The organism is Streptococcus infantis (genome assembly GCF_047465185.1).
GTDB lineage: Bacteria > Bacillota > Bacilli > Lactobacillales > Streptococcaceae > Streptococcus > Streptococcus infantis_O.
Genome location: NZ_JASHAJ010000002.1, coordinates 288,358 through 345,434 on the forward strand (window position 1 = coordinate 288,358; position 57,077 = coordinate 345,434).

At 40.2% G+C, this 57,077-nt stretch carries 65 protein-coding genes and 1 riboswitch (2 of these 66 only partly in view); of the genes, 15 read left to right on the forward strand and 50 right to left on the reverse strand.

Annotation, left to right across the window (positions count from 1 at the left end):
- The 8 genes from QM382_RS04865 to QM382_RS04900 form a co-directional block, all read right to left on the reverse strand.
- Positions 1-1,204 carry the 5' portion of an acetolactate synthase large subunit gene (locus tag QM382_RS04865; RefSeq protein WP_414272642.1) on the reverse strand. It extends 497 nt beyond the left edge of the window, so 1,204 of the gene's 1,701 nt are visible here — the first part of the coding sequence; the start codon lies at positions 1,202-1,204; the stop codon falls past the left edge of the window.
- A 249-nt stretch (positions 1,205-1,453) separates the two neighbouring features.
- Complete coding sequence (rplA, locus tag QM382_RS04870) at positions 1,454-2,143, reverse strand: 50S ribosomal protein L1 (protein ID WP_178895389.1); 690 nt, start codon at positions 2,141-2,143, stop codon at positions 1,454-1,456.
- Positions 2,144-2,239: 96 nt separating this feature from the next.
- Entirely contained in the window at positions 2,240-2,665 is a 426-nt protein-coding gene (rplK, locus tag QM382_RS04875; protein ID WP_001085808.1) for a 50S ribosomal protein L11, read from the reverse strand.
- Between the two features lie 231 nt (positions 2,666-2,896).
- Positions 2,897-3,382, reverse strand: coding sequence for a GNAT family N-acetyltransferase (locus tag QM382_RS04880; RefSeq protein WP_414272643.1), 486 nt, complete (start codon positions 3,380-3,382; stop codon positions 2,897-2,899).
- Positions 3,357-3,776 carry a chromosome partitioning protein ParB gene (locus QM382_RS04885; protein ID WP_414272644.1) on the reverse strand — a complete coding sequence of 140 codons (420 nt, stop codon included), beginning with the start codon at positions 3,774-3,776 and terminating at the stop codon, positions 3,357-3,359. The genes QM382_RS04880 and QM382_RS04885 overlap by 26 nt, the downstream gene beginning before the upstream one ends.
- Positions 3,777-3,803: 27 nt before the next feature.
- Positions 3,804-4,454 (reverse strand): phosphatase PAP2 family protein, encoded by a 651-nt coding sequence (locus QM382_RS04890; RefSeq protein ID WP_414272645.1) that lies wholly within the window; start codon positions 4,452-4,454, stop codon positions 3,804-3,806.
- Positions 4,444-5,007 carry an ECF transporter S component gene (locus QM382_RS04895; protein WP_303404181.1) on the reverse strand — a complete coding sequence of 188 codons (564 nt, stop codon included), beginning with the start codon at positions 5,005-5,007 and terminating at the stop codon, positions 4,444-4,446. Before QM382_RS04895 ends, QM382_RS04890 begins: the two co-directional genes overlap by 11 nt.
- 148 nt (positions 5,008-5,155) lie before the next feature.
- A riboswitch (FMN riboswitch) is annotated at positions 5,156-5,305 on the reverse strand.
- 53 nt (positions 5,306-5,358) lie between these two features.
- The gene (locus QM382_RS04900) at positions 5,359-5,862 is read right to left on the reverse strand and encodes a tRNA (cytidine(34)-2'-O)-methyltransferase (RefSeq protein ID WP_303404180.1); all 504 of its coding nucleotides are present in this window, start codon (positions 5,860-5,862) and stop codon (positions 5,359-5,361) included.
- A gap of 424 nt (positions 5,863-6,286) precedes the next feature.
- Between QM382_RS04900 and trkA the strand changes: the two genes are divergently transcribed.
- The 3 genes from trkA to QM382_RS04915 all read left to right on the forward strand — a co-directional run bounded on the left by trkA (position 6,287) and on the right by QM382_RS04915 (position 10,635).
- On the forward strand, positions 6,287-7,636 hold the full coding sequence (gene trkA / locus QM382_RS04905; protein ID WP_414272646.1) for a Trk system potassium transporter TrkA: 1,350 nt from the start codon (positions 6,287-6,289) through the stop codon (positions 7,634-7,636).
- A gap of 3 nt (positions 7,637-7,639) precedes the next feature.
- On the forward strand, positions 7,640-9,079 hold the full coding sequence (locus QM382_RS04910; protein WP_414272647.1) for a TrkH family potassium uptake protein: 1,440 nt from the start codon (positions 7,640-7,642) through the stop codon (positions 9,077-9,079).
- Between the two features lie 851 nt (positions 9,080-9,930).
- Positions 9,931-10,635 (forward strand): lysostaphin resistance A-like protein, encoded by a 705-nt coding sequence (locus QM382_RS04915; protein WP_414272648.1) that lies wholly within the window; start codon positions 9,931-9,933, stop codon positions 10,633-10,635.
- Between the two features lie 454 nt (positions 10,636-11,089).
- On the opposite strand, the gene QM382_RS04920 is transcribed toward QM382_RS04915, so the two are convergent.
- The 3 genes from QM382_RS04920 to QM382_RS04930 all read right to left on the reverse strand — a co-directional run bounded on the left by QM382_RS04920 (position 11,090) and on the right by QM382_RS04930 (position 14,245).
- On the reverse strand, positions 11,090-12,634 hold the full coding sequence (locus QM382_RS04920; RefSeq protein ID WP_414272649.1) for a peptide chain release factor 3: 1,545 nt from the start codon (positions 12,632-12,634) through the stop codon (positions 11,090-11,092).
- A gap of 209 nt (positions 12,635-12,843) precedes the next feature.
- Positions 12,844-13,536: a TIGR02206 family membrane protein gene (locus QM382_RS04925; protein ID WP_049494233.1), complete on the reverse strand. Its 693-nt coding sequence runs from the start codon at positions 13,534-13,536 to the stop codon at positions 12,844-12,846.
- Between the two features lie 34 nt (positions 13,537-13,570).
- On the reverse strand, positions 13,571-14,245 hold the full coding sequence (locus tag QM382_RS04930; RefSeq protein ID WP_414272650.1) for a TIGR02206 family membrane protein: 675 nt from the start codon (positions 14,243-14,245) through the stop codon (positions 13,571-13,573).
- A gap of 212 nt (positions 14,246-14,457) precedes the next feature.
- Between QM382_RS04930 and gatC the strand changes: the two genes are divergently transcribed.
- From gatC to nusB, 9 genes are all read left to right on the forward strand, one after another.
- Positions 14,458-14,760: an Asp-tRNA(Asn)/Glu-tRNA(Gln) amidotransferase subunit GatC gene (gatC, locus tag QM382_RS04935; RefSeq protein ID WP_006147946.1), complete on the forward strand. Its 303-nt coding sequence runs from the start codon at positions 14,458-14,460 to the stop codon at positions 14,758-14,760.
- Positions 14,760-16,226, forward strand: a complete 1,467-nt coding sequence (gene gatA / locus QM382_RS04940) for an Asp-tRNA(Asn)/Glu-tRNA(Gln) amidotransferase subunit GatA (protein ID WP_414272651.1) — start codon at positions 14,760-14,762, stop codon at positions 16,224-16,226. The genes gatC and gatA overlap by 1 nt, the downstream gene beginning before the upstream one ends.
- A complete protein-coding gene (gatB, locus tag QM382_RS04945) occupies positions 16,226-17,671 on the forward strand; it encodes an Asp-tRNA(Asn)/Glu-tRNA(Gln) amidotransferase subunit GatB (RefSeq protein ID WP_225750686.1) in 1,446 nt (481 codons plus the stop codon). Before gatA ends, gatB begins: the two co-directional genes overlap by 1 nt.
- Positions 17,672-17,722: 51 nt before the next feature.
- Positions 17,723-18,115 (forward strand): hypothetical protein, encoded by a 393-nt coding sequence (locus tag QM382_RS04950; protein WP_303404170.1) that lies wholly within the window; start codon positions 17,723-17,725, stop codon positions 18,113-18,115.
- Positions 18,116-18,165: 50 nt separating this feature from the next.
- On the forward strand, positions 18,166-19,152 hold the full coding sequence (locus QM382_RS04955; protein WP_414272652.1) for a zinc-ribbon domain-containing transport protein: 987 nt from the start codon (positions 18,166-18,168) through the stop codon (positions 19,150-19,152).
- Between the two features lie 9 nt (positions 19,153-19,161).
- A complete protein-coding gene (locus QM382_RS04960) occupies positions 19,162-20,544 on the forward strand; it encodes an SPFH domain-containing protein (RefSeq protein ID WP_414272653.1) in 1,383 nt (460 codons plus the stop codon).
- Between the two features lie 80 nt (positions 20,545-20,624).
- Entirely contained in the window at positions 20,625-21,185 is a 561-nt protein-coding gene (gene efp, locus QM382_RS04965) for an elongation factor P (RefSeq protein ID WP_006150235.1), read from the forward strand.
- Positions 21,186-21,206: 21 nt separating this feature from the next.
- On the forward strand, positions 21,207-21,596 hold the full coding sequence (locus QM382_RS04970; RefSeq protein ID WP_036756919.1) for an Asp23/Gls24 family envelope stress response protein: 390 nt from the start codon (positions 21,207-21,209) through the stop codon (positions 21,594-21,596).
- Positions 21,589-22,011: a transcription antitermination factor NusB gene (gene nusB / locus QM382_RS04975; RefSeq protein ID WP_004251901.1), complete on the forward strand. Its 423-nt coding sequence runs from the start codon at positions 21,589-21,591 to the stop codon at positions 22,009-22,011. Before QM382_RS04970 ends, nusB begins: the two co-directional genes overlap by 8 nt.
- Before the next feature lie 53 nt (positions 22,012-22,064).
- On the opposite strand, the gene QM382_RS04980 is transcribed toward nusB, so the two are convergent.
- From QM382_RS04980 to QM382_RS05045, 14 genes are all read right to left on the reverse strand, one after another.
- Positions 22,065-22,790: a lysostaphin resistance A-like protein gene (locus tag QM382_RS04980; RefSeq protein WP_414272654.1), complete on the reverse strand. Its 726-nt coding sequence runs from the start codon at positions 22,788-22,790 to the stop codon at positions 22,065-22,067.
- Positions 22,791-22,943: 153 nt separating this feature from the next.
- The gene (locus tag QM382_RS04985; RefSeq protein ID WP_004251895.1) at positions 22,944-23,711 is read right to left on the reverse strand and encodes an acetyl-CoA carboxylase carboxyl transferase subunit alpha; all 768 of its coding nucleotides are present in this window, start codon (positions 23,709-23,711) and stop codon (positions 22,944-22,946) included.
- Entirely contained in the window at positions 23,708-24,574 is an 867-nt protein-coding gene (gene accD / locus QM382_RS04990; RefSeq protein WP_049527076.1) for an acetyl-CoA carboxylase, carboxyltransferase subunit beta, read from the reverse strand. Before accD ends, QM382_RS04985 begins: the two co-directional genes overlap by 4 nt.
- A gap of 34 nt (positions 24,575-24,608) precedes the next feature.
- Positions 24,609-25,976 (reverse strand): acetyl-CoA carboxylase biotin carboxylase subunit, encoded by a 1,368-nt coding sequence (accC, locus tag QM382_RS04995; RefSeq protein WP_414272655.1) that lies wholly within the window; start codon positions 25,974-25,976, stop codon positions 24,609-24,611.
- An 11-nt stretch (positions 25,977-25,987) separates the two neighbouring features.
- Positions 25,988-26,410: a 3-hydroxyacyl-ACP dehydratase FabZ gene (fabZ, locus tag QM382_RS05000; RefSeq protein WP_247921868.1), complete on the reverse strand. Its 423-nt coding sequence runs from the start codon at positions 26,408-26,410 to the stop codon at positions 25,988-25,990.
- Positions 26,407-26,886, reverse strand: a complete 480-nt coding sequence (accB, locus tag QM382_RS05005; protein ID WP_414272656.1) for an acetyl-CoA carboxylase biotin carboxyl carrier protein — start codon at positions 26,884-26,886, stop codon at positions 26,407-26,409. The genes fabZ and accB overlap by 4 nt, the downstream gene beginning before the upstream one ends.
- A gap of 2 nt (positions 26,887-26,888) precedes the next feature.
- The gene (gene fabF / locus QM382_RS05010) at positions 26,889-28,124 is read right to left on the reverse strand and encodes a beta-ketoacyl-ACP synthase II (protein WP_320693772.1); all 1,236 of its coding nucleotides are present in this window, start codon (positions 28,122-28,124) and stop codon (positions 26,889-26,891) included.
- Between the two features lie 22 nt (positions 28,125-28,146).
- Entirely contained in the window at positions 28,147-28,881 is a 735-nt protein-coding gene (gene fabG / locus QM382_RS05015; RefSeq protein WP_281137718.1) for a 3-oxoacyl-[acyl-carrier-protein] reductase, read from the reverse strand.
- A gap of 22 nt (positions 28,882-28,903) precedes the next feature.
- The gene (fabD, locus tag QM382_RS05020; protein WP_414272657.1) at positions 28,904-29,833 is read right to left on the reverse strand and encodes an ACP S-malonyltransferase; all 930 of its coding nucleotides are present in this window, start codon (positions 29,831-29,833) and stop codon (positions 28,904-28,906) included.
- Positions 29,826-30,800: an enoyl-[acyl-carrier-protein] reductase FabK gene (gene fabK, locus QM382_RS05025; protein WP_004251880.1), complete on the reverse strand. Its 975-nt coding sequence runs from the start codon at positions 30,798-30,800 to the stop codon at positions 29,826-29,828. The genes fabD and fabK overlap by 8 nt, the downstream gene beginning before the upstream one ends.
- A gap of 116 nt (positions 30,801-30,916) precedes the next feature.
- Entirely contained in the window at positions 30,917-31,141 is a 225-nt protein-coding gene (locus QM382_RS05030; RefSeq protein WP_000257840.1) for an acyl carrier protein, read from the reverse strand.
- Positions 31,142-31,198: 57 nt separating this feature from the next.
- Positions 31,199-32,173, reverse strand: a complete 975-nt coding sequence (locus QM382_RS05035; protein ID WP_414272658.1) for a beta-ketoacyl-ACP synthase III — start codon at positions 32,171-32,173, stop codon at positions 31,199-31,201.
- Complete coding sequence (locus QM382_RS05040) at positions 32,173-32,607, reverse strand: MarR family winged helix-turn-helix transcriptional regulator (RefSeq protein ID WP_070677052.1); 435 nt, start codon at positions 32,605-32,607, stop codon at positions 32,173-32,175. Before QM382_RS05040 ends, QM382_RS05035 begins: the two co-directional genes overlap by 1 nt.
- A 91-nt stretch (positions 32,608-32,698) precedes the next feature.
- A complete protein-coding gene (locus QM382_RS05045) occupies positions 32,699-33,484 on the reverse strand; it encodes an enoyl-CoA hydratase (RefSeq protein WP_006147933.1) in 786 nt (261 codons plus the stop codon).
- Between the two features lie 254 nt (positions 33,485-33,738).
- Between QM382_RS05045 and QM382_RS05050 the strand changes: the two genes are divergently transcribed.
- From QM382_RS05050 to serS, 3 genes are all read left to right on the forward strand, one after another.
- On the forward strand, positions 33,739-35,103 hold the full coding sequence (locus tag QM382_RS05050; protein ID WP_414272659.1) for an aspartate kinase: 1,365 nt from the start codon (positions 33,739-33,741) through the stop codon (positions 35,101-35,103).
- 2 nt (positions 35,104-35,105) lie between these two features.
- Positions 35,106-35,477, forward strand: a complete 372-nt coding sequence (locus tag QM382_RS05055; RefSeq protein ID WP_004251868.1) for a DUF956 family protein — start codon at positions 35,106-35,108, stop codon at positions 35,475-35,477.
- A 213-nt stretch (positions 35,478-35,690) separates the two neighbouring features.
- The gene (gene serS, locus QM382_RS05060) at positions 35,691-36,965 is read left to right on the forward strand and encodes a serine--tRNA ligase (RefSeq protein WP_414272660.1); all 1,275 of its coding nucleotides are present in this window, start codon (positions 35,691-35,693) and stop codon (positions 36,963-36,965) included.
- A gap of 57 nt (positions 36,966-37,022) precedes the next feature.
- On the opposite strand, the gene groL is transcribed toward serS, so the two are convergent.
- The 25 genes from groL to nusA form a co-directional block, all read right to left on the reverse strand.
- Positions 37,023-38,642, reverse strand: a complete 1,620-nt coding sequence (groL, locus tag QM382_RS05065; protein WP_414272661.1) for a chaperonin GroEL — start codon at positions 38,640-38,642, stop codon at positions 37,023-37,025.
- A gap of 15 nt (positions 38,643-38,657) precedes the next feature.
- Positions 38,658-38,942, reverse strand: a complete 285-nt coding sequence (gene groES / locus QM382_RS05070; RefSeq protein WP_049494252.1) for a co-chaperone GroES — start codon at positions 38,940-38,942, stop codon at positions 38,658-38,660.
- Between the two features lie 136 nt (positions 38,943-39,078).
- The gene (locus QM382_RS05075) at positions 39,079-39,372 is read right to left on the reverse strand and encodes a DUF202 domain-containing protein (RefSeq protein ID WP_195183842.1); all 294 of its coding nucleotides are present in this window, start codon (positions 39,370-39,372) and stop codon (positions 39,079-39,081) included.
- Positions 39,373-39,473: 101 nt separating this feature from the next.
- Positions 39,474-40,328: a PTS system mannose/fructose/sorbose family transporter subunit IID gene (locus QM382_RS05080; RefSeq protein WP_029689583.1), complete on the reverse strand. Its 855-nt coding sequence runs from the start codon at positions 40,326-40,328 to the stop codon at positions 39,474-39,476.
- Positions 40,312-41,154 (reverse strand): PTS mannose/fructose/sorbose/N-acetylgalactosamine transporter subunit IIC, encoded by an 843-nt coding sequence (locus QM382_RS05085; RefSeq protein ID WP_006151610.1) that lies wholly within the window; start codon positions 41,152-41,154, stop codon positions 40,312-40,314. Before QM382_RS05085 ends, QM382_RS05080 begins: the two co-directional genes overlap by 17 nt.
- Positions 41,155-41,211: 57 nt before the next feature.
- On the reverse strand, positions 41,212-41,706 hold the full coding sequence (locus tag QM382_RS05090) for a PTS system mannose/fructose/N-acetylgalactosamine-transporter subunit IIB (protein ID WP_195183841.1): 495 nt from the start codon (positions 41,704-41,706) through the stop codon (positions 41,212-41,214).
- A 14-nt stretch (positions 41,707-41,720) separates the two neighbouring features.
- Positions 41,721-42,158 (reverse strand): PTS sugar transporter subunit IIA, encoded by a 438-nt coding sequence (locus QM382_RS05095; protein WP_414256215.1) that lies wholly within the window; start codon positions 42,156-42,158, stop codon positions 41,721-41,723.
- Positions 42,159-42,296: 138 nt separating this feature from the next.
- Positions 42,297-43,595 carry an ABC transporter substrate-binding protein gene (locus QM382_RS05100; RefSeq protein ID WP_414256216.1) on the reverse strand — a complete coding sequence of 433 codons (1,299 nt, stop codon included), beginning with the start codon at positions 43,593-43,595 and terminating at the stop codon, positions 42,297-42,299.
- Positions 43,592-44,275 (reverse strand): response regulator transcription factor, encoded by a 684-nt coding sequence (locus QM382_RS05105; protein WP_025173290.1) that lies wholly within the window; start codon positions 44,273-44,275, stop codon positions 43,592-43,594. The genes QM382_RS05100 and QM382_RS05105 overlap by 4 nt, the downstream gene beginning before the upstream one ends.
- A 21-nt stretch (positions 44,276-44,296) precedes the next feature.
- Complete coding sequence (locus tag QM382_RS05110) at positions 44,297-45,598, reverse strand: sensor histidine kinase (protein ID WP_414272662.1); 1,302 nt, start codon at positions 45,596-45,598, stop codon at positions 44,297-44,299.
- A complete protein-coding gene (locus QM382_RS05115) occupies positions 45,598-46,581 on the reverse strand; it encodes a substrate-binding domain-containing protein (protein WP_414272663.1) in 984 nt (327 codons plus the stop codon). Before QM382_RS05115 ends, QM382_RS05110 begins: the two co-directional genes overlap by 1 nt.
- A gap of 189 nt (positions 46,582-46,770) precedes the next feature.
- Positions 46,771-47,166, reverse strand: a complete 396-nt coding sequence (locus QM382_RS05120) for a single-stranded DNA-binding protein (RefSeq protein WP_004251844.1) — start codon at positions 47,164-47,166, stop codon at positions 46,771-46,773.
- 75 nt (positions 47,167-47,241) lie between these two features.
- On the reverse strand, positions 47,242-48,003 hold the full coding sequence (locus QM382_RS05125; protein ID WP_414272664.1) for an SDR family NAD(P)-dependent oxidoreductase: 762 nt from the start codon (positions 48,001-48,003) through the stop codon (positions 47,242-47,244).
- Positions 48,004-48,044: 41 nt separating this feature from the next.
- Complete coding sequence (gene ytpR / locus QM382_RS05130; RefSeq protein WP_004251839.1) at positions 48,045-48,671, reverse strand: YtpR family tRNA-binding protein; 627 nt, start codon at positions 48,669-48,671, stop codon at positions 48,045-48,047.
- Between the two features lie 9 nt (positions 48,672-48,680).
- Entirely contained in the window at positions 48,681-48,998 is a 318-nt protein-coding gene (locus tag QM382_RS05135) for a thioredoxin family protein (RefSeq protein ID WP_414272665.1), read from the reverse strand.
- Positions 48,995-49,285, reverse strand: a complete 291-nt coding sequence (locus QM382_RS05140; RefSeq protein WP_178895421.1) for a DUF4651 domain-containing protein — start codon at positions 49,283-49,285, stop codon at positions 48,995-48,997. Before QM382_RS05140 ends, QM382_RS05135 begins: the two co-directional genes overlap by 4 nt.
- Before the next feature lie 235 nt (positions 49,286-49,520).
- Positions 49,521-49,775, reverse strand: a complete 255-nt coding sequence (locus QM382_RS05145) for a DUF1912 family protein (RefSeq protein ID WP_004251830.1) — start codon at positions 49,773-49,775, stop codon at positions 49,521-49,523.
- Between the two features lie 9 nt (positions 49,776-49,784).
- Complete coding sequence (locus QM382_RS05150) at positions 49,785-51,119, reverse strand: DUF438 domain-containing protein (RefSeq protein WP_414272666.1); 1,335 nt, start codon at positions 51,117-51,119, stop codon at positions 49,785-49,787.
- Positions 51,119-51,352 (reverse strand): DUF1858 domain-containing protein, encoded by a 234-nt coding sequence (locus QM382_RS05155; protein ID WP_000368732.1) that lies wholly within the window; start codon positions 51,350-51,352, stop codon positions 51,119-51,121. The genes QM382_RS05150 and QM382_RS05155 overlap by 1 nt, the downstream gene beginning before the upstream one ends.
- 101 nt (positions 51,353-51,453) lie before the next feature.
- Positions 51,454-52,233 (reverse strand): hypothetical protein, encoded by a 780-nt coding sequence (locus tag QM382_RS05160; RefSeq protein ID WP_414272667.1) that lies wholly within the window; start codon positions 52,231-52,233, stop codon positions 51,454-51,456.
- 153 nt (positions 52,234-52,386) lie between these two features.
- Complete coding sequence (gene rbfA, locus QM382_RS05165) at positions 52,387-52,737, reverse strand: 30S ribosome-binding factor RbfA (RefSeq protein ID WP_004251823.1); 351 nt, start codon at positions 52,735-52,737, stop codon at positions 52,387-52,389.
- A gap of 166 nt (positions 52,738-52,903) precedes the next feature.
- Complete coding sequence (gene infB, locus QM382_RS05170) at positions 52,904-55,687, reverse strand: translation initiation factor IF-2 (RefSeq protein ID WP_414272668.1); 2,784 nt, start codon at positions 55,685-55,687, stop codon at positions 52,904-52,906.
- A 16-nt stretch (positions 55,688-55,703) separates the two neighbouring features.
- Positions 55,704-56,003: a YlxQ-related RNA-binding protein gene (locus QM382_RS05175; RefSeq protein WP_004251819.1), complete on the reverse strand. Its 300-nt coding sequence runs from the start codon at positions 56,001-56,003 to the stop codon at positions 55,704-55,706.
- Complete coding sequence (rnpM, locus tag QM382_RS05180) at positions 55,996-56,289, reverse strand: RNase P modulator RnpM (protein WP_004251817.1); 294 nt, start codon at positions 56,287-56,289, stop codon at positions 55,996-55,998. The genes QM382_RS05175 and rnpM overlap by 8 nt, the downstream gene beginning before the upstream one ends.
- 21 nt (positions 56,290-56,310) lie before the next feature.
- On the reverse strand, positions 56,311-57,077 hold the 3' portion of the coding sequence (gene nusA / locus QM382_RS05185) for a transcription termination factor NusA (RefSeq protein WP_004251816.1). It continues 370 nt past the right edge of the window; the window shows 767 of its 1,137 coding nt (coding positions 371-1,137); its start codon lies beyond the right edge, outside the window — the gene reads right to left on this strand; the stop codon is at positions 56,311-56,313.

Genomic DNA, 57,077 nt, shown 5'->3' on the forward strand with positions numbered 1-57,077 from the left:
ATTGAGCTGTCCACATTTGGTGTTGTCCGACGTCCGTTACAACAATGGCGTCCCCCTTCGTCAACTCACCGATACGTTCAATAACTGCTTGTGGTTGGACGACACGCTCCTTCTTATCATAAGAACGAACACGATTCTTATCTTTGGTAACTTTTTCAATCCATTTTTCAGTATTGTTACGAACGATTGGCTCAGCTAGCAACTGCTGCAAGGCCTTTTTCGCATCTCCAACAACTGGGATATCAACAGCGATAATCTTACCAATCTCTGCTGGATCGATATCGATATGCGCTACTTTGGCATTCTTCGCAAATGTCTTAGGATTACCAGTCAAACGATCATCAAAACGACAACCAATCGAAATCATAAAATCAGCTTCTGTCATTGCGATATTAGCTGCAAAGGAACCATGCATTCCACCCATTCCCAAAAATAGTGGATGGCTAGTTGCAATTGTACCCTGTCCCAAAAGACTGGTAACAACAGGAATTTGATAACGCTCTGCAAATTCATTTAACTCCGCAGCGGCTTCAGCATAACTAATACCACCACCAGCTAGTAAAACAGGTTTTTTAGCCTTAGAGAGCTGTTTCAAGATTTTCTTGATTTGCATCTCATTAGGCTCAAGAGTTGGTTGATAACTTGGTAAATCTATTTCTGTTGAATAGACGAAGTCCGTTTCAAGAGCCGAAACATCTTTCGGTAAGTCAATAACAACTGGACCTGGACGACCCGTAGTTGCAATGTGCACAGCCTCTGTAATTACACGTGGAATATCCGCCGTCTCACGAACCTGGTAGTTGTACTTGGTAATCGGCATGGTAATTCCGACAATATCTGCCTCTTGGAAAGCATCCTTACCGATTCCCGCTCTTGCTACCTGACCTGTGAAGACCAAAAGGGGAACACTGTCACTCATAGCATCTGCAATACCTGTAATAGCATTCGTAGCTCCTGGTCCACTTGTGACAACTGCGACACCAAGTTTCCCTGTTGACTTAGCATAACCTTCTGCTTCATGAAGACAACCTTGTTCATGCCGACCTAGAATATGGCGAATGCCTTTAAAATTATAAATAGCATCATATAAAGGCAATACAGCCCCGCCTGGATAACCAAAAATCGTATCGATTCCTAGGTCACGGAGCGTTTCCAAAACGAGTTCCGAACCTGACTTTGGTGAGTCTAAAATGATTTTCTCCATCGTTCCCCTTTCTCTTCTCAATAAAATGACTTGTTTCTATAATACCATTTTTTCAAAAATTTTCAAGACAAAAGAAACAATTTTCTGAATTTTCTATCTAGATACTTTACAATATTAAATGAATTAGAAAGTTTATACGTATTTTTACCTTTTATTTATACGTATTTTTACCTTTTATTTATACGTATTTTTACCTTTTAATAGAAAAAGGTTGAGACAAAATGTCTCAACCTTTCGATTATTTACTGATTAAAGTGAGTTAACGTCAACCTTGATACCAACACCTTGAGTAGTTGTGATTGTCAAGCTTGTTACGTAAGTTCCTTTTGCTGTAGCTGGTTTAGATTTTTGGATTGTTTCGTTGAATGCTTTGAAGTTTTCAACTAACTTGTCAGCTTCAAATGAAACTTTACCGATGATAGCTTGTACGATACCTGCACGGTCAGCACGGTAAGTGATTTTACCACCTTTAGACTCTTCAACTGCTTTAGCAACATCCATTGTTACAGTACCAGTTTTAGGGTTTGGCATCAAGTTACGTGGTCCAAGGACACGTCCAAGACGTCCAACAAGAGCCATCATGTCAGGTGTAGCGATAACTACATCGAAGTCCAACCAACCGTCGTTGATTTTAGCAACAAGGTCGTCTTCCCCAACGAAGTCTGCACCAGCTGCTTTAGCTTCTTCAGCTTTTGCACCACGTGCAAATACAAGAACGCGAGATGTTTTACCAGTACCGTTTGGCAATACCATTGCTCCACGGATTTGTTGGTCAGCTTTTTTCACGTCGATGTTCAAGTTGTAAGCAACTTCTACAGTTGCGTCAAATTTTGCAAAGTTAGTTTCTTTTGCAAGAGCTACAGCTTCTTCTACGCTGTATGCTTTTGTGCTGTCGATTTTTTCAAGAGCAGCACGAAGTTGTTTGCTTTTTTTAGCCATTTTCTATTCTCCTTGTAAGTGGTTCAATCGATTTTCATCTCCCACGTCACTTCTCGAAATGATGAAGTCTTGCGGGTTATATAGGGAAGTTATTGATTAGTCAACAACAGTGAATCCCATAGAACGAGCAGTACCTTCGATCATACGCATTGCAGACTCAATGTTTGCAGCGTTCAAATCTGGCATCTTAGTTTCTGCAATTTCTTGTACTTGTGCACGAGTAACTGTAGCAACTTTAGTTTTGTTAGGTGTACCTGATCCCTTTTCAACACCTGCAGCTTTTTTCAAAAGAACAGCAGCTGGTGGTGTTTTAGTAACGAAAGTAAATGATTTGTCTTCGTATACTGAGATAACAACTGGAATGATCATACCAGCTTGATCAGCTGTACGAGCGTTGAACTCTTTTGTGAATCCCATGATGTTGATACCAGCTTGACCAAGAGCAGGTCCAACCGGTGGAGCTGGTGTAGCTTTACCAGCAGGGATTTGCAATTTTACAAGTTTTTCGACTTTTTTAGCCATTTCTAAATCCTCCTTTGTGGTTTTGGCGGTAATTTAAAGATTTTTACCTCCCACAAGTATGTTTTACACATACCCTACTATTATACACTAATCTTTCTCAAATGCAAGAGAAAAATTCTATTTTTAGAGAAATTTTATTACTGAATTTGGCTATTATTTCTTTCGTGAAAGAGTTCTGAACTACAAACAAAAAACCGCTCTGTTTTGAGCGATTATAAGAAATAATAAAGTTTAGTAGGAATCCAGTTTTAAGAGCAGGCTTTTCCCTTTTTCAGTACTTCCACTTTCCACGAATCCAAGGGACTCAAAACATCTTCTAGAAATCCGATTAAAAGTGTAGATTTCCTGAACTTTCAACTGTTTCCACCTCTTTTGCTGGGCTAGATCAATTAAAGCCCTTAAAACCTTGCGTCCAATACCTTGATGCTGATAAGCTGTATTGCCAATCACAATAGGAAGATTCTCCTGAGATAAGGCTACATCACCAATTGGAAGCCACTCTCCCTTTTCTCGAAACTCAATCCAGAACAAATCCCCGTGTTCCTCTAAATAGGAATACATGGCATTTAATTTTTCCAAACTATAGGGAATTCTAATGCCATCTACCAGTTCCACCAAATCCACATCTTGATACCAGGATAAAGCTGCATCACGATGATCTGCTAAAAAAAAGGGAACTAGACGTAGGGAATCATCTATCTGAATAATCTTTGGCATCTTTTTTGACTCCTAACAACTGCTTCGCTGCCTGATTAAAACCATCACACCAGTTATACCATTTTGCTTCATACTCATCTTGGGCTAAGATATGATTTTTTAAATCCAGAACAGAGTATATCTTTCTTTCCTCGCAAACTTGCGCATAGAGATGATACAGTTCATCACCACCATCTTTATCCCACTCAGCAGAAATCGTTTTTTGACCTGCTAACAAAGCTTGGTAAGCTCTGTGATGCCCATCTATAATCAGCAAGCAATCTCCAAACGCAAGAACACTGATTGGATCCATATTGATGATTTCAGCCGACTGATAAAGCATCTGGATATCTTGCAACTTCTTTTCTGATAAGTATAGTTGAGTCGGATGAAGATCTTTTATGTTGACTTCCATTTTTATCTCCTCAAGAAGGGCTAAACCCTACTTTTGTTTGCCTGTAAAGCGCCATTGAAAGCGAAGTTTGTCATAAAATGGAAATTCAATGAATAGAATTCCAAGACCCAGACAGAGACTGGCAAGAACATCTGATGGGTAATGAACTCCCAGATAGACTCTGGAAATGATTACACTTACTAGATAAATTCCCAGTAAAAACTGGAGAATGAGCTTTACAGTCCTATCTTTCACTCTCTGTCCCACAATGATAATTAGAGAACCGATTAGGAGGGTTACTGCTAGCGAGTGACCACTAGGGAAAGAAAATCCTTTTTCTTCGACCAAGTGTAAAATTTCAGGTCGGGGACGTTGATAGATGTGTTTTAAGGACACAATTAAAATTCCAGCCAAACTAAGATTGCCAGCTACTAAAAGGCTTTCTGACTTCCACTTTTTCAGATAAAAAATAGCAGTCAATAGAATTGCCCAAGAAATAACGATTGGTAAGTCAATCAGACGAGTAATCCCTCGAAAGATAGTTGTCAATATAGCTGGTAAATCTCCACGGATTGCTGTCTGGATAGACGAATCAAATGGTATCAATTGTTCCGGATAAAACTTAACGACATAACCCAGAATTACAAATAGTAAAAGGGCAAAAGAGCCCTTTGTTAAATATGTTTGTTTATCTTTCATAGTATTTCAAAGTTGGTTTCAAGAGGACAAATAATAACCAGAATGAGATGGCAAAGATGACTCCTTCAATCAAATTAAATGGTAAGACCATTGCCAACAAGTAATTACTAAGTCCTAGAATATTCTCTATATCGAAGTTAGCAAATTTTGCGTACAAAGGTACAGCATAAACGTAGTTTAGAACTAACATGGCTAAAGTAAGACCAATCGTCCCTACTAATGAAGCTAGGACAAAACGCATGGTTGTACGCTCTTTTTTCCAAATCAGACCAAAAGCAAGAACAAAGACTCCTAAGGCTACGATATTCATCGGCAAACCAATGTAGGTACTAACTCCTTGGTTGTTCAGAAGGATTTTCAGCAAGGACCGAAGGAATAGTACTCCTAAAGCCGCTGGTAAATCCAAGACTACCAAACCTACAAGAACTGGTAAGATACTGAACTCAACCCTTAAAAAGGATGCCGCTGGTAGAAGCGGAAAGTCAAAGTACATCAACACAAATGAAAGCGCTGATAAAATTGCAATGGTCGAAAGTCGACGTGTGTTTGTCATAACAGGTTCCTCCAATTTTCTATAAAATCAGAAGAAGTTGGAAAGTTTCTCTCTATCTACTCTCTTAACTATCTCAAAAAATAACCTAAGCTTACAAAGAAACTGGTTTTATTTCTATTATAATGAAGCAGAATAGACAAAGCTATCCTTTCGTCTTCTCCCATCCAGACTATACTGTCGGTTGTGGAATCTCACCACATCAGCTTGCGCTCGCGGACTTCTTTTAGAGTAAGGAAAAGAACATTTCCGAGTAAAAGTCACCGCCGGTCGGGAATTACACCCAGCCCTGAAGACCCTCTAATGATAACAAAAAAAGCTTGCAAGCGCAAGCATTTTATCTCTTATCAGTGTTTATTTCAACTTATCCGTTTCGTAAGTATGAACCAGTTCGAGACCCGCAAAATTTTGTTGACGAAGGGCCTCGTAGACAATCATACATACTGTATTGGATACATTGAGACTACGGACATGTTCATCATTCATAGGAATTCTGAGAGCTTTTTCAGGATGTTCCCGCATAAACTCCTCAGGTAAACCTTTATCTTCACGTCCAAAAAGAAAATAATGATTTCCTTCCATCGTGAAGTCAGCATCTGAATATACCTTTTCTGCAAACTTGGAAATCAAGTAGAGTTGACCATCCATTTTTTTCATAAATTCATCTAAACTATCATAAAAATAGATCTCAAGTTTGTCCCAATAGTCTAGCCCTGCTCGCTTCATTTTACGATCATCAATCGGAAATCCCATCGGTTTGATAATATGAAGGGGCGCATTCGTCGCCGCACAGGTTCGTGCAATATTTCCCGTATTTTGTGGAATTTGTGGTTCAAACAATACAATATGATTGGCCATGCCTTGCTTCCTCTCACTAGTGCAAAAAAATAGCCACACTGCCCGGAGTCAAGCTCAGCAAACAGCGTGGTTAAGGCATCGTTAACTTACCTCACAACAGGTTTGAAGTAAATCAGCGAAACTACTTTTTTAGTATAACACTTTCAGCCTGATTGTCAATAGAAATGACTTGATTTTTTCATTTTTTTTACAAGCATATTTACAAAAGTTGAAATTTCAACTTTCAGCAACCAATATCATAGAATTTATATAGATTGAGAATTTTCGGAACAAGTTTTTTCATAAACATATGATGTTTAAAGTAAAATATTTATTCGAATTCCCCTAATCCCTTTATTAAAGAAGGAAACAGTCGGTTGTTGAGTGCATTTTTTTCTAAAAAAAGGTATGATAAAGACATATTGAAAAAGTAGGTTAACTAACTATGAAGATTATTCTTGTCGGAGGGGGAAAAGTAGGTTCTGCCCTCTGTCGTTCACTTGTTGCTGACAACCATGATGTTGTCTTAATTGAACAGAACGAAACTGTTCTAAAATACTTGACCAGCCGTTTTGATATTATGGGAATCGCAGGTAACGGAGCTGACTTTGCAATGTTAGAAGCAGCCAATGTTCAAGATTGTGATATTTTCATTGCCATGACTCAATACGACGAGGTCAATATGGTTTCGGCTGTTTTAGCCAAAAAAATGGGAGCAAAGGAAACCATTGTTCGTGTACGCAATCCTGAATATTCCAACCCTTACTTTAAAGAAAAAAATATTCTTGGATTTTCAGTCATTGTAAACCCAGAACTCCTAGCAGCTCGTGCTATCGCTAATATTATAGACTTCCCCAATGCTCTTTCTGTTGAGCGTTTTGCAGGCGGATTGGTCAGTTTGATGGAATTTAAAGTTCGAAATAATAGCAATATTTGTCAGATGTCTATTGCAGATTTTCGTAAAAAGTTTGGTAATGTTATTGTCTGTGCTATCGAACGCGACCACAAACTCATGATTCCTAGTGGAGATATGATTTTAGAAGATCAAGACCGTATCTTTGTGACAGGACATCGTGTCGATATGATGCTCTTCCACAACTATATTAAGTCCAGAGTTGTTAAGAGTTTACTCATCATAGGAGCTGGGAAAATTGCATACTATCTCTTAGGTATGTTAAAAGACAGTCGTATCGATACCAAGGTTATTGAGGTCAATCCTGAAATAGCTGCCTTTTTCAGCGAAAAATTCCCTAAACTCTATATAGTCCAAGGTGATGGAACAACTAAGGACACCCTCTTAGAAGAAAGTGCTCAAAACTACGATGCTGTAGCTACCCTAACTGGAGTTGATGAGGAAAACATCATCACATCTATGTTTTTGGATAGCATTGGTGTTCAAAAAAATATTACCAAAGTAAACCGTACTAGTCTCTTGGAAATTATCCACGCGACGGATTTCTCAAGCATCATCACGCCGAAGACAATCGCTGTTGACACTATCATGCACTTTATCCATGGTCGTGTAAATGCACAATATTCTGACCTTCAAGCTATGCACCACCTCGCAAACGGCCAGGTAGAAACCCTTCAGTTCTTAATTAAGGAAGAAAACAAGATGACTGGCAAACCCTTGTCTCAACTGAAGCTCAAAAAAGATGTCTTGATTGCCGCCATTATCCGGAACGGAAAAACAATCTTCCCAACTGGAGAAAATACGCTCCAAGTCGGTGATAAGCTAGTGGTCATCACTTTGCTATCAAACATCACCAAGATTTATGATTTGTTAGAGAGGTAAGCTATGAATAGAAGCATGGTACGCTTTCTTCTTGCAAAACTACTCTTGATTGAAGCTGGGCTACTTTTAGTTCCGGTTGGTATTGCTCTTTACTATCGAGAATCTAGTCAAGTTTTTACAGCTCTTTTCTCTACCATCGGGATTCTTGTTGTCCTAGGTCTACTCGGAATCATCAGTAAACCTAAAAAACAACGTATCTATGCTAAAGAAGGAGTCTTAATTGTTGCCCTATGTTGGATCCTCTGGTCTTTCTTTGGCTCCCTTCCCTTTGTCTTTTCAGGTCAAATCCCCAATTTTATCGATGCCTTCTTCGAAACTAGTTCTGGCTTCACTACTACGGGAGCAACTATCTTAAATGACGTTTCTGTACTAAGTCGTTCGCTTCTATTTTGGCGGAGCTTTACCCACCTCATTGGAGGGATGGGGGTGCTAGTTTTTGCCCTAGCTATTATGGACAATGCAAAAAACAGCCACTTAGAGGTTATGAAGGCCGAGGTCCCTGGACCAGTATTTGGTAAGGTGGTATCTAAGCTAAAAAATACTGCACAAATCCTCTACATCCTGTATCTGGCAATGTTCGCCCTCTTTGTAGTGATTTATTATCTTGCCGGTATGCCACTCTACGATAGTTTTGTTATCGCTATGGGAACTGCTGGGACTGGTGGTTTCACGGTTTACAATGATGGAATCGCCCACTATAATAGTTCTCTTATTACCTATCTGACGAGTGTTGGGGTCTTGATGTTTGGTGTCAATTTCAACCTCTACTACTATCTCATGCTTCGTCGAGTCAAGGAATTCTTTTTCGATGAGGAGCTTCGTGCTTATCTCTTGATTGTCGTCGTTTCTACCGGCTTAATTACTCTCAATACACTCCACCTTTATAGTGGCGTTTCACAAAGTTTTGAGATGGCCTTCTTCCAAGTCTCTAATATCATTACGACAACTGGTTTTGGTTACGGCAACATTACAAATTGGCCTTTGTTTTCACAATATATTTTACTGATGCTGATGGCGATTGGTGGTTCTGCTGGTTCTACTGCTGGTGGTCTCAAAGTGATGCGTGGAGTTATTCTAGCTAAAATTGCTAAAAATCAATTTTTGTCTACCATATCCCCTCACCGTGTTTTAACTCTCCATATTAATCAAACAGTAGTCGACAAGGACACCCAACATAAGATTCTCAAGTACTTTGTAGTTTACGTCATGATTCTACTCAGCTTAATGTTCATTATCAGTTTAGATGCAAACAATTTAATGATTGTTACGAGTGCCGTTTTCAGTTGCTTTAACAATATCGGCCCAATTCTCGGAACAACCTCAAGTTTTTCAATATTTAGTCCATTTTCAAAACTCCTCCTATCCTTTGCAATGATTGCAGGACGTCTTGAAATTTATCCAATCATATTACTCTTTATGAAGCGAACCTGGTCTAAGCGTTAGCAATGTTATTATCAAAAAGCACATCCTTCAAAAAATGAGGGATGTTTTTTTCTGTTGATAAGATTTTTAAAAGACAGTTGAGAGTCAAAAAATAACACTTGGGAAAAAGATAATTTTTCATGAATCATTTTAGTTATAATTTTTAAAAAACGTGGGGGTTTTATATGGAAAAAATGAACAAATCAATCCAACTTCTTTTATTGATTTCCTTGGTCTACTTAGGCTGCTGTAGTTGCTTAGTTTGGCCTGGTATTTCTTTAACACTCAAACAATCCTGCTTTTACTTTTTACTTCTCTTACTGTTATTAGCAGGTATCTGTACATTTATCCACTATCTTTCAGGACATGATCATGTGAATAGTCAGCTACACAATCGTAGTCGATCCTTCTTTTTATTGTATAGCAGCATGGTTATCATTAACGTTGCTGGAGTCTGTTTTATTTTATTTGAAAGTATAAGCACTGACACTCTACTACAAAAAGAAATCGTTGACTTGTTACTCATCTCTTTCTTTTTCCTTTTCGGACTTGATATTGCTACCTTTCTGCCGTTAAACAAATGGAGAAAATTACCAACTCATAAAAAGACAGGCAGGCTAACAACCCTTATCTTTCTTAGTTTATTTTTTCTGCACAATCCTTTAACCATATTTTCTGTCAGCTTTTATATCCTTTTGGGAGTCAGCTTTCTAAACTTTTTATTTCCTAAAACCTTAAGACAAGATTTATCATTTTATAGTCATTTAATTCGAAACATCTTACTTGTTTTATCTACGCTTATGTTCTGGTAATTAATAGAATTCCTATCTAAAGTATGCTATAATGAAATAAATTTTTTAGGAGATATATGAATGAATTTTTTTAAAGATTATCGTAAACGATTGATTTGGCTAGGAATCTTTCTTGTGGCAATGGCCCTATCGCAAGTTCCTATCGTAACTTTAATGTTACTTCAAAAAACGCAACTTGGATCTATCTGGTCATCTCTAATAGTGGGGCTTGTCTCTACCGCTATTGTTGCACTCTTTTTATATGGTGCTCACAAAAGTAAGTTATTAAATCTAAAATCAAAACTCTTTACTATTAATGACGCCCCTCGAATTGCTCTTAGTTATGTAGCCATTGTCGCAGGAAATCTGATTGGTGCAATTTGGTTGCAACTTCTGAAGCAAACAACTACTTCGAATCAAGAGGCTATTAATAGCCTCATGTCAGAAACTTCTATTATTTCAAGCTTTTTCGTGATTGCAATAGTGGCACCTATTTGTGAGGAAATTATCTGTAGAGGTATCATCCCTACTAAACTCTTCGAAGGATACGAAAAAATTGGGTATATTTTCGGTTGGTTTATCTTCACTATAGCACATACCCCAACAAATCCACCTTCTTTCTTGATCTATGGTTGGATGTCTGCTGTCCTAACTTGGACTGCTTATCGCACCAAACGACTAGAGATGTCTATCTTCCTCCATTTAGTAATTAATGGAGTCAGCATTCTATTGCTTATCTTCCTTACATTCCTTATCAAGGTTGTTGGTATAGATGCTTTTCAATAAACGAAGGTTCCACTACTAATATAATTTAAAATAAAAAGACTAGAAATCTATCTAATTTCTAGTCTTTTTTGTCTATTTAAGAACGAAACACGAATTAGGTGCGAGAAGTTACAATACGGAGATAGTGACAGTAAGCTAGTTCGCTCCTAAATATTACGACACGGAGTTTGGCAAATCGATTATATTTGCCAAACGTAGTTAGTAAGGCAACTAGACCGCTTCCTTTCTGTTACGACGGCAAAACCCACGAATCGATAGCATTCGTGGGTTTTACCTAGTGAAGCGTTTAGGTAAACACTCTTAGCGCTTAGTGTTTAGTGTTTATTAGATTACGACACTTAGTTTTACAAATCGATTTCATTTGTAAAACTAAGTTAGTGAGGCAGTTAGGCAAGTCTTATAGGACTTGCCGTAGTCTACTTAAATTGCTTTGCAATCAAGTAGACTTACTGAATCACATCTTTTCTTCCAACTCCACATCTGGATACTTGTCCGCAAACCAGCGGAGAGCAAAGTCATTTTCGAAAAGGAAGACAGGTTGGTCAAAGCGGTCTTTGGCCAAGATGTTTCGACTTGAAGACATACGTTCATCTAAATCTTCTGGTTTAATCCAACGAACTGTCTTTTTACCCATTGAAGTCATGACAACTTCAGCGTTATACTCGCCTTCCATACGGTGTTTAAAGACTTCGAACTGGAGTTGTCCAACAGCACCTAGCATATACTCACCTGTTTGGTAATTCTTATAAAGCTGGATGGCTCCTTCTTGTACTAACTGTTCCATTCCCTTGTGGAAGGATTTTTGTTTCATAACGTTCTTAGGCGAAACTTTCATGAAAATCTCAGGCGTGAAGGTTGGTAGTGGTTCAAACTCAAACTTGTTCTTCCCAACAGTTAGCGTATCTCCAACCTGGTAGGTCCCTGTATCATAAACTCCGATGATATCTCCTGCTACGGCATTGGTCACATTTTCACGACTTTCCGCCATAAATTGGGTGACATTAGAAAGTTTAGCTCCCTTACCAGTACGAGGCAAATTGACACTCATACCGCGCTCAAATTCACCCGATACAATACGAACAAATGCGATACGGTCACGGTGTCGAGGGTCCATGTTGGCTTGAATTTTAAAGACAAAACCTGAGAAATCCTTATCATAAGGGTCGACAAGTTCACCGTCTGTTTTCTTGTGTCCATGAGGTTCTGGAGCAAACTTGAGGAAGGTTTCAAGGAAGGTCTGCACCCCAAAATTAGTCAAGGCCGAGCCAAAGAAGACTGGTGTTAAATCACCTGCAAGAATGGCTTCCTCTGAGAATTCATTTCCTGCTTCATTCAAAAGCTCAATATCGTCTTTCACTTGTTCGTAGAATGGGTTGCTGGCAAAGAGTTTATCGCCATCTTCTAGGCTGGCAAAACGTTCATCCCCTTTGTAGAGTTCCAAACGTTGGTTATAGAGGTCATAGAGCCCCTCAAAGGCTTTCCCCATCCCGATTGGCCAGTTCATTGGATAACTTGCAATACCCAAGACTTCTTCCAATTCTTGCAAGAGATCTAGTGGTTCACGACCGTCACGGTCCAGCTTGTTCATAAAGGTAAAGACTGGAATCCCGCGGTGTTTAACAACCTCAAACAATTTCTTGGTTTGGGCCTCGATACCCTTGGCAGAGTCCACTACCATGACTGCAGCATCCACCGCCATCAAGGTCCGATAGGTATCTTCTGAAAAGTCCTCGTGTCCTGGAGTGTCTAGGATGTTTACGCGTTTCCCATCGTAGTCAAACTGCATGACAGATGAGGTTACCGAAATCCCACGTTGTTTCTCGATATCCATCCAGTCTGACTTAGCAAAGTTTCCTGTTTTCTTCCCTTTTACAGTACCTGCCTCACGAATCTCTCCCCCAAAATAGAGCAATTGCTCAGTAATGGTTGTTTTCCCCGCGTCCGGGTGAGAGATGATGGCAAAGGTACGGCGTTTCTTAATTTCTTCTTGAATACTCATAAGTTCTCTTTCTTTCTACTTTTTTAATTATTTTAATTTATAATCACTCTTTATTACATCGGACCCTAACATTCCTTTCAACACTCCATTATATCGGATTTTAGAGAGTTTTTCAATTGCTTACACAAGAAAAAGCAGGTCAAGATACTTGACCTGCTCATAAGATTCTTTTATTCAATATTTATTTTGTATCGCTAGTTACAATCTCTTCAAAATTTAATTTTTTCTAGAGCAATTTTCTTTTCCCAACGTTTTTTAAACAAGATATCAAAGAGTACTAGGGCTGCAGATAGAATGATTGAAACCATAAGATACTTGAACCATAAAGGAGCGTTAGGGATAAAAGGCGTGGCATTCAAAAGTCCGTAATTACCACCCGTTACTTGATTGACACCTACCAAGAATAGATTGAGAATAAAAGTGTAGGCAATAATTCGATACTTTTTAAGTAAGATTTTATCGTAATGATTCATGAGATAAACCAGTGAATTAACCAAAAGAGCGTAATGCCCAATCAAGAATGAAAAGCTAGTGATATGTGGGAAATCATAAGGATCAAAGACTGGATAACCCAAGGCAAATACTGCTCCACTGGCTCCCAAAAGTGCAAAATACTGCTTGATCTTCCATTTGTCAGGTAAGAATACAACAGCGAACATGGCCAAACGGCAATGGTAAAGAGGCAGGCTGTTCGAAAATGGAATGCTAAAACCTATATACCAAGTATAAAGAGCTATCAATTGCGCTATTTGAATCCACTTAAACAATCGAACAAATTTGGGATTTTTGTAGTAAGTAAGAGAAGCATAAATAGACAAGGCAAGAAGGCCTATCATAACTCCATACCAAAAAATCGGAATAGGCGGTGGCGTCGTTTGGGTTCTTGTAATAAAATGATGCATAACGTCTCCTTAAGGTAACGAATTCAGTTGTATATTAACTATTCTTATGTTTATATTTAACGAGTTGATTGATAAGGATGAGAATGCCTGTCATCAAACTGGTCACTATCAAATAGTTAAGCAAACTACCATGATCCCCAATCACAGGTGGCTTGCTCATAAAGCCATAATTCCCTCCTGTTAAGAGGTTGGCGAAAAAGATAATGGCATTAACTCCAAGAGTCATCTGGCATATTTTCCAAGTATCCCCTTTTTCAACTTTATAATATCTAACAAGATAAATCAAGCAGTTAGCCAAGAGGGCCAAGTGTCCGAAAACATTGTTCACGGACGAAACATGAGGGAAAGGAAAAGGATAAAAGACTGGATAAACCAAGGCCATGATAGAACCAAAAACTCCAACCAGGGCAAAATATTGTTTAAAAAAGGTCTTATTAGGGGCAAGAAGAATTATCCACATAGCCATGCGACTATGGTAAAAAGGGAGAGCCTCAGATAGGGGCAGACGTGCAGCAATATACCAAGCGTTGATAATGAGCAACTGAATCAATTGACCCCAATACCAAAAGTTTCTGTAACCTTTAGATGATGCGAAACGAATCGATAAAACAGCTATGATTACCAAAGAAGTAGGTAATAAAAAGTACCAGCCTCCCAAATGGGGAGGAACCGTTTTTTTACTGGTAAAAAGTAACTCCCAAAGCGTCATATGTCATCCTTAACGTGTTCTAGTTGAGTCAATTCTACATCCTTTTTACCAACTAAAAACGACTGTTATTCTTTCTTCTAATTTCAACTATTATATCGAAATAAAAAGTATTTTTCAATTTCTGTTTCTTTTTAGCTTGGCTTGCCTTATTTATAGGAAAATATGGTAAAATAGAACAGATAAAGAATCATCATTTCACGAAAGGATATCCGATGAAAATTACGCAAGAAGAGGTAACTCACGTTGCCAATCTTTCAAAATTAAAATTCTCAGAAGAAGAAACTGCAGAGTTTGCGACAACACTCTCAAAAATTGTTGATATGGTCGAATTGCTCAGTGAAGTCGACACTACTGGTGTCGCACCTACTACAACGATGGCTGACCGTAAAACTGTTCTCCGACCTGATGTGGCCGAAGAAGGAACAGACCGTGACCGCTTATTTAAAAATGTACCTGAAAAAGATAACTACTATATCAAGGTGCCAGCTATCCTAGATGATGGAGGAGACGCCTAATGACTTTTAACAATAAAACGATTGAAGAGTTGCACAATCTCCTTGTTTCTAAGGAAATTTCAGCAACTGAACTAACTCAGGCAACGCTTGAAGATATCAAATCTCGTGAGACAGCTATCAATGCTTTCGTCACTATTGCTGAAGATCAAGCTCTTGCTCAGGCTAAAGCCATTGATGAAACTGGTATTGATGCTGACAATGTCCTTTCAGGAATTCCGCTCGCAGTTAAGGATAACATTTCTACAGATGGTCTCTTAACAACAGCAGCTTCAAAAATGCTCTATAACTACGAACCTATCTTTGATGCCACAGCTGTTGCCAATGCAAAATCCAAGGGCATGATTGTTGTTGGGAAAACTAACATGGACGAATTTGCCATGGGTGGATCAGGTGAGACTTCTTACTACGGTGCTACCAAAAATGCTTGGGACCACAGCAAGGTTCCTGGTGGATCATCAAGTGGTTCTGCTGCAGCTGTAGCTTCTGGACAAGTCCGTTTATCACTTGGTTCCGATACTGGTGGTTCTATTCGCCAACCTGCTGCCTTTAACGGGATTGTTGGTCTCAAACCAACTTACGGAACAGTTTCACGTTTCGGTCTCATTGCCTTTGGTAGCTCATTAGACCAAATTGGTCCTTTTGCACCAACTGTTAAGGAAAATGCCCTCTTGCTCAATGCTATTGCCAGCGAAGATGCAAAAGACTCTACTTCTGCTCCAGTCCGCATTGCCGACTTTACTTCAAAAATCGGTCAAGACGTCAAGGGAATGAAAATTGCTTTGCCTAAGGAATATCTTGGTGAAGGGATTGACCCAGAGGTTAAGGAAACCATTCTGAATGCTGCTAAGCACTTTGAAAAGCTTGGTGCTATCGTTGAAGAAGTTAGCCTTCCACACTCTAAATACGGAGTTGCGGTTTACTACATCATTGCTTCATCAGAAGCATCCTCAAACTTGCAACGTTTTGATGGTATTCGTTACGGCTACCGCGCAGAGAATGCGACTAACCTTGATGAAATCTATGTAAACAGCCGCAGTCAAGGTTTCGGTGAAGAAGTTAAACGTCGTATCATGCTTGGTACTTTCAGTCTTTCATCAGGTTACTACGATGCCTACTACAAGAAGGCCGGACAAGTTCGTACCCTCATCATCCAAGATTTCGAAAAAATCTTTGCGGATTATGACTTGATTTTGGGACCAACTGCTCCTAGCGTTGCCTACGACTTGGATTCGCTCAACCATGATCCAGTTGCCATGTACTTGGCTGACCTTTTAACAATTCCTGTCAACTTGGCAGGTCTCCCAGGAATTTCAATTCCTGCAGGATTTGCTCAAGGTCTACCTATCGGGCTCCAATTGATTGGTCCTAAATACTCAGAAGAGACTATTTATCAAGCTGCTGCTGCGTTTGAAGCAACAACAGACTACCACAAACAACAACCCGTGATTTTTGGAGGTGATAACTAATGAACTTTGAAACAGTCATTGGACTTGAAGTCCACGTAGAGCTCAACACCAATTCAAAAATCTTCTCACCTACATCTGCCCACTTTGGAAATGACCAAAATGCCAACACCAACGTGATTGACTGGTCTTTTCCAGGAGTTCTGCCAGTTCTCAATAAAGGTGTTGTCGATGCCGGTATCAAGGCTGCACTCGCTCTTAACATGGACATCCATAAGAAGATGCACTTTGACCGCAAGAACTACTTCTACCCTGACAATCCTAAAGCCTACCAAATTTCTCAGTTTGATGAGCCAATTGGCTACAACGGCTGGATTGAAGTGGAGCTAGAAGACGGTACAACTAAGAAAATCGGTATCGAACGTGCTCACCTAGAAGAAGATGCAGGTAAAAACACGCATGGTACAGATGGTTACTCTTATGTTGACCTCAACCGCCAAGGGGTACCTTTGATTGAGATTGTATCTGAAGCAGACATGCGTTCACCAGAAGAAGCTTATGCTTATCTAACAGCCCTCAAGGAAGTGATCCAATATGCTGGCATTTCTGACGTTAAGATGGAAGAAGGTTCTATGCGTGTGGATGCCAACATCTCGCTTCGTCCTTATGGTCAAGAGAAATTCGGTACCAAGACAGAGTTGAAAAACCTCAATTCCTTCTCAAACGTTCGTAAGGGTCTTGAATACGAAGTGCAACGTCAAGCTGAAATCCTTCGCTCAGGTGGTCAAATCCGCCAAGAAACTCGCCGTTATGACGAAGCTAATAAAGCTACTATCCTCATGCGTGTTAAAGAAGGTGCTGCAGACTACCGCTACTTCCCAGAGCCAGACCTACCACTCTTTGAAATCTCTGATGAGTGGATCGAAGAAATGCGCACTGAGTTGCCAGAATTTCCAAAAGAGCGCCGTGCACGCTATGTCTCTCAACTCGGATTATCAGACTACGATGCTAGCCAGTTGACTGCCAATAAAGTCACTTCTGACTTCTTTGAGAAAGCAGTTTCCCTTGGTGGCGATGCTAAGCAAGTCTCTAACTGGCTCCAAGGTGAAGTCGCTCAATTCTTGAACGCCGAAGGCAAGACACTGGAACAAATCGAATTGACACCTGAAAACTTGGTGGAAATGATTGCCATTATCGAAGACGGCACTATTTCATCTAAGATTGCCAAAAAAGTCTTTGTCCACCTAGCTAAAAATGGGGGTGGCGCTCGTGAATACGTGGAAAAAGCTGGTTTAGTTCAAATCTCAGATCCAGATATTTTAATACCAATCATCCACCAAGTCTTTGCAGACAATGAGGCTGCCGTTGCCGACTTCAAGTCAGGTAAACGTAACGCTGACAAGGCCTTCACAGGCTTCCTCATGAAAGCAACCAAAGGCCAAGCCAACCCACAAGTAGCTCTTAAACTACTTGCCCAAGAATTGGCTAAGTTGAAAGAGAACGAGTAAATGTACTTTCGTTAATAGCCTTTTCTACTAAAAATAGAATAAGGAGAATAAATGAACAAATTTTTACGAGTACTATTTATTTTAGTTATTGTCGCCATGTTGGGTGCTTCTATTCTACAAATCTTTTTCCCATCATATATGGGAGAGCATTCTGGTTACGGTATTTCTGCAGGATGGCAAAGAGAAATTGGAATTTGGAATCTAGCTGTCTTAATTATTATTCTTGCCGTTAATATTAAGTACGATTGGTTTTACCTAAGAATTGCCCTTCTTGCCCTCATTATTGGTGGTATAGGAATAGGAACAAATCATTTGTTAAATTTTATTGAATATCATTCTCCTGTTAATGCGATTGGTGCTATCGAGAATTATATACTCGTATTTGGTTGGATTATAGGGTGGTTTATTGAAAATAAAACTATAAAACTCCAAAACTCTTTATAGACATAAAATTTAGCAAAAACTATTTTTCTACTCACATAGTTAGGAGACATATGAAAAAGTTATATACTCTTATCGCTACTTTCTTGCTTCTTCTCTTTGTGACACCCCTGCAATCAATCGATGCAGGTGTTGGACATTCTCGAAGTGGTAGCTCTAGTCACAGTAGCTCACGAAGCAGTAGCAGTTCTCGAAGTAGTAGTTCTAGCCGAAGTCGTTCAAATGGTAGTTCTTCTTCTAGAAGCAGCTATCGTTCTGGCGGTAGCTACTCAAGTTTAGATGGTTCTCTAGGGACAGGAATGAGCATTCTGATCATGTTTGGTGTCGGAGCTTTCTTACTCTTCATGCTCATCAAATATTTGAGTGACCAGAATTCATCATCTGGTAAATCTTACGGAAGCTCGCCTAGCTACAATGCTGAACCAACACTTCACCGTCGAGTGATAAATAACACCTTGGCTATCGATCGTGTTCGCCATGGTGATCCAAACTTTGATGCAGACACTTTCACTTCATGGGTTAAAGAAGTCTATATCCAATTACAGGCGGCCTGGACTAAAAAGGATTGGAATTTGGTGCGTTCTCTTGAAAGTGCCAGCCTCTACTCTCAACATAGTGCCCAACTGGAAGACTATATCCAATCTCAAACAACGAATATTTTGGAACGAGTTTATGTCGAGAATGTTCGAATCAAAGATTTCCACGAAAATCCAGATGGAAATGATACTCTAGTTGTTATCCTTTCATCTACTTTGAGAGACTATGTCATCGAAGACAAGACTCGTAAGGTTATTGAGGGAGACCCTCAAAAAGATCTATTTACAGTTTATCAAATGAACTTCATCCGCAAACATGGTAGTCAAACTGAAAGCTCTGTCCAAGATGAAGCCGTTAGCGACCGCTGTCCAAACTGTGGCGCTCCACTGAAAATATCAGCTATCAGCAAATGTGACTATTGCGGATCTGATATCACCCGTAGTCCAAACCAATGGGTTCTTGACACCTATGATGTTGTGGATGAAGACGAACTATATAATTAGGAGGAAATTATGGGATTTATTCGTGTTGCCAAAGAGCAAATTATGGGAGTTATTGATGTTGCCAAATCTGCAGGGATCAATAGTATTAATGATAGTAAATATAAGGAAGCCGTTGTGCTTCCAGAACACATATCATCAGATGCGTTAGCTGTTAAAGGAACTCTTCTTACAAAAGACCCTGACGGAATTTCCAGACAAGGGAATCAACATACAGGACTTTTAACAGATGGTTCTGTGGTAATTGTGCCACAAGGTTACGTTGCTATCCTTGTAAATAACGGGACTTTCCTTGGTGATGTTTTAGAAGCTGGTAGCCATGAATGGCGTTCTGGAGACAACGCTTGGCTTCTAGAAAAAGGTGGAATAAGAGGAACTTGGGAAAACTTCAAGCACCGCTTTTCATTTGCTGGTCAAGTCGTTACTCAACAAGAAATCATCTTTGTCCGTGTCCAACCGATTACGGGTAACAAATTTGGTACGCAAAACGCTGTGGAATACTTCAGTGAACGTTACCAACAATTGCTCAACATCCGTTTCTACGGTTTGTATGATATTAAAATTTCTGATCCAGTTCTTTTCTACGTTAGCTCTATCAGTCAACAAATTGACGAACATAAACCTTTTACTATTCAAGATATCGCTCAAGGTACTTTGCGTCAAAATATCTCTCCTAAAATTGCGATTGCGATTTCAAAATTCACCAATGAGTATCGAGTTGATATCTATAGCCTAAATGCTAATCAAGATGCTTTTAATGAAATCGCTAAACAAGAAGTCAATAAGGTATGGACTAGCCTTTATGGAATTGAAGCAACCAATATCCTTCTTGAAGACTTGAGCTACGACAAAGAAAGCTTGGAACTTGTTCGTAAACTTGATAGCGAACTCGTTGCTATGAAATACAATACCATCGAAATTGAAGAACGTCGTGCTCGTAACGAAGCTCTTATTGCTGCAGCTAATAATGAAGGTAACGGCAATGGTATGAATATGATTATGGGGATGAATCTAGGACAAACACTCGGTGGCCAAATCAACCAACAAGCTCAACCTATGAATCCAAATCAAAGCTATACCCCAGCACAACCTGCTGATCCAAACCAACCTTTGACTCCAAGACAAACTATAAATTCTGAACAAGTTGCTAGCCCAGCCCAAACTGTTAGTCCTGAACAGACTGCTAACTCAGTAGAATCTACCAATCCCGAAGTGACAACTCCTACGGAAGAAACTACTAGTCAAGAAGTGACAACTCCTGTAGCAGAATCTACCAATCCTGAACAAGCTACCAACTCTGAAAAAACCACTAACAAAAACTTTTACATTGAAGTCGATGGCAAGTACGTATTAGTTACTAAGGACGAAGATGGAAACATCGTTCCTGTCAACTAATCTCACTTCCCTGATATTTGAGAAATCTCACGACTTATGATACAATAAAGAGTAAATTATTTTATTAAAGAGGTAAAAACATGATTGAAGCAAGTAAATTAAAAGCTGGTATGACCTTTGAAACAGCTGACGGAAAATTGATCCGCGTTTTGGAAGCTAGCCACCACAAACCAGGTAAAGGAAACACGATCATGCGTATGAAATTGCGTGATGTCCGTACTGGTTCAACATTTGAAACAAGCTACCGTCCAGAGGAAAAATTTGAGCAAGCGATTATCGAAACTGTGCCAGCACAATACTTGTACAAAATGGATGAAACAGCTTATTTCATGAACACTGAAACATATGACCAATACGAAATTCCTGTTGTAAATGTTGAAAATGAATTGCTTTATATCCTTGAAAATTCTGAAGTTAAAATTCAATTTTACGGAACTGAAGTAATCGGTGTAACAGTACCTACAACTGTTGAATTGACAGTTGCTGAAACTCAACCATCTATTAAAGGTGCAACTGTTACCGGTTCTGGTAAACCAGCTACAATGGAAACTGGACTTGTCGTGAACGTTCCAGACTTCATCGAAGCAGGACAAAAACTCGTTATCAACACTGCAGAAGGAACTTACGTTTCTCGTGCCTAATCTCTAGAAAGAGGTCATTCTATGGGAATTGAAGAACAATTAGGCGAAATCGTTATCGCCCCACGTGTACTTGAAAAAATCATTGCAATCGCTACAGCTAAAGTTGATGGTGTCCACTCTTTTTCAAACAAATCAGTATCTGACACCCTTTCAAAACTTTCACTCGGTCGTGGCGTCTATCTAAAAGAATCTGAAGAAGAACTAATAGCTGATATCTATCTCTATCTTGAGTATGGTGTCAAGGTTCCTAAGGTTGCAATGGCTATTCAAAAAGCTGTAAAAGATGCCGTTCGTAATATGGCTGATGTTGAACTCAATGCTGTGAATATTCACGTTGCTGGTATTGCACCAGATAAAACACCAAAACCAGCATTAACAGATTTGTTTGATGAGGACTTCCTCAATGACTAGTCCATTATTAGAATCTAGACGTGAACTACGAAAATGTGCCTTCCAAGCACTGATGAGTCTTGAATATGGTTCTGATATTGAAACTGCTTGTCGCTTCGCTTATACTCATGATCGAGAAGACGACGAGGTAAAACTCCCTAGCTTCCTAATCGATCTTGTATCTGGTGTTCAAGCTCAAAAAGAGGAACTAGACAAACAAATCACTCAGCATTTAAAGTCTGGTTGGACGATTGAACGTTTAACCTTAGTTGAAAAGAATTTATTGCGTTTAGGAGTTTTCGAAATCACTTCCTTTGATACTCCTCAACTTGTAGCTGTGAATGAAGCTATTGAGCTTGCAAAAAGCTTTTCAGATCAAAAATCAGCCCGTTTCATTAACGGACTGCTCAGTCAATTTGTAACTGAAGAAAATTAAATATAAAAAGTGTTTGATAGATATCAAACACTTTTTATTTGTCTCCTCAAATGCTATCTAAAAAAACGATTATAGATTAAATTAGAAAGCAACAACCAGATGAAATCTGCATGAATGAGAAAGTTAATAAAACTATGGCACAGGATGGTGATTTTTAAATTCTTTGTCCAACGGTAGACTAAAGCAAAGAAAAGACCGAAAAAACAATAAATCATCAAACTGATGGGGTCGCGATGGGACAATACCAAATGACTGAGCCCAAAGATAAGAGCTGATAAGATGACATCCAAGTAGTATTTGGACTTAGGGAAAAAGGTATTCATAAAATATCCCCTATGAACTATCTCCTCTAATAGAGGCCCCAAAATGACAACTGAGATAAAAGAGAAGCAAGTCGTTAAAATAGTAGATTGCTCACTGAAGGATAGGACCGAAAGAAGGTCTTCAAAGATATAGTTGTTATTAATGAAGCGACTAAACTGTAAGTAAAAAGCACTTAACAACTGACGGACAAAATAAGCAGCCACTAAACTAACTAAAAGGTAAAAGAATCTGGATTTCTTCGAGCCCTTTTTTTCAAAAATATAGAGCATTCTTTTCTTTTTTAGCCAATAGATAAATAGTCCTAAAAGAGCTAGTTGCTCTACTGCTACAATAATAGAATAGCCATCCATACCCCAGACAAACATCTTAGCCAGATAAAGACTACTGAAATCTAGTAGATAAATTGATAGGAATACCAGTAATGTATAGATTCCCAAATGACCTATTTTTTTCATACTCACTCCCAAAAAGCTTTGTTGACTTATTTTTATAGCACACGTATCCCTTGTTATATTAACAGATATTTTTACAAGAGTCAATTTTTCATTCTGAAATGTATTTTATAGAATCCAAAAAGCTAGAACCATTTCTTAGTCCTAGCTTACTTTTTAGTATTTTCTAAAGCGTTGGTAACGCTCCTCAATGAGCTGCTCTAGTGGCAGTTTACCAAGTTCATCAAGTTCTGCTCGGAGTTGTTCTTTGACTTGCTTGATTAGATCTTTACTTGATAGACCTACCTCAGAGATAACCTTATCAACAATTTTCATATCTAGCAATTCGAAAGAAGTAATTTTCATCAACTCTGCAGCTTCCATGGCACGACTGCCATCCTTCCAAAGAATAGACGCAAAGCCTTCAGGACTGAGAACTGCATAGATCGAGTTTTCTAACATCCAAACACGGTCAGCTACTGCAAGAGCTAAAGCCCCTCCTGAGCCACCTTCACCGATAATAATGGCAATAATTGGCACCTTAAGATCGCTCATCTCCATGAGGTTACGGGCAATAGCTTCACCTTGGCCACGCTCTTCTGCTCCGACACCAGGATAGGCACCAGCCGTGTTGATAAAAGTTACAACAGGACGACCAAATTTTTCAGCCTGCTTCATCAAGCGAAGGGCTTTTCGATAACCTTCAGGATGAGGTTGTCCAAAGTTACGGTTAAGATTATCCTGTAAGCTTTTGCCTTTTTGAATTCCAACAACAGTTACTGCTTGGTCTCCCAACCAACCGATACCACCAATAACAGCACCATCATCTCGGAAAGAGCGATCACCATGGAGCTCTACAAAGTCATCAAATATTCCGGTTGCGAAGTCCAAGGCAGTTAAGCGGGTTTGTTCACGTGCTTCTCTGACGATTTTTGCAATATTCATAAACAATCCCCCTTATGTAACCTTACTAATCGAGCAATCATATCTGGCAATTCTCTCCGTTTAACAATCGCATCCACAAAGCCATGTTCTAACAAAAACTCTGCCTTCTGGAAATCCTCTGGCAAATCTTCCCTTACGGTATTTTCAATGACACGGCGTCCAGCAAATCCTACTAAACTTTGAGGCTCTGCCAAGATGATATCACCCTCCATAGCAAAGGAAGCTGTAACACCACCAGTTGTTGGATCAGTAAGGATTGTTAGGTAAAATAAACCTGCATTGGAATGACGTTTGACTGCTGCAGAGATTTTAGCCATCTGCATCAAACTCATGATTCCTTCTTGCATACGTGCTCCACCAGATGCTGTAAACAAGACGACTGGTAATTTTTCAGCTGTCGCGTATTCAAACAAACGAGTGATTTTTTCACCAACTACTGTTCCCATAGATGCCATGATAAAATTAGAATCCATGATTCCGAGAGCAACTTTCTCACCCTTAATCAAAGCAGTTCCTGTGACAACAGCCTCATCAAGACCTGTTTTTTCACGCATAGAGGCTAATTTTTTCTGGTAACCTGGAAATTCCAATGGATCTTGCGTCTCAATTCCTGTGAACATCTCTAGGAAGCTTCCCATATCAATGGTTAAAGCAAGGCGCTCTTGAGCTGAAATACGGAAGGTATAGCCACAGTGAGGACAAATACGTTCACTCCCCAAGTCCTTTTGGTAAATCGTATATTTGCAACCTGGACATTGGGAGAAGAGCTCATCTGGAACCTCTGGCTTGATCTGAGGTTGATTTACAGTCGAACGATTGGGATTGATTCGAATATATTTATCTTTTTTACTAAATAGAGCCATACATCCCCCTTTTCAGTCTTATACTATTTTTACATTATTCTTTTTCTTGATAGTGTGGTAAGAAAGTTTCCATCAAGAATGAAGTATCGTAGTCTCCTGCTATCACGCGACGATCTGAAATCAAATCGAGTTGGAAATCAGCATTAGTGACAACCCCTTCAATTTCGAGCTCATAAAGAGCTCGTTGCATTTTCATGAGTGCATCAAAACGATTTTCACCATGAACAATAATTTTAGCAATCATACTATCATAGTATGGCGGAATGGTATAACCAGGATAAACTGCTGAGTCCACTCGCAAGCCCACACCACCGCTTGGTAGATAAAGATTAGTGATCTTACCTGGACTCGGTGCAAAATTAAAGGCTGGGTTTTCTGCGTTGATACGGCACTCAATAGCATGTCCTTTTAGAACAATGTCTTCTTGCTTCAGAGTCAAAGGTTGACCTGACGCAATACGGATTTGTTCCTTGACAATATCCACACCAGAAACAAATTCGGTTACTGGATGTTCTACTTGGACACGAGTATTCATCTCCATAAAGTAGAATTTCCCACTTGCTTCATCTAGTAGAAATTCGATGGTCCCAGCATTTTCATAACCAACAGATTCAGCTGCACGGACTGCTGCAGCACCAATTTCATTTCGCAGTGTTTTCCCAATAGCAATCGAAGGACTTTCTTCTAAAACCTTTTGGTTATTCCGCTGAAGCGAACAGTCACGCTCACCTAGGTGAATCACATGTCCCATCTGGTCAGAAAGAATCTGTACCTCAATGTGGCGAGCAGGATAAATCACACGCTCGAGGTACATAGCCCCATTTCCAAAGTTTGCTTTGGCTTCACTAGAGGCTGTTTCAAAGGCTGATACAAGGTCTTCTGCCTTTTCAACCTTACGAATTCCTTTACCACCACCTCCAGCTGAAGCTTTCAGCATAACTGGATAACCAATTTTTTCGGCAATAGCCAGAGCCTCTTCTGCAGTATGGACTTCTCCATCTGATCCTGGAATGACAGGCACATTAGCCTTAATCATTTGAGCACGGGCATTAATTTTATCTCCCATGACATCCATTACTCGAGCTGATGGCCCGATAAATTTGATACCGACTTCTTCACACATAGTTGCAAATTTGGAATTTTCACTTAAAAAACCAAATCCAGGGTGAATAGCTTCAGCTTCAGTCAAGACTGCAGCTGATAGGATGGCATTGATGTTCAGATAAGATTCTGTAGCCTTCCCAGGGCCGATACAGATAGCCTCATCAGCCAAAAGCGTGTGGAGAGCTTCCTTGTCAGCAGTCGAATAGACAGCAACTGTAGCAATTCCTAACTCTCGTGCCGCACGAATAATACGAACAGCAATTTCACCACGATTGGCAATTAAAATCTTACGAAACATGGAAAACCTCCCTAGTTTCCAATAGCAAAGGTCAGAGTACCGCTTGCTGCAAGCTTACCATCTACTTCTGCCTTCGCTTCTACTACGGCGATTGTGCCACGACGTTTGACAAAAGTTGCTGTCAAGACAAGCTGATCACCAGGAACAACTTGTTTCTTAAACTTAACCTTATCCATGCCAGCATAGAAGACGAGTTTCCCTTTGTTTTCAGGTTTAGACAATTCCAAAACACCTGCTGTCTGAGCCAAGGCTTCCATAATGAGTACTCCAGGCATAACTGGGTATTGTGGAAAATGACCATTGAAGAAAGGTTCGTTAATCGTTACATTTTTAATAGCAACAATGGTGTCTTCACTAACTTCTATGACACGATCTACTAAGAGCATGGGATAACGGTGTGGCAAAGCTTCTTTAATTCCTTGAATATCAATCATTTGATACGTACCAAGCCTTTCCCAAACTCAACCATTTCTTCATTTTCAACAAGAACTTCTGTTACAACACCGTCTTTAGGTGCTGGAATTTCGTTCATAACCTTCATAGCTTCAATGATGACCAAGGTTTGGCCTTTTTTAACAGTATCACCAACTGAAACAAAATTAGGTTTGTCTGGTCCGGCAGCCAAGTAAGCAACTCCGACAAGTGGACTTTCTACAAGGTCCCCCTCAGCTACAAATTCACTAGCACTTGATTCTGAAACTGCTTCTACAGCTGGTGTAGTTGGAGCTTGTGGTGCAACTGTAGGTACAGTTGCTGGAACTACAGGTTGAGGTGCTGGACTTGTTTCTGCCACAAGTTTCGCTTCATTCTTACTGAAGATCAACTCGTCCGTTCCATTTTTATAAGAAAATTCTTTCAAGCTCGACTGGTCAAATTGTGCCATCAAGTCTTTGATTTCATTTAAATTCATTTTTACTTATTCTCCCAACGTTTGAAAGCAAGAACTGCATTATGCCCACCAAATCCAAAAGTATTTGAGATAGCATAAGGAATTTCATGTTCCAAGCCTTGTCCATAAATAACGTTTGCTTCAATGTAGTCTGACAATTCTGTTGTTCCAGCTGTCATCGGTACATAGTTGTTACGGATTGCTTCAATTGTTGCAATAGCCTCAACTGCACCTGCTGCACCGAGTAAGTGGCCTGTAAATGACTTGGTTGAAGATACAGGTACTTCCTTACCAAGAACCGCTACGATAGCACCACTTTCTCCCTTTTCATTGGCAGGAGTTGATGTACCGTGAGCATTGACATAAGCTACTTGGTCTGGTGTAATTTCAGCTTCCTCCAAGGCAAGTTTGATAGCTTTAATAGCACCTTGGCCTTCTGGATGTGGTGAAGTCATATGGTAGGCATCACAAGTATTCCCGTAACCGACAACTTCAGCTAGGATAGTTGCTCCGCGTTTTTCAGCATGTTCTAAGCTCTCAAGAACCAACATCCCTGAACCTTCGCCCATAACAAATCCATTACGATCTTTGTCAAATGGAATAGAAGCACGAGTTGGATCTTCTGTTGTTGAAAGAGCTGTTAAGGCTTGGAAACCGGCAATCGCAAATGGTGTAATAGATGATTCTGAACCACCAACCAACATGATATCTTGGAAACCAAATTTGATAGAACGGAAGGCATCTCCGATAGCATCATTTGATGAAGCACAAGCTGTGTTGATAGATTTACAGATACCATTGGCACCGAAACGCATAGCAACATTTCCTGCAGCCATATTTGGCAAAGCTTTTGGAAGTGTTAATGGTTTAACACGTTTAGGCCCTTTTTCGTGAAGTCGAAGCACTTGGTCTTCGATTTCTCTGATTCCACCGATACCTGATGCAACGATGACACCAAAGCGGTCTTTATCAAGCGCTTCTACATCAAGGTTAGCATGGTCAACTGCTTCTTGAGCAGCATACAAGGCATACAAAGAATAGTCATCGAAACGATTGGTATCTTTTTTTACAAAATATTTGTCAAAAGGAAAATCATTAATCTCAGCTGCATTATGGACGTCAAAAGCACTGTGATCAAACTTGGTGATTTCACCAATCCCAATCTTTCCATTCTTTAAACTGTTCCAAAATTCTTCTGGCGTATTCCCAATTGGAGATGTTAATCCATAACCTGTTACTACTACACGATTTAGTTTCATTTTCATACCTCTATTTTAACTCTTATTGCATGGTAAGTCCACCATCAATTGCAATGACTTGTCCCGTTAGATAATCTTGGCTTGCAAGAAAGGCTGTCACCTCTGCGACCTGCTCAGCTTGGCCAAATTGTTTCATCGGAATTTGTGCCAACATGGCATCTTTTACCTTATCAGATAGGACCGCAGTCATATCAGATTCGATCATTCCTGGTGCAATGGCATTGACACGCACATTACGATTGGCCACCTCACGTGCTACTGATTTGGTAAATCCAATCAAACCAGCCTTAGATGCAGCGTAGTTTGCTTGACCGATATTTCCCATCAAACCAACGACACTAGACATATTGATAATGGCCCCTTCACGTGCTTTTATCATCTGCTTCAAGACTGCTTGCGTCATGTTGAAGGCTCCCGTTAGGTTGACCTTCAAGACCTTCTCAAAATCTTCTTCTGTCATCTTCAGCATGAGGGTGTCTTGAGTAATCCCAGCATTATTCACTAGGACATCAACTGAGCCTAATTCTTCAATCGCTTGATCCACCATGCGTTTAGCATCTGTGAAGTCTGAAACATCACCAGAAATAGCAAGGACCTTGACCCCGTATGGTTTAAACTCGTTTAGAAGCTCCTCGGAGATTTCACCACGACTATTCAAGACAACGTTAGCTCCCAAGCTAGCAAATTTGTGAGCAATGGCAAGACCAATTCCTCGACTTGAGCCTGTAATAAAGACATTTTTCTGTTCTAGTTTCATTTTTCTCCTTTCAGAACTTCTACTATTTTGGTCTATTTTCTAAGAGTGCTTGTAAACTTGCTTGATCTTCAACATTTGCAAGTTGAGCCGTTTTATCAATCTTTTTGACGAATCCTGACAAGACTTTTCCAGGGCCAATCTCGATAAAACGAGTGACTCCCGCTTCTTGCATGACTGCAATGCTCTCATAAAAACGAACAGGTTCCTTAACTTGACGAGTCAAGAGTTCTGCAATTCGTTCTTTTTCCATGACCTTTGCTTCTGTATTACCAACAAGTGGACAAGCAAAGTCATTAAACTCAACATCTTCTAGGACTTGAGCTAATTTTTGACTAGCAGGTTCCAATAAAGCTGTATGGAAAGGTCCAGAAACATTTAGCGGAATTAAGCGTTTTGCTCCTGCTTCTTGCAAGAGTTCAACTGCACGATCCACAGCAACCACCTCACCACCAATAACAATTTGGCTTGGGGTATTATAGTTAGCTGGAGTTACAACGCCAAGTTGAGAAGCTTCTTGACAAGTTTGTTCAATAACTTCAACTGGAGTATTGAGTACGGCTACCATTTTACCAGACCCAGCAGGTGCCGCTTCTTCCATATAAGCACCACGTTTAGCAACTAGAGCCACCGCATCTTTAAAATCCAAGGCGCCACTAGCTACAAGGGCAGAATATTCACCAAGAGACAGGCCTGCCACTATATCTGGTTGGTAACCTTTCTCCTTTAGTAATCGGTAAATGGCAACGGATGTAGCCAAAATAGCTGGTTGTGTGTAACGAGTCTGATTTAGCTTCGTTTCATCGTTATCAATCAAGTCACGAAGATCATAACCTAAGACTTGGCTAGCTTGGTCGATTGTTTCTTTGACGATAGCATATTGGTCGTATAGTTCACGTCCCATTCCAAGGTACTGGGCTCCTTGACCTGCAAATAGAAAGGCTGTTTTAGTCATTTCTTGTAACTCCTGCCCAACGAGCGGCTTCTTTTTGAATTTTCTCAGCTGCACCATAGTAGATATCTTTTAAGATTTCTTCAACTGTTTCTTCTTTAGATACCAAACCTGCAATCTGGCCGGCCATTACTGAACCGCCATCTACATCACCATGGACAACAGCCTTGGCCAAAGCTCCTGCACCCATTTGTTCAAAGATTTCTAAGTCTGGATTTTCTTGTTTAAAGGCATCTTTTTCAGCTTGCTCGAAATCACGAGTCAATTGATTTTTGATGGCACGAACTGCGTGACCAAAATGTTGTGCTGAAATAGTTGTATCAATATCACGAGCCTTTAAAATCTTAGCTTTGTAGTTTGGATGAGCATTTGATTCTTTAGCAACTACAAAACGAGTTCCTACTTGCACAGCTTCCGCACCAAGCATAAATCCAGCAGCAGCTCCCTCACCGTCTGCAATACCACCTGCAGCGATAACAGGAATTGAAACAGCCGCCGCAACTTGACGAACCAAGGTCATGGTTGTTAATTTACCAATGTGTCCACCGGCTTCCATACCTTCACAAATAACAGCATCTGCACCGATTTTTTCCATACGTTTAGCCAAAGCTACGCTAGGAACTACAGGAATAACGGTGATTCCTGCTTCATGAAATCGCTCCATATATTTACTTGGGTTTCCTGCACCAGTTGTGACTACCTTAACTCCTTCTTCAATCACAAGGTCAACAATATCATCAACAAATGGAGACAAGAGCATGATATTGACACCAAAAGGCTTGTCTGTTAAAGATTTAATCTTATCGATGTTGGCTTTAACAACTTCTTTAGGTGCGTTTCCTCCACCAATGATACCGAGACCACCAGCTTTTGAAACAGCTCCAGCCAAATCGCCATCTGCTACCCAGGCCATTCCACCTTGGAAGATAGGATATTTAATATTTAATAGTTCAGTGATACGTGTTTTCATATTGCCTCCATAAGTCTTGCTTACGTAATAGTTCGACTTTATTATAATTTGACTGTCAAACTATTACCTAAACAAGAGGGAGCGGGTCTCCCCTACTCCTTCTTTATTTATTCTAATTATTTAGTTTGCTCTTCAACGTAAGCAACCAAGTCGCCAACTGTTTTCAAGTTGTCTTCAGCTTCGATTTGGATATCAAAAGCGTCTTCGATTTCTGAGATTACTTGGAACAAGTCCAATGAATCTGCGTCCAAATCATCAAAAGTAGATTCAAGTGTTACTTCTGATGCATCTTTTCCAAGTTCTTCAACGATAATTTCTTGTACTTTTTCAAATACTGCCATGATAGACTCCTTTAAAATAAATAGTTTTTTATAACAATGTGATCACCACATGATTACCTAAATTGTAACAATAAGTGTGCCCCATGTCAAACCTCCACCGAAACCTGACAAGAGAATTTTTTGGCTACCATCCAAATGGATGAGCCCTTCTTCTACACACTCAGAAAGTAAAATCGGGATACTTGCCGCACTAGTATTTCCATACTTCATCATATTAGCAGGAAGCTTGTCACGATCGACACCGATTTTTCTAGCCATCTTATCTAAAATTCGAATATTAGCTTGATGAAGCAAGAGATAATCGAGTTCATCTACTGATATTGGACTTTTTTCGATGGTCTGTTTAATAGATTTAGCCACGTCTCGAATTGCAAAGTCAAAAACTGCTCTCCCATCCATTTTCAAGAAAACATCTGGTTCTTCTTGAATCGAAAATGGTGAAATCAATCCTGTCTGTCCATAAGTGAGACACTCACCACGAGAACCATCGCTATTGAGACTTTCAGCTAAGAAATGTTTTTGGTCACTTGCCTCAAGTAGTACACCACCAGCTCCATCTCCAAACAAGACAGCTGTTGAGCGGTCAGACCAATCCAAAGATTTTGACATGGTCTCACTACCGATAACCAGACCCTTACGATATGTTCCTGAAGAAATGAACTTTTCTGCAGTCGATAGGGCGAAAACAAATCCACTACAAGCAGCTGTTAAATCATAGGCAAAAGCCTTATGAGCGCCAATCCTTGCCTGAACACGAGCTGCCGTTGAGGGCATCATCGAGTTAGGTGTCATAGTCGCTATAATGATGAAATCTAGCTCTTCAGCAGAAATCCCTGCCTTCTCTAGAAGTTGTTTTGCAACCTCTGTAGCCAAATCTCCTGTTGATTCTGTCTTGGAAATATGGCGTTCTTTAATCCCTGTCCGACTTGAAATCCATTCATCACTCGTATCCATGACCTGAGCTAAGTCTTCGTTAGTGATAATCTGCTCTGGAGCATAATGAGCGACCTGGCTTATTTTTGCAAAAGCCATTACTTCAAATCCTCCAAAAAGTGATAAAGATTAGTTAACCCTTTACCCATAACACTCATTTCTTCAGGACTCATGCCCTCGATAATTCTTTCGACCATGGCCTTATGGAAACGTTTATGGAGACGATGTACGAGGCGACCTTTCTTTGTCAAATGCAGATGCACTACACGACGATCTTTATCTGAACGGATACGTTCGATGTATCCTTTTCGTTCCAAATTGTTTAAACTCGTTGTCACAGTCCCTAGAGTTACCATCAACTCTTTGGACACTTGACTTGGAGTCACTTCTGGATACTTACCGATAACATCAATCGTGTGCATTTCTTTGATAGAGATGTCTTTGAAACGACTACCTCGCAAACTTACTTCCTCGATCACTAGGACGTTGTTAAAAATTGATGTTAAATAGTCATTGACTTGTTGGTAGTCCATTTCTCTTCCCTCCTTTATCAAAAAAAGTTTAATAATCAAAACATTTGACAAAAAAAGTATATCAAACTTCAAAGAATAGTGCAAGTATTTTTTATTTCCCGACAAATTTTGGACGTCTTCTCTCAGAATGTGCACGAACACCTTCTTTAAAATCTTCCGTATAGGATAGTGATTTTTGTAGTTCCAATTCAAGTTGAGCATATTCATGCCACTGCTTGAATTCACTTTCCCAAACAAGTTTCTTAATCGCAGCATATGAATTTGAAGAGCCACGTCTCAACTTCTTCAACAATTGTTCTCTTGTTTTTTCTAATTGTTCACTAGTACATAGACGATATAGAGCTCCTGCCTCCATTGCCTTTTCAGCGGTGAAAGCTTCTCCAGTCATAGCTAATTGAGTTGCTCTAGTTGCACCGAGCGATCTTGTCAGCAAGAATAAGCCACCCGCGTCAGGAGCCAATCCTACACCTACAAAAGCCTGGATAAATTTAGACTTGTCAGATGCGATACAGAAATCAACTGCCAAGGCCATATTGGCTGCAGCTCCAGCAACTGCTCCATCCACCTCCATGATAACAGGCTTAGGAATCTGTTTAATCTTATAAGAAATAGTATTGACCAATTCAGCAATTCGAGTTAAGGAAGCAATATCATCCTCATCGACAGCACGTTTCATTTCAACTAAATCACCACCGACAGAAAACACCTTACCAGCAGCATTGATGAGAATAAATGAAACAGAATCGTCTTTTTCAGCTAATTCCAGTGCTTCTAAAATTTCTTCACACATAGGAATATGGAAACCATTTGCCACCTCGGGACGATTTAAAGTAATCACCGCTAAATCGTCTTGAATTTGAAAGATAATATGATTCATAGCCACTCCTTTAATTTAAAAAGCTGATTAAATTATTTTATCTTCAAAGTATATCTTTTTCTTTTTATTTATACAAGCAAAAATTGTATAAAAGTGTATCAGCCGATTTTTAAAGAGTCTTTTCTATACTAAAAATAACTAAGTTAAGCTAATCATGTCGAGATTTCTAATAAGATGTAGCCTTTCCTATTGCAGATTGAAAAAAGCCCCTCTTTCTGCTATAATCGTATAAAATACTTACTTTAGGAGTTTTTATGAAGGTTGTAAAATTTGGAGGAAGTTCACTCGCCTCTGCAAGCCAATTGAAAAAGGTTTTAAACATTGTAAAAAGTGACCCTGAACGTCGTTTTGTAGTTGTATCTGCACCAGGAAAGCGTGATGCTAAAGATACCAAGGTTACAGATGCTTTGATTAAATATTATCGTGATTATGTAGCAGGAAATGATATCAGTGCTAGTCAAAATTGGATTATCGATCGTTACGCTACAATGGTTAGCGAACTAGGGCTTAAACCAGCTGTTTTAGAACGAATCTCTAAAAGCATCCGAACTCTCGCTACCCTTCCAATTGAAAACAATGAATTTCTTTACGATACCTTCCTTGCTGCAGGGGAAAATAACAACGCTAAACTCATTGCAGCTTACTTTAACCAAAATGGATTAGAAGCTCGCTATGTTCATCCGCGAGAAGCTGGTATTGTTGTAACAAGCGAACCTGGAAATGCTCGTATCATTCCTTCAAGTTATGATAAAATCGAAGAGCTCAATAATGGAACGGAAGTTCTGGTTATTCCGGGATTCTTCGGTGTGACCAAAGAGAATCAAATCTGTACCTTCTCTCGTGGTGGATCAGATATTACTGGTTCAATTATCGCAGCTGGAGTTAAAGCTGACCTTTATGAAAACTTTACTGATGTTGACGGAATTTTTGCTGCACACCCTGGTATCATTCACAAGCCACACTCAATCCCTGAATTGACTTACCGTGAAATGCGAGAATTGGCCTATGCAGGTTTCTCTGTACTACATGACGAAGCACTCCTTCCAGCCTACCGCGGAAAAATCCCTCTTGTTATCAAAAATACCAATAATCCTGACCATCCAGGTACTCGCATCGTTCTGAAACACAGCAGTGATGAATTCCCAGTAGTGGGGATTGCTGGTGATTCTGGTTTTGTCAGCATCAATATGTCTAAGTACCTCATGAACCGCGAAGTTGGTTTTGGTCGTAAAGTACTTCAAATTCTAGAAGACCTGAATATTGGTTGGGAACATATGCCAACTGGTATCGATGACCTATCTATCATCCTTCGTGAGCGCGAGCTTACACCAATCAAAGAGGAAGAAATCCTCCGTCAACTTGTTCAAAAAGCTGAAGTCGACCACGCTGAAATCGAACATGACCTGTCTATCATCATGATTGTTGGCGAAAAAATGAAGCGCCATATCGGTGTAACTGCTACAGCCACTCGTGCCTTATCTGAAAACAATATCAACATTCAAATGATGTCACAAGGTTCTAGTGAAGTTTCTATCATGTTCGTTGTTCACAAAGACCAAGAAAAAGCGGCTCTTAAGGCTCTCTACCAAGCATTTTTCGGTGAAAGTAAGGAAGACTAAACATGGCACAATCTCTCAATAAAGTCGTTGACTTACAAACTACTGGAACTTCTTACCTATCTATACAAGGAAAAGTTGGAAAATTTCTGGTAGGAGACCAAGCCTTGGAGTTTTACTCGGATCGCAATATTGAGGATTATATTCAAATCCCATGGTCTAGCGTTAATCAAATCGGAGCCAATGTTTCAGGCCGTAAGGTTAGTCGTCATTTTGAAGTTTTTACAGACCAAGGAAAATTCCTCTTTGCCTCAAAAGACTCCGGAAAAATTCTTAAAATTGCTCGGGAAAAAATCGGAAATGAAAAGGTTGTGAAGCTTCCAACCTTACTCCAAATCATCGGTCGTAAAATCAAAAATCTATTTGCAAAAAAATAGAAAGTTTAGTATAATCATAGAAACGGATAAGTAGGTTATCCTCTTCTTCCAGAAAGTCTGCGGGTGCTGCGAGCAGATAGGAGAGATAGGTGAAATTCTACCGTTGTTTTAAATCAAATACAGAATCAAGTGCACACCTGTGAAGTTGGATGGAACCGTGGCTCTGCCACTCCAACGCTTTGTCAGGTGTGCTTTTTTCATAAAGGAGTTTATATGCTAGATATCAAACGTATTCGTACAGACTTTGATGCTGTCGCAGAAAAATTGGCTACACGTGGTGTAGATGCTGCTATCTTGAACGAGATGAAAGAAATCGATGCTAAACGTCGTGACATCTTGGTTAAGGTTGAAACCCTCAAGGCAGAGCGTAACACAGTTTCTGCTGAGATTGCCCAAGCTAAGCGAAACAAGGAAAATGCCGATGATAAGATTGCTGCCATGCAAAACCTATCTGCCGAAGTCAAAGCACTCGATGCAGAATTAGCTGAAATTGATGCTAAATTGACAGAATTTACCACTACTCTTCCAAACATCCCAGCTGACAGTGTTCCTATTGGGGCAGACGAAGATGATAACGTAGAAGTTCGCCGTTGGGGAACTCCTCGTGAGTTTGACTTTGAACCAAAAGCCCACTGGGATCTCGGAGAAGACCTTGGTATTCTTGACTGGGAACGTGGTGGAAAAGTCACTGGAGCTCGTTTCCTCTTCTATAAAGGCCTCGGAGCTCGCTTGGAACGTGCCATCTACAACTTTATGCTAGATGAGCATGGTAAGGAAGGTTATACTGAAGTCATCACCCCTTACATGGTTAACCATGATTCTATGTTTGGTACTGGACAATATCCAAAATTCAAAGAAGATACGTTTGAATTGAAAGACACTAATTATGTCCTCATTCCTACAGCTGAAGTTCCTCTAACTAACTACTACCGTGATGAAATTCTTGACGGAAAAGACTTGCCAATCTACTTTACTGCTATGAGTCCATCATTCCGTTCTGAAGCTGGTTCTGCTGGTCGCGATACTCGCGGTTTGATTCGTTTGCACCAATTCCACAAGGTAGAAATGGTGAAATTTGCCAAACCTGAAGAGTCATATGAAGAACTAGAAAAGATGACAGCCAACGCTGAAAACATCCTTCAAAAACTCAACTTGCCATACCGTGTGGTAGCTCTTTCTACAGGAGATATGGGCTTCTCAGCTGCTAAAACTTATGACTTGGAAGTGTGGATTCCTGCGCAAAATACTTATCGTGAAATCTCAAGCTGTTCAAATACAGAAGATTTCCAAGCCCGTCGTGCCCAAATCCGCTACCGTGATGAAGCTGATGGTAAAGTCAAACTTCTTCACACTTTGAATGGTTCTGGACTTGCTGTTGGGCGTACCGTCGCTGCAATTCTTGAAAACTATCAAAATGAAGATGGTTCTGTCACTATTCCTGAAATCCTTCGTCCATACATGGGTGGAGCTGAAGTCATCAAACCATAACAATTTCATATAAAAAAGAAACAGGTAGAAATTATGATTTCTACCTGTTTTTATTTATTAGTAACCACCCATCATTGAAGGATCCATAGCTGGAGCTGGTGCTACAGGTTCTGGTTTGTTAGCCACAACTGCTTCAGTTGTCAAGATGAGACTTGCTACTGAAGCTGCGTTTTGAAGGGCTGAACGGCTAACCTTAACAGGATCGATGATTCCCGCTTCAATCATATTGACCCATTCACCTGTTGCAGCATTGAAACCTGTTCCAAGCTCTGCATGTTTCAATCGATCGATAACGATTGAACCTTCATAGCCTGCATTGTAGGCAATTTGGCGAACTGGTTCTTCCAAGGCACGAAGAACAATGCTACGTCCTGTTGCTTCATCACCTGTCAATTCTAAAGCTTCAACAGCTGGAATGACATTCACTAAGGCAGTACCACCACCTGCAACGATACCTTCTTCAACAGCTGCACGAGTCGCGTTAAGAGCATCTTCGATGCGAAGTTTCATTTCTTTCAACTCAGTTTCAGTTGCTGCACCAACCTTGATAACAGCTACTCCACCTGACAATTTAGCCAAGCGTTCTTGAAGTTTTTCACGATCAAATTCTGAAGTTGTTGTTTCAATTTGAGACTTGATAACAGCGACACGGTTAGCAATTGCTTCAGGATTCCCCGCACCTTCTACAATAACAGTGCTATCTTTATCTACAGTTACTCTCGCTGCTTGACCAAGCGCTTCAATAGTAGCATCTTTCAATTCAAGACCAAGATCTTCTGTGATAACAGTTCCGCCTGTCAAGATAGCAATGTCTTCGAGCATAGCTTTGCGACGGTCACCGAAACCAGGAGCCTTAACAGCAACTACGTTGAAAGTCCCACGAATCTTGTTCAAAACAAGGGTTGGCAGTGCTTCACCATCAACATCATCTGCAATAATCAAGAGCGGACGGCTACTTTGAAGAATACTTTCTAGAAGTGGCAAGATTTCTTGGATATTTGAAATCCTCTTGTCAGTGATTAAAATGTATGGATTTTCAAGGTCTGCAACCATTTTTTCATTATCAGTAACCATGTATTGTGAGAGGTAACCACGGTCAAATTGCATTCCTTCTACGACTTCAAGTTCTGTTTCCATACCACGTGATTCTTCAATAGTGATAACTCCGTCTTTACCAACTTTTTCCATGGCTTCAGAGATGTATTCACCAACTTTTTCAGAGCGAGAGGATACTGCAGCGACCTGAGCGATAGCTTCTTTGTTAGCAACAGGAATGGCATTATTCTTCAAGGCTTCAACAGCTGCAGCAACCGCAGTTTCAATCCCACGACGGATACCGATTGGGTTTGCGCCAGCCGTAACATTTTTGATCCCTTCACGAACGATGGCTTGGGTCAAGACAGTTGCAGTAGTTGTCCCGTCACCAGCAATATCGTTAGTTTTAGAAGCTACTTCTGATACCAATTTGGCACCCATATTTTCAAAGTGGTCTTCTAGTTCGATTTCTTTAGCGATTGTTACACCATCATTGGTAATCAATGGTGAACCAAATGATTTTTCAAGAACGACATTACGTCCTTTAGGGCCTAAGGTTACTTTAACTGTATCAGCTAGGATATCAACCCCACGGACCATTGCTGAACGTGCATCAGATGAAAATTTAATTTCTTTTGACATACTTACTTCCTCCTATTATTCTTCAACGATTGCTAAAATATTAGCTTCACCCACGATGATATATTTTTCATCACCATCTTTGACATCAATACCTACATGAGCTTCAACTAAAACTTGATCTCCAACTTTTACACTTGGAGCAACAAGTTCACCACTCAAGGTGCGAACACCTTGTCCAATAGCTACTACTTTAGCTGTTTTTGTTTTTTCTTGGGCTGATCCTGCAAGGACAAAGCCACCAACTGTTTGTTCTTTTTCTTCAATTTTCAAGACCACGCGGTCTCCTAATGGTTTCAACATCTGCTTTCCTCCATAAGATAATCATATTATTAGCACTCTTTGTATACGAGTGCTAAACCATAGTTCTATTGTATCACTTAGTCAGAAATAGTCAAGAAAAAAACACCTCAAAAATGAAAGAGATGTTCCTTTAATATTAATTGAGAATCGTCAACTTTTGATTGAAATCATCGATAACCTTTTGGAGATTGATCCGACCGCGGTAGATACCATATCCAAAAACCACCATACCCAAGATTCCAACCAAGGCAAGTAAAATTCCGAAAATTAAGAGTGGGAGGAAGGTTTTATGAAAAAGATAAATCAATACCACACCAATACTAGCAGTGATAAAGAGCAAACTGAACCAACGACCCAAATTTTCAAGCATGTGGCGTTGATACTTAATTTCTGTTTCATATCCATTAACAAGTTCTTGTTTTGTAACCATGAAAATCCTCCTGATAAAAATTGAGAATGAAGTGTAAGAGAAGGAGATTAGTTTACTTCATTCTCAAAATTTTTACTAGTAAATATGGGGTTCTCTCGACCTTAGTAATTAAGATGTGGGTCAAAGATACCTAGAGCAACACCAATTAAGGCAACAACAACTAGAATTAACATGACTTTGTTTGGTGAAACTTTTTTCTTAGACATCAACCACCAGCAAATAGTGATGAAGGTTGCTGTCAAGAGACCTGGATAAACACCATCAATCTTTTCTTGAATTTTAAGGAAGGCTTCTCCGTTAGCATTTTTGAATTCGAGTGCTGTTGTAACAGAGACCCAAGTCGCTGCTACGGCACCAATAACCATACCACCAACAACGCTGATCGCTTTACGAAGAGCTTGTCCTTTTGGTCCTACAAGAAATTCAACGGCTTTATCCCCTAATTGATACCCTTTAAAGAAGGCAAAGCGCATACCAAAGTAGACTAGGAAATTCCACACAACGATGTAGAAGATAGCACCAGCGACGTTACCACCTTTTGAAAGACCAAGTGCAATCCCCAAAAGAACTGGAATCAAGGTACCAACGATCAAAGAGTCACCAATACCAGCGATTGGTCCCATCAAACCGGCACGCATCCCATTGATGGTTTCACCATCTACTGCATCTCCATTTGCACGCGCTTCTTCCAAACCAGCTGTAATCCCTACAACAAGGGATCCAAGTTGCGGTTCAGTATTGAAAAAGGCGGTATAGGTTTGCATGGCATCTTTTTGTTCTTCTTTTGTATCATACATCTCTTCTACAATTGGAAGCATTGAAGTTAAGTACCCGAAGGTTTGCATGTGTTCTTGAGAGAAACAAGTCAAATGGCCATAATACCAATGATGAAATGCTTTTGCTAATGTTTTCTTTGAAATTTTCTTTCTATCAGCCATCTTAAATATCCTCCTCATCATCGTCTACGTACACCACTCCAGCCGGAGCTGCTTTCATAGATTTAATCACTTCAAGTTCATAGTAGATTACTGCAAAGATTAATGAAACAACAGCACTAGCTACCAAGTTCAATCCTAGAGATTTAGCCAAGGTAAATCCAACAAAGAATGGAATGAAGTCAGTTGCTTTTGTAACAATTTGTTTCAACAAGATAGCAATACCGACACATGGGAGAAGGGCTCCAACTGTAAAGAGGGCTTTCATCCAGAAACCATCCATAGGAAGGTAAAGTTTCATCAAATCAACCATGTTTTCACCATATTTGGTGATAATCATAGTTGGAAGGAAAGAGAAGAGGAAGTGAGAAATCCAAGGATAAACCCAGTCAACTGCGTAGAGTTTTTTGAAGTTTCCTTCTTCAACGGCTTTCCAACCAATATGTTGCCAAAGCAAGTTCATTGTAGCTGTACCGTAGAAAAGAACAGTACCGATTGTCCCAACGGCTGCACCGATTGGAGCTGCAGCTGCTGCAATTCCAGCTTCGTCTGTGATGTGATTTGCATGCACAAACAAGATAGCAAGAGGAACACCGATATAAGAGATTGCACGAACGTCGGCAGATACGGTTCCACCAGGTGTTACCAAGGCGATATAAACTACTTGAAGGGCAACCCCGACCATAATACCGGTTGTCACATCTCCAAGAATTAAACCTGAGATCAACCCACCAATCAAGGGACGACCGAGTGTATAGTTACCGATACTGGAACCACCCATACCAGGCATTGAAGACAAGCTGGCGAAAACTGCAAGCAAGATTGCTTGAATCCATGAAATTGTCATAACAAACGCTCCTTTTTGTTTGTAAATTTATTTACCTAACTAATAAAACTGTTAGGTTTAAAAACCAAATTTAGATTTGAAATCATCCCAGTAACCAATTGAGACATCCGGCAACAATTGGAATTTAACCTTATATCCTGTTGCTTGAATAGCTTGGAAGGCTTCTGCTTCTTCCTGAGTGATGGATTGGTTATTGCCCAATTTCACTGCACCAGGACGATCATTTGCAGGGCCAACGATGATTTCTTTAACATCTCCTGGGACAAAACCTTGATCCACCAAAATTTCCTTCATATCGATTGGGTTTTTGGTAATCAAGAAGTACCGACTGTCAGATTCCGTTACTTTTGCTGACTTTTCTTTAAAGGCTTCTTTTGTCCATACAAAGGTTTTCTTGTCTGATGCACCCTTGTATGCCTGGATTAAAACCTTGTTTGACGCTGCTGCATCGTTTACGGCAATCAAACCATCACATGGTTTTTCCTTTGCCCAGCGTGTGACTGTTTGACCGTGAATCATGCGGTCATCAATCCGTACAAATGTTACTACCATAAGGTACCTCCCTATTAAATATCGTCATCATCTTCTTCAGCACTGGTGGCTGAAACTTCAAAAGGCTGTAGTGCAGATTGTGCTTCTGATAAGATGGTAGCTGACAAATCGTCTCCATCCAACACATCCTTCATCACTACTGCTGTTAAAGCCATGGTAAGGTTCATTCCACCAAGGATCAAAGCTTCATCTAGCTTCCCAACTTCTTCTAGGACAGTTGCTGCTGTGGTTAGTGGACTACCGCCTACAATATCTGCCAAGACCAGTACAGAATCATCTGCTGTCAATTCTGAAATGCTTTCTCTAAAATCAACTGCAAAATCATCGACCGACTTTCCTTCTTTGAGTCCAACTGCGATGACTTGATTCATCTTATCACCAGCAAACATAGCTAATGATGTTTTTAGGCCTTCTGCCAATCCTCCATGACTGACTAAAATGAGGTATTTCATTTTACTACGCCTCCTTTATTTGACTCTATTGTAGATTATTTGAAAACGTTTTTACATTGTCAAATGTCACATTATAAACATGACATTTAGCAATAAAAAAATGACATCTGTCACTTGATACAATGTCATCTTTTTTTCTTAAAATTCTACCTGAAGACTACTTTCAATCTCCCTTTGAATTTGCGGCAAGCGGTTCTCAACATCTTGATCGCGCAAGGCATTGCCAATCAAGTAGTCTAGCTTTTCTAACACCTCTTTTGAGACATTTTTTGGACTACTTTCAACAGCTTGTTCCATAATCCGGTTCAAGGTCTGATTGGTTAAGGAATCTACCCCAAAATCATCCACTTGCAGAAGATCTTTACTAGAACGACTCTTGACTACATCAGGCATGACAGAAATCCCTTGAGATTCAGCAAAAAGAGTTTGTTGGATTTCTGGATCCTCTGTCAACACTTGCATCAACTCCCAAGCCAACTTTGAATGAGGAGTCCGAGCAGACATGGCAAAAGAAGTCGTCGTAACCAAGGTCGCCTTGGTGGTTTTTGACTTAGCAGGCATAGGAATACAGGTCCAGGTGAAGTTTGAATATTTGGAAACATGATAGGGATAAGGTTTATAAGTCCTATATTGGGCCAAGGTCATGGGATAAAACGCAACTTTCCCCTGGTCAAAATCTTTGGAACTCACCTTATAGTTCTTATTCAGTTCTTCCAATTTTTGTAAAAAAGTCAAAGATTCTTTGACTTCTGGAGCCGTAAGTTTGAGCACTCCACCTTGAAAGAGACTACCCCCATTTGCTGCCAAAGCTTCTTTCCATGTATATTCTGTACTTCCAAACTGATCCAATTGACCATCTCCATTGGTATCTTTGGTTAGTTTTTTACAAATTGTATAGAACTCTTCCAAGCTCCAACCTTCTTTGGGAACCTCAATACCTTCCTTATCCAGCAAATCTTTATTGACACACATTAAAATAGGATTGCTTTCGTAAGGTAAGGCATAGGGTTGTTCCTGATAGACACAGGATTCAAATGCAGCGGTATAAAAAGTAGCTTGATCTTTTTGACTCATATAACCATTCAAATTTTCTAAAACGCCACGCGCTGCCAATAAAGAAATATCTTGTTCAGAGACCATAAAGACATCCGGTGTCTTTCCTGAAACAATTTTTTCTGAGAGCCAGTTTGAATATTCAGACTGTGGAATTCCATTTTCATACTCCACACGGACATTGGGATGGGACTTTTCAAATTTTTCAATTGCTCGATCCAAAGCATGTGAACGTTGACTGGTTGGTACATCCCAACTAGAACCTGCATAAACTCCTATATGAAGTACGGTTGGTTGCCGTTTCCACCCATAAACCCCCGCACTTACACAGAGCATAATAAGGAGCCCAATCCCAAAATAAAGATGCTTTCGCTTTAATTTCATTCCGTATTCCCTTTTGAAAAATCGCGTCTGGTCACTCCTGTTTGGACTGACCAAATCGCTAATTGTGTTCGATCTCTTAGGTTTAATTTTGCCAAAATCGTTGATAAGTAATTGCGCACGGTTCCTTCTGACAAGAAAAGTTTGGCCGCAATTTCTTTGTTAGACTCACCATAACCAATTTCTTGAATAATTCGCCATTCCGTAGTGCTTAAATCTTTGACATTATCTTCATCCACAGTAATAGAAAAGTTGGATTTAGCCATCTGTGAAAAAATTTGAAAGACTTTGCTAGCGATATTAGGGTTAATCATAGCTCCACCCTGATACACCACCTTAATAGCTTCGTAGAGCTCGTCTGTCGAGGTCCCTTTTAAGAGATATCCTGAAGCACCATATTTGAGCGCACTATAGATAAATTCATCATCATCAAAGGTCGTTAAAATAATAATTTTGATATCCGGATAATGCTCTTTTACTTCTTTTGTAGCCAAAACTCCATCCATACCTGGCATCCGAATATCCATCAAAATTAAATCAGGATGAGTTTGTGGGATGCTCGACAAGACATGATTCCCATCTTCTACTGTTGCTACCACTTCGATATCGGAGTGAGCTGACAAAATAATTTTCAGAGATTCTCGAATCAAAGACTGGTCATCTGCCACCATTACTTTTATCACCATCTCTTATCTCCCTTCTTTTTATTTCGGTAAACTGACTCGTGTAAAAAATCCATCGCGACTTTCAAATTGAAGTTGTCCTCCTAGGATAGAAATACGCTCCATCATCTGCTTGAGCCCATATCCATAGGTCAAGGTTTCAAACCCAACTCCATTGTCCTGCAACTCTATTATGTAATCTGCTTCATCCTCAAAAAAATGAAGTTCCATTAGACTAGCATGGCCGTGACGAACCGCATTGGTCATAGACTCTTGAATCACACGAAAAATCGTATCTTCAATCATGACGTCCATATCGACATCAACCCATTCATAGATTAAATCAACCTGTAGATTTGAAAGATTCTGATACTCATGAATCATCTTTTCTAACGCATATTTGAGAGTTCGTCCCTCAAGAGCTCCTGGCCGAAGGCGATTGAGAGAGCCTCTCACATCTTGAATCCCTTCGCGGACGACTTCTGACACATTTTTCACCTGTTCTTTTGCCCGATTAGGATCGATATCAATCAAGACTCCAACTGCATCTAAACCAGCTGAGATTCCTGTTAATGCATGCCCCAAGGTATCGTGAATCTCACGAGCAATCCGCTTACGCTCCCGATCCTCTGCAATTTTCTCAGATAAGGCCATATAGTTGTTCAACTCCGTATTAACTTTGGATACCATGGCCAATTCCTCTTCCACTTCGTGGTTCTCCGCAAGGACATTCATAATATAAAACAAAAGCGAAATAATGAAGAACACCAAATTTGAGGCATAGAGAGAATTCTTCAGAAAAAAGGCCAAAATTCGGAGGGAGGACGGATAAAACTGAATATACGTATCCAAGGACGGAATCGGAAAGAAAAGTGAAAAGACGTCTGAGTTGGTCACAAGAAGCATCAGGAAACTCACTAGTATAAACGCAAACCAATACTTGCGGTCTCGTTTAGTATTCAACTCTTTAGAACCATAGAAAATATCCGCAAAAACCAAGAGAATAATCCCATTATAAGCTATATTTTGAACCCACATCAAGAGCAACATCAGGAGAATCTCTAGAATATTTCGTTTATCAAAGATAGACCATCGGCTCGTTTGAGGACGATAACGAGCCATCGATATCAAGGCAATCCCAGCAAATAAGAGCGCAGACAACCAAAAGGTCAGAGAAGGCGCAAAAGGAATACGCTCTAAGCGTTCTACTAACAAAGAAGCTTGTCGTTGGACGATGATATAGTTGGTTGCTTGAAGATAGATAATACTATTGAGCATGACTGCAATAAAATTCACGATCATCAGGAGGGTCAAACTGTATCGCACACCTCTAAATTTTCTCATCACTGCCACCCATTCACATCGAATCGTTCGATGTTTTCCTTTGTCATCATTTGAACTGGAATGGTTACTTCTTCAGAGTAGCTCTTCCCATCAACAATATCCTGGATGACTTCCATCACGCGATCTCCCATCTGCAAAGGAGACTGAGCAACTGTTCCCACAACATCATCTGTTGAATGCAATAAAGATTTCATATCTGGTGAACCATCAATTCCATAAATCGCAATGGGGTAGCTAATTCCTTTCTCCTTAATAGCAGCTAAAGCTCCTATAGCTGAACGGTCATTTAAGGCAACCAAGGTATCGATTTTAAATTCTAGTTGCAAGAAGTTGCGTACAGTTGGCATCGCAATTTCTGTCTGTCCCTTAGTTTCTAGTTCCGAGACAATCTGATAAGATTCGTGTCCTTCGATAGTATCCTTAAATCCCTGAATCCGTGTATCTGCTGAAATTGTTCCTTTATGCTCCAAGAGGAGTATTCGAGCACTAGAAGAGCGTTTCATCAGCTCTTTCGCAATCAATACTCCTGCTTGGTAGTTATCGGATACAATACTAGCATCAGGTTTAAAATTCTTCAACTGAGTATCTACTGCAATAATCTTAATCCCTTGTTTTCTAGCTTTTTCAAGAGCCCTTAAAATCAGTTGACTATCCCCCTTGACCGGATTAATCACAATCACATTGACTTTTTGAGCGCAAAAATCATCGATTTGTTGGCACTGTCTTTCTTCGTCCAATTCTGGATCTCGGACATAAACCAGAGCTCCCCTCTCGTCAGCAATTCGACTAATTTCCGAATGAATACTTTTATAGAACTCATTATTCATGGTCATATAGGTGACACCAATCTTAGTCTTTTCATTCATACTAGTCGTTTGACAAACTGTATAGACCCACAAGAGAAGACAGGCCACTGGAATCAGCAGTAATATCCGTTTTATCAACCATTTCAACAATTCTTTTCTCTCTTTATTTTCCTTCAAATTTCATTCCTTTTCTGAAAACTCTGAATATATAATACTTTATTCTACTACTTTTTCAAAAAAAATGCTTGATTTTATTGTACAAGTACATTTATTTGACCTATTTTAAGAAGTAATTTCCGAACAATAAAACTAGAAACAATAGAAAAAGCTGGTCTATAAACGAACCAGCTTTTTCTATAATCAATCCTAGAAGGGAAGTTCCTCCTCTTCCAAAACCAGATCTGCTAAGTCTTGACCAGCATTATTTTCACGCATAGCACGTTGGGCGCGACTTTCCAAAAGTTGAAATCCTGTAGCAAGAACTTCGGTCACGTAGTTGGTCTGACCATTCTTCTCGAACTTACGGGTACGAAGTTCCCCATCGATAGAAATGAGACTGCCTTTAGTCGCGTAGCTAGCCAAGGTTTCAGCCAATTTCCCCCAGACAACAATATTGATGAAGTCCGCTTCACGTTCCCCATTTTGGTCCTTAAAACGACGGTTAATAGCAATCGTCGCACGAGCTACAGACTTATCATTGTTGGTTTTGTGCAATTCGGGTGTAGACGTCAAGCGTCCAATCATAATCACTTTATTATACATTTTTCATCCTCCTACTTATCTATTCGAAGGAAATCAAAAAAAGTTACAAGATTTGTAACTTTTTTAAAAATAATATTAATCTCGATGAATCATAAACCCAGTTGCTTGTTGATTAGCCATGATGGTCATATCTGTGATTTGCACACGACGAGGTTGACTGGTCACATAAACCACTGCATCAGCGATATCTTGTGCCTGTAAGGCTTCAAGCCCCTGGTAAACAGTCGCAGCCCGTGCCTCATCTCCATGGAAACGGACTTTTGAAAAATCAGTCTCTACAATTCCTGGCTGAATAGTGGTCACCTTGATATCTGTCGCAATGGTGTCAATCCGAAGCCCGTCTGAAAAAGTTTTAACTGCAGCCTTGGTTGCTGAATAGACTGCTGCACCAGCATAGGCGTAAATACCTGCAGTAGATCCCATATTGATAATATGCCCTTGATTAACTGCTACCATGGAAGGTAAGAGGCAACGCGTAACCGCCATTAAGCCCTTGACATTGGTATCCAGCATGGTCAACATATCCAACTCTTCATATTCCTGATAAGGTGCTAAGCCGAGAGCCAGTCCAGCATTATTGACTAAAATATCAAACTGACCTACAGTTTCTAAAATTTCTGAACAAACCGTTTTAACCATTGTCATGTCTGTTACATCTAGCGAAAAGGTCCAGATTTTTTGATTTGGAAAGGCTTCTGCGAACTCTGTTTTTAGAGCTTTGAGTCTTTCTGTTCGGCGACCTGTGAGAACGATATTCTCACCTTTTTCTAGATAAGCACGCGCAATAGCTTCACCGATACCTGATGTTGCACCTGTAATCACTACATTTTTTGCCATCTTATTTCCCTCCAGCGAACAGCATAGATAACTGTTACCAATTAAGCTGTCCAGTGTTTAGCCGGATCGAATGGAGTTCCTACAACTTGGTCTTCTGATAATTCAATGACACCACGTTTTTGGGGAGCATTTGGCAAGGCAAGTTCACGAGGACTACACATCATCCCAAAACTCTTTTCCCCACGAAGTTCCCCTGGGAAAATGAGATTGCCTTTTGGCATCATGGCTCCAGGAAGAGCAACAATGGTTTTCAAACCGACACGTGCATTGGGAGCACCTGCCACGATTTGTACTGTTTTGTCATTCCCAACAGCAACTTGACAGATATTCAAGTGGTCACTATCTGGATGTGCAACCATTTCTACAATCTCACCAACCACAAATTTTGGTTCCTTGTCGTTAATGATTTCTTCAGTAAACCCTTGAGCCTGCAATTCTTGGTTCAAACGAGTTACTTGGTCGTCAGTTAAAAAGACTTGCCCGCGCTCAGCGATCTCAAACATGCTAGAAACTTCAAAAATGTTCCAAGCGACAGTTTCACCAGTTTCCTTTAGAAAAACACGGGCAATATTGCCTTTACGCTCAGCATCTAGCTTGGCGTCACCACTGTTTTTCACGATGACCATAAGGACATCGCCGACATATTCTTTATTGTATGTAAAAATCATTCTTTTCTCCTATTTCAAACTTGCTAAAAAGTCATTGATTTGCCCCTTGGTTTTACGGTCACGATTGACAAAACGTCCAATTTCCTTGTCCTTGTCTAAAACAACAAGACTTGGAATCCCGTATACATCCCAAAGTTTAGCAAGTTCCATGTACTCATCACGGTCTACCCGTATAAAAGTGAACTCTGGATTTGCCTCTTCAATCTCTGGCAAGGAAGGATAGATATAACGGCAATCGCCACACCAATCCGCAACAAAAAGGAAGACCTTCTTGCCATCCTGCTCTACTAGATTTGCTAATTCTTCTATATTTTTAGGAGAAATCATAAGGCTTCCTCCTCGTAGATGAGATCTTCATCTTCATAGACAAAGGTATAGTGACGACCATCTTCAAAAATGACACCACCAACAAGACGTTCTAGGCTACTTTCGTATACTTGGACATAGAGAGTCCCAATCTCACCCATTTCTGAGAAATAGTCACGCACAATAGCAGTTAACTCTTCCTGTGTCTTCATAAGTTTGTGATCATCAGCTACTTTCTTAGCACCAAAGGCAAGTGCTCCAAGCCCTGCCACTACTAAACCTGTTTTAATAATATTTTTCGTTTTCATGCTAACATTGTAACACAAAAAGGCTCAAGGAACAATGAAAAAGAGAGTGGGACAGAAATCGGTAATTCGATAGAATTCGATTTCGTTGTCCCACCTCCGCACAGTTGAGTAGGGCTGTAAAAGCTGATGAAATCAGCGTAGTAGAGCCCACTCAACCACTGCGTCTTGCTCGACAATCCAAAGACAATTGAGAGGCTAGGACTTTTGTCCCAGCCTCCTTTCTAATTTCTAAAAATTAATAATTTCTCTCACCAAACAAACCTTCTGGTAAATCATGGAATCCCTTGCCTGCCTTGAAGTTTTCAAATTTACCTAGTAAGAACTGGTAGGCATCCAAGCGACTCTCGTAGCGAATCATGGCATCTTTAGCGCGCTCATCTTGATCTTCTTCATAAACCTTTTGACTTTCCTTAAGAGCCATATCATTGATCATAATCTGGGTATTAACCCAGGCTTCAAATTCCTTCATAAATTCTTGCTCGTAACTCATTTTTTCTCCTTATTCTAATCCACGGAAAAAGTCTGTATCAATCTCACGGTAGGGTTGGATGTCCTGAACATACTCCAACACACCTTGAAATTCCCCGTTTTCATCATGTACTGCAGCGTAGGTGACATGGACAAACTTTCCACGTGATTCTGACTTGAACCACATCTCGTACTTGTCTTTTTTCCCTTCACGAAGACCTTGCATAATGGCTTTGACCTTCTCCAAATATTTTGGTGGATGACATAGTTCGACATTACGTCCAACTTGAGACGGTGTCCGCTTGAAAATCATTTCATCCGCTGGAGTATTGTCATTATAATACTGGAAAATATCATCCTTATTAACAAAGGTAATCTCCATCGGCAAATGATTAAGGATAAGATTCGCCTGTTCAACTGAGAGATAGCCATTGCCAAAAGCCTGCTGGCTATTGCGATCTAGCACCGTTTCCTTTTCCTTTGGTGTAAAGGTGATTATAAACTGACCTTCTGGTGTATCGATCACTTGCTGAACTTGCCCATCTACAGTTTCTGGCTGAGTTGGTTCTTCTACACTTTTTTCCTCAACAAAACTTTGACGTTCAGGAACCCATTTCTCAGACGGACGGATAATAGCATATCCATAGGCATCACTTTCCTCAGCAATCTGAATCCAGTCATCCTGGGTAAAGGATTCAAGCAGAATCATGAGAAGGATTGATTCCTCCTTAAAAATCATACTCTCAAACTCTGTCGCAAACGCTTCAAAAACTTCCTTTACAGCGGAAATTGTCACTTCTGGGAGCGACTTAGTTGCTACTAAGGCTGTTTGAAAGAGATCCCTAATCTGATCATCCACTCCCCACATAACTTTGGGAGGTGAATCATGGCCATAACGTTCCATGATAGGAAAGAAGAGCTCTTCCTTGCGCTGGTAGTGGATATCAAATTGACCAACAAGCCCCATCTGACGTACCAAGCCTTTGCGCATTTCTACCAGCATCTCCTCATCGTCCACAGATTCATAAGTCGAGAGCAATCTACGGACCCGAATCAAAGCAGCTCGGAGAGCTAGATTTTCATCCTTAAAGACTCGCACAGGGTGACCAGGATGCTCGGTATCCTCAACTTCTACGCCTTTAACAGCATTTTTAAAGAGATTAGCATGCACATCACATAGCTCCATGACATCTTCAAAGGTAACGCCTGAGTCAGAGTTCATCAACTCATGCTCCATAAGAGAAATCTCGATAGCTGATACACCAGTAAAGGTCGTATCAAAGCGTTCCTGAACGGACTCTGGAGAGGCTCCATTATGCAATTCTAATAAAATATCCCGCAGGATATGAATACGTTCATCTGTCATTAGTCTAACCCGATCACTTCGTAACCATTTGCTTCAAGCGTACGCACAATCTTATCCATAGGAGTCCCTTCAAGCTTTGAGCCTTGTTTGAGCGAAACTTTTCGCCCTACAGTATTACGCATCAAGGGATTTGCAAGAGGTTTAAAACCAAGCTCAACCAAAATATCTAAAACTTCTGGATGTTTATCCACCACTTCCGCAACGGGAATTGATACATCGATTATATTGTCCATGAGAACCTCCATTCTGTTTTCACACTAGATTTTCTTTTTTTATTATACCACAAGGGCTAGGATAAAAAAACTAGCAGTACAAGCCTACTAGTTTCTTCCCATTACTCTGCTTCGATGATTTCTGCTTCTTTTCGAATCGTTTCTACATCTCTTTGATACTGAGCTTCACTATAATTGACTAGTTTGGATAATTCTCTTTGCAAACTTTTACCCATAGGTTTCATAGTCGTATAGGTTAAACCACCTGAAACGACACCTCCTAGGATTGGGATAAATTTGCCCATTCCTTTTGCAAAGCCTCCCTTTGTCAGATTCACCCCAAAAATTTTCAAAACTTTTTCTAAAATGGGATACCACAAAGTCTTAGCCAAAGCCTTCTGGGGAACTGTCTTCATGACATGTTTAGCAACTGATACTCCCCCAGCTCGAAGGAGGGCTCCAGCACTATTGACCCCAAGCATGACCCCGAGATAGAGCAAGAGCGTATTTTTGGCTTCTTCACTCAATTCATTTCGTGAAGCCCAAAGATCATCATAGCCATAAATATATCCCAATTCTTGCGCTAGTTTTAAGGAGAAAGCATAAAACTGAGCAACATCAGTTGGAATGGTGATTGCAAGGGCTAGACCACCAGGAATACCTGCAAGAACAGAAGTTCCACTCGCCAATAGAACATTATCCTTAATACAAGAATCGGCAACTTTATCTAAAATATCCTGGGATAACAAGGCTGTTGGTCCCTCTTCTAGTAATCGAGGAATATCTTTTGGGTCTAATAGTTTGGAAAATTTATCTACTAAAAATTTTGAACGATCAACTTTAACAACAGGGAGTTTCACGACTTGTTGCAATACTTGCATAGCTAAATCTTGTTTAGACATCTAGTTTCTTCTCTTTTTCTTTCAATTTGAACTATATCATATCACATTTGCTCCATAAAAGAAATTTTAAGAACTTATTTTTTCTTTCTGATTAGCCTTTAAGCCTAGAATACCCTCCTTCTTCTAAACAAAAAAGAGGGTTACCCCTCTTTCTTATTTCTTATCCAGATTGCGTAACATTTCGTCAATCTTGTTTCCATACTCGATGGATTCGTCTTTGACGAAGGTCAAGTCTGGAATTTTATACAATTTCAAATTGTGACCAAGCTCACGTTTGATAGTTCCGGTTGCTTTTTCAAGGCCAATTTGGGCCTTTTGATTATCTGAAGCAAGATTACTCAAAATGGTGTAGTAAACCTTAGCTACAGACAAGTCACCTAGCATCTGAACATCTGTGATGGTCACTCCTTGGACACGAGGATCACGGACTTTCTTTTGTAAAATCTCATTAACTTCACGCTTGATTTCCATGCCTACACGATCCGTACGGAAATGATTTCCCATGCTATTCCTTCCTCTCTATTGAATCAAAAGCTAGGCCAGCAGACCTAGCTATTTCTAGAAGATAGAGGAACTAGAGCCATTTGAATCTAGGAAACAAGCCTTAGATAGAACTAAGGGTTCATCAAGGCGCTGTTGACAACGAGTCAAATGAGCTATCGTTTCTCTATTAGCGTTTAATTTCTTCCATGACATAGGCTTCAATCACATCATCCATCTTGATATCATTGTAGCCATCAATCATGAGACCACCTTCACGGCCGTTTGTAACTTCTTTGACGTCATCTTTATAGTGTTTCAAGCTTGCAAGTTCACCATCGTAAATAACGACACCGTCACGAATAACACGGACTTTAGAGTCACGGGTAACTTTACCGCTAGTAACCATAAATCCACCGATTGTTCCGACTTTAGACACTTTGAAGGTTTCACGGATAATTGCTTCACCGATAACTTTTTCTTCAAATTCTGGATCAAGCATACCTTTCATGGCTTCTTCCATCTCTTCGATAACCTTGTAGATAATGCTGTGGAGACGGATTTCTACATCGTCTGCTTCTGCTTGTTGGCGAGCTTGTGGTGTAGGACGTACGTTGAAACCAACGATAAAGGCATTTGAAGCTTCAGCAAGAGTCACGTCAGATTCGTTGATGGCACCAACTGCTGAGTGGACGATGGTAACTTTTACACCTTCCACATCAATCTTTTGTAGTGAGGCAGAAAGGGCTTCAACCGAACCTTGTACGTCGGCTTTGATGATGACATTAACAGACTTGAGTTCACCAGCTTTAAGGGTATCAAAGAGGTTTTCAAGGCTAACACGTTGTGTAGCTTGACGTTGCTTCATAAGAGCACGTTTGGCACGTTCTTCACCAGCTGCACGAGCAGATTTTTCATCTTCATAAACGGCAAAGTGATCACCCGCCATCGGTGCTTCGTTCAAACCTGTAATGGATACTGGTGTTGATGGTCCAGCAACCTTCACACGACGTCCAAGGTCATTGGTCATAGCACGGACACGTCCAAATGTATTACCTACAACGATTGGGTCTTGAACATTCAAAGTACCTTGTTGAACAAGAAGGGTTGCGACCGCACCTTTTCCTTTATCCAAACGGGCTTCGATAACAGTACCAATGGCACGAACTGTTGGATCTGCTTTGAGTTCTTGGATTTCAGCTACAAGAAGTACCGTTTCCAAGAGTTCATCGATATTTTGGTTGAATTTAGCTGAGATTTCTACAAACTCAGAATCTCCACCCCAAGCTGTTGACATAACACCGTGTTCAGCCAATTCGCCGATAACGCGTTCTGGGTTTGCACCTGGCTTATCAATCTTGTTAATAGCCACGATGATTGGAACATTAGCTGCTTTTGAGTGGTTGATGGCTTCGATAGTTTGAGGCATAACCCCGTCATCTGCCGCTACGACCAAGATCGTAATATCGGTAACAGAGGCACCACGTGCACGCATAGAAGTAAAGGCCGCGTGTCCTGGTGTATCAAGGAAGGTAATCTTCTTGCCATTTTCCTCAATCTGGTAGGCACCAATATGCTGAGTGATACCACCTGCTTCTCCTGTAGCGACACGAGAATTACGTAGGGTATCCAAAAGGGTTGTTTTACCATGGTCAACGTGTCCCATGATAGTTACAACTGGTGGACGTTCAACCAACTTGTCTTCATTTAGATATCCATCTTCTACGAAGAAACGTTCGATATCCGCATTGTCCACTTCTACCTTTTGTTTAGCTTCAATTCCATAATCAACCATGAGGAGTTCGATTGTTTCTCCATCCAAAGATTGGTTTTGAGTGGCCATAACGCCCATCATAAATAGTTTCTTAACAATCTCAGCTGGTTCACGTTTGATACGTTTTGCGATTTCCGCAACAGTCATACCATCTGTATATTCAAATTCTGTTGGCAATTCATGGAATTTACGCTCTGTAATAGGTTTTGGAGCCTGATTACGGTTATTTTGTTTATTGCCTTTTTTATTTTTCTTATTGTTATTCCAGTTACTATTTCTTTGATTTCTCACTTGATTCTGACTACTTCGATTCTTTTGTTGTTTTCTAGGACCATCTTCCTCATGATCATAATCATCACGATCTTTGTCTGGTCGAGCTTGCTTTTTACGACGTGTATCCACTACAGCCTCTTTGGCTACAGGAGCTACTTCAACTACAGGCTGAGTTTGTTCAGCTAGTTTAGCAGCTTCCTCAAAGATTTCTTCTGGCTCCTTGCGTTTGTTAGCTTGAGTCAAGGCTTCTTTGGCAACTTGAGACTGTTTGAAGCGTTCCTCGCTTGAGCGTGCGTATTCTGCATTTTGCTCAGCCTTCAGAGCTGCTGCTCGAGCTTTAAAGTCAATACGAGGACCAGCTTGGTTAGGACGATTATCAGCTTGTTGGCGATAATCATTGCCACGATTTCCTTGGCCTTGTGGTTTCTTCCCTTGGTCGTTAAAACGACGATTGTCACGGTTCCCTTGACCAGGTTTCCCACCATTACGGTTATCGTTCTTTTGACGGTTACCGTTTTGTTGTTGATCGCGGTTGTTATCCTTGTTTTGCTTGCGTCGTTCCGCTTGCTCTTTGGCACGCGCTTCACGTTCCGCCTTAAAGTTTCGACTCTGTGGTCTTGCAGCTACAACTTTTTCTTCCTTAGAAGCTGCAGGTGTAGCTGGTTTGCTTTCTTCCTTAGCAACAACTGGTTTAGCTGATGCAGGCTTTTCAACTTTCTTTTCTACACTTGCTTTTGCCGCTGCAGGTTTTGCCTCTGCCTTAGGAGCAGCAGGCTTAAAGCTAGCTATAATTTTTTCAGCAGCATCTGCTTCAACGCTTGACGAGTGGCTCTTTACCTCCAAGCCCAACTCTTTTGCACGCGCTACAACTTCCTTACTTTCTTTTCCAAGTTCTTTTGCGATTTCGTACAATCTTTTCTTAGACAAATCATGTCCTCCTCTTCTATTCCATAAGAGACCTCATTTTCTTTGTAAATCCAGCATCTGTCACAGCCAGAACCTTTCTCGATTTTCCGACTGCTATGCTTAATTCCAGTGTTGAAAACACGGTAATAACTTCTACTTGATAATAGTGGCTTTTATCCTGAATCTTCTTGGTTAGATTTGGGCTAGCATCATGAGCTAGAAATACCAATTTAACTTTCCGGTCTTGAATGGCTTTGACAACCATTTCTTCACCCGAGATGATTTTCCCTGCTCGCTGGGCCAATCCCAAGAGATTACTTACTTTTTGCTTATTCAAGTCCTAACTCTCTTCTTTTTACTTTGTGATCAACATAGGCGATCAACTCGTCATAAAAGCTTTCTTCAACTTCCATATTAAAGCTACGGTTAAAGACTTTTTTCTTTTTAGCCTCTAGGGCTTCTGCATTGTCTAGCTTGATATAAGCGCCCCGGCCATTAGCCTTGCCTGTCGGGTCGATAAAGACCTCACCTTCTTTATTCTTGACAATACGAAGTAAATCTCGCTTGTCAATCACATCGTTGGAAACAACAGACTTGCGCAAAGGGATTTTTCTTGTTTTCATCTTTCCCTCCTCTTGCAGATCTTATTCTTCAGTCAATTCGTCTGTTTCAGCGTAATCCACTTGACCTGCTTCTTCCATAGCTTCAAATTCACTTGCAGACTTGATATCGATACGGTATCCAGTCAAGTGAGCTGCCAAGCGAACATTTTGTCCACGACGACCGATAGCAAGAGATAGTTTGTTATCTGGCACAACGACTAAGGCACGTTTGCTGTCATTTTCATCAAAGATAACTTGGTCAACTTCGGCAGGAGCAATGGCATTGTAGATAAACTCAGCTGGATCCGCTACCCACTCGATAACGTCGATGTTTTCTTCTACAGGAATCATGCGGTCGCTCTTAGCATCGTAGCGAGCTGGGTGGAATTTGCTAGTGATTTTCTTGATGTTTGCACCACCACGTCCAACGATTGTTCCGATAGCATCCACGTTAGGATTGTGACTGCGAACAGCAACTTTAGTACGGTCACCTGCTTCACGGGCTACGCTCATGATTTCAACAGTTCCATCATATACTTCAGGAATTTCTTGCTCCATCAAACGTTTGATCATTTCTGGATGGCTACGGCTAACAAAGACGTTTACTCCACGAGGATTATCTTCAACCTTGTAGACATAAACTTCGATACGATCATGAGAAGCAAACACTTCTCCAGGAATTTGGTCTTGTTTTGACAATTGGGCTTCAATGCTGCCAAGGTTGACATAAATGAAACGGTTGTCAAAACGTTCTACTGTACCTGACATGATTTCTTGTTCATGCTCTTTGTATGTATTGTAGGTAATGG

Coding starts and splice junctions, on each gene's coding strand:
- rplA (WP_178895389.1), bottom strand. CDS start 2,143: ATGGCTAAAAAAAGCAAACAACTTCGTGCTGCTCTTGAAAAAATCGAC.
- rplK (WP_001085808.1), bottom strand. CDS start 2,665: ATGGCTAAAAAAGTCGAAAAACTTGTAAAATTGCAAATCCCTGCTGGT.
- QM382_RS04880 (WP_414272643.1), bottom strand. CDS start 3,382: ATGCCAAAGATTATTCAGATAGATGATTCCCTACGTCTAGTTCCCTTT.
- QM382_RS04885 (WP_414272644.1), bottom strand. CDS start 3,776: ATGGAAGTCAACATAAAAGATCTTCATCCGACTCAACTATACTTATCA.
- QM382_RS04890 (WP_414272645.1), bottom strand. CDS start 4,454: ATGAAAGATAAACAAACATATTTAACAAAGGGCTCTTTTGCCCTTTTA.
- QM382_RS04895 (WP_303404181.1), bottom strand. CDS start 5,007: ATGACAAACACACGTCGACTTTCGACCATTGCAATTTTATCAGCGCTT.
- QM382_RS04900 (WP_303404180.1), bottom strand. CDS start 5,862: ATGGCCAATCATATTGTATTGTTTGAACCACAAATTCCACAAAATACG.
- trkA (WP_414272646.1), top strand. CDS start 6,287: ATGAAGATTATTCTTGTCGGAGGGGGAAAAGTAGGTTCTGCCCTCTGT.
- QM382_RS04910 (WP_414272647.1), top strand. CDS start 7,640: ATGAATAGAAGCATGGTACGCTTTCTTCTTGCAAAACTACTCTTGATT.
- QM382_RS04915 (WP_414272648.1), top strand. CDS start 9,931: ATGAATTTTTTTAAAGATTATCGTAAACGATTGATTTGGCTAGGAATC.
- QM382_RS04920 (WP_414272649.1), bottom strand. CDS start 12,634: ATGAGTATTCAAGAAGAAATTAAGAAACGCCGTACCTTTGCCATCATC.
- QM382_RS04925 (WP_049494233.1), bottom strand. CDS start 13,536: ATGCATCATTTTATTACAAGAACCCAAACGACGCCACCGCCTATTCCG.
- QM382_RS04930 (WP_414272650.1), bottom strand. CDS start 14,245: ATGACGCTTTGGGAGTTACTTTTTACCAGTAAAAAAACGGTTCCTCCC.
- gatC (WP_006147946.1), top strand. CDS start 14,458: ATGAAAATTACGCAAGAAGAGGTAACTCACGTTGCCAATCTTTCAAAA.
- gatA (WP_414272651.1), top strand. CDS start 14,760: ATGACTTTTAACAATAAAACGATTGAAGAGTTGCACAATCTCCTTGTT.
- gatB (WP_225750686.1), top strand. CDS start 16,226: ATGAACTTTGAAACAGTCATTGGACTTGAAGTCCACGTAGAGCTCAAC.
- QM382_RS04950 (WP_303404170.1), top strand. CDS start 17,723: ATGAACAAATTTTTACGAGTACTATTTATTTTAGTTATTGTCGCCATG.
- QM382_RS04955 (WP_414272652.1), top strand. CDS start 18,166: ATGAAAAAGTTATATACTCTTATCGCTACTTTCTTGCTTCTTCTCTTT.
- QM382_RS04960 (WP_414272653.1), top strand. CDS start 19,162: ATGGGATTTATTCGTGTTGCCAAAGAGCAAATTATGGGAGTTATTGAT.
- efp (WP_006150235.1), top strand. CDS start 20,625: ATGATTGAAGCAAGTAAATTAAAAGCTGGTATGACCTTTGAAACAGCT.
- QM382_RS04970 (WP_036756919.1), top strand. CDS start 21,207: ATGGGAATTGAAGAACAATTAGGCGAAATCGTTATCGCCCCACGTGTA.
- nusB (WP_004251901.1), top strand. CDS start 21,589: ATGACTAGTCCATTATTAGAATCTAGACGTGAACTACGAAAATGTGCC.
- QM382_RS04980 (WP_414272654.1), bottom strand. CDS start 22,790: ATGAAAAAAATAGGTCATTTGGGAATCTATACATTACTGGTATTCCTA.
- QM382_RS04985 (WP_004251895.1), bottom strand. CDS start 23,711: ATGAATATTGCAAAAATCGTCAGAGAAGCACGTGAACAAACCCGCTTA.
- accD (WP_049527076.1), bottom strand. CDS start 24,574: ATGGCTCTATTTAGTAAAAAAGATAAATATATTCGAATCAATCCCAAT.
- accC (WP_414272655.1), bottom strand. CDS start 25,976: ATGTTTCGTAAGATTTTAATTGCCAATCGTGGTGAAATTGCTGTTCGT.
- fabZ (WP_247921868.1), bottom strand. CDS start 26,410: ATGATTGATATTCAAGGAATTAAAGAAGCTTTGCCACACCGTTATCCC.
- accB (WP_414272656.1), bottom strand. CDS start 26,886: ATGAATTTAAATGAAATCAAAGACTTGATGGCACAATTTGACCAGTCG.
- fabF (WP_320693772.1), bottom strand. CDS start 28,124: ATGAAACTAAATCGTGTAGTAGTAACAGGTTATGGATTAACATCTCCA.
- fabG (WP_281137718.1), bottom strand. CDS start 28,881: ATGAAACTAGAACAGAAAAATGTCTTTATTACAGGCTCAAGTCGAGGA.
- fabD (WP_414272657.1), bottom strand. CDS start 29,833: ATGACTAAAACAGCCTTTCTATTTGCAGGTCAAGGAGCCCAGTACCTT.
- fabK (WP_004251880.1), bottom strand. CDS start 30,800: ATGAAAACACGTATCACTGAACTATTAAATATTAAATATCCTATCTTC.
- QM382_RS05030 (WP_000257840.1), bottom strand. CDS start 31,141: ATGGCAGTATTTGAAAAAGTACAAGAAATTATCGTTGAAGAACTTGGA.
- QM382_RS05035 (WP_414272658.1), bottom strand. CDS start 32,173: ATGGCTTTTGCAAAAATAAGCCAGGTCGCTCATTATGCTCCAGAGCAG.
- QM382_RS05040 (WP_070677052.1), bottom strand. CDS start 32,607: ATGGACTACCAACAAGTCAATGACTATTTAACATCAATTTTTAACAAC.
- QM382_RS05045 (WP_006147933.1), bottom strand. CDS start 33,484: ATGAATCATATTATCTTTCAAATTCAAGACGATTTAGCGGTGATTACT.
- QM382_RS05050 (WP_414272659.1), top strand. CDS start 33,739: ATGAAGGTTGTAAAATTTGGAGGAAGTTCACTCGCCTCTGCAAGCCAA.
- QM382_RS05055 (WP_004251868.1), top strand. CDS start 35,106: ATGGCACAATCTCTCAATAAAGTCGTTGACTTACAAACTACTGGAACT.
- serS (WP_414272660.1), top strand. CDS start 35,691: ATGCTAGATATCAAACGTATTCGTACAGACTTTGATGCTGTCGCAGAA.
- groL (WP_414272661.1), bottom strand. CDS start 38,642: ATGTCAAAAGAAATTAAATTTTCATCTGATGCACGTTCAGCAATGGTC.
- groES (WP_049494252.1), bottom strand. CDS start 38,942: ATGTTGAAACCATTAGGAGACCGCGTGGTCTTGAAAATTGAAGAAAAA.
- QM382_RS05075 (WP_195183842.1), bottom strand. CDS start 39,372: ATGGTTACAAAACAAGAACTTGTTAATGGATATGAAACAGAAATTAAG.
- QM382_RS05080 (WP_029689583.1), bottom strand. CDS start 40,328: ATGAGGAGGATATTTAAGATGGCTGATAGAAAGAAAATTTCAAAGAAA.
- QM382_RS05085 (WP_006151610.1), bottom strand. CDS start 41,154: ATGACAATTTCATGGATTCAAGCAATCTTGCTTGCAGTTTTCGCCAGC.
- QM382_RS05090 (WP_195183841.1), bottom strand. CDS start 41,706: ATGGTAGTAACATTTGTACGGATTGATGACCGCATGATTCACGGTCAA.
- QM382_RS05095 (WP_414256215.1), bottom strand. CDS start 42,158: ATGAAATACCTCATTTTAGTCAGTCATGGAGGATTGGCAGAAGGCCTA.
- QM382_RS05100 (WP_414256216.1), bottom strand. CDS start 43,595: ATGAAATTAAAGCGAAAGCATCTTTATTTTGGGATTGGGCTCCTTATT.
- QM382_RS05110 (WP_414272662.1), bottom strand. CDS start 45,598: ATGAGAAAATTTAGAGGTGTGCGATACAGTTTGACCCTCCTGATGATC.
- QM382_RS05120 (WP_004251844.1), bottom strand. CDS start 47,166: ATGTATAATAAAGTGATTATGATTGGACGCTTGACGTCTACACCCGAA.
- QM382_RS05125 (WP_414272664.1), bottom strand. CDS start 48,003: ATGGCAAAAAATGTAGTGATTACAGGTGCAACATCAGGTATCGGTGAA.
- ytpR (WP_004251839.1), bottom strand. CDS start 48,671: ATGATTTTTACATACAATAAAGAATATGTCGGCGATGTCCTTATGGTC.
- QM382_RS05135 (WP_414272665.1), bottom strand. CDS start 48,998: ATGATTTCTCCTAAAAATATAGAAGAATTAGCAAATCTAGTAGAGCAG.
- QM382_RS05140 (WP_178895421.1), bottom strand. CDS start 49,285: ATGAAAACGAAAAATATTATTAAAACAGGTTTAGTAGTGGCAGGGCTT.
- QM382_RS05145 (WP_004251830.1), bottom strand. CDS start 49,775: ATGAGTTACGAGCAAGAATTTATGAAGGAATTTGAAGCCTGGGTTAAT.
- QM382_RS05150 (WP_414272666.1), bottom strand. CDS start 51,119: ATGACAGATGAACGTATTCATATCCTGCGGGATATTTTATTAGAATTG.
- QM382_RS05155 (WP_000368732.1), bottom strand. CDS start 51,352: ATGGACAATATAATCGATGTATCAATTCCCGTTGCGGAAGTGGTGGAT.
- QM382_RS05160 (WP_414272667.1), bottom strand. CDS start 52,233: ATGTCTAAACAAGATTTAGCTATGCAAGTATTGCAACAAGTCGTGAAA.
- rbfA (WP_004251823.1), bottom strand. CDS start 52,737: ATGGGAAATCATTTCCGTACGGATCGTGTAGGCATGGAAATCAAGCGT.
- rnpM (WP_004251817.1), bottom strand. CDS start 56,289: ATGAAAACAAGAAAAATCCCTTTGCGCAAGTCTGTTGTTTCCAACGAT.